Genomic DNA, 42,625 nt, shown 5'->3' with positions numbered 1-42,625 from the left:
CAGGGCTGCATGGGGAGCGGTGCCCATCGACGGAGTGTCGGGCCGCGGGATAGTTTCTAGGTAATGGATCTTCCGGATGAGCCGGGGGCCGCTGGGGATGCCGATCGGATCGGGTCCGTTGACTGAAGGAGAAAACTAATGGCTATTTGGGGTGCAGACATTGTTCAGCTCAAGGCGCTCGGAACCAAGCTTCAGGCTGGTTCGTCCGAGATCGAGAAGACCAAGTCGCAGCTGACGAAGGCTCTTAACGGCACGGACTGGAAGGGTCCGGATGCGGAGAAGTTCCGCAGCGAATGGTCCGGTTCGCACGTGACGGCCCTGGCCAAGGTGGCCCAGGCGCTGGAGGAAGCCGGCAAGCAGGCAACCAAGAACGCCGCCCAGCAGGAAGAGGCTTCCCGCTAGGAACTCCTCGTTGTAGTAGCTGCCGGCGTACCGGTCTCCGGCGTCGCACATCAGCGAGACCACGCTGCCGCGCCAGCGAATGGTCCGGTTCGCACGTGACGGCCCTGGCCAAGGTGGCCCAGGCGCTGGAGGAAGCCGGCAAGCAGGCAACCAAGAACGCCGCCCAGCAGGAAGAGGCTTCCCGCTAGGAACGGCCTGCCCTTGTAACGCTGGAAGACAGGCCCCGGACGCAACAATGCGTCCGGGGCCTGTGCGCGCCGGGAGCCAGACAATGTCAGAGATCTAAGGCAGGATAGGTCTGTGAGCACAGGGAACACGGCAGCAGACACGCAAACGCAGGACACTATCGGGGCAGGTACGGGCCAGGAAAAGGTGCCTTCCGGCGCAGTGCGCGAGGAATACGAAAACCTGGTCGAAGAGGTCCGCAAGCACCGCTTCGCGTACTACCAGGAGGACGCGCCCATCATTTCGGACGCTGACTTCGACGAACTCTTCCGGCGCCTCGAAACGCTGGAAGCCATGCACCCGGAGCTGGTGGCCAACGATTCGCCCACCCAGGAAGTGGGCGGCGAAGTATCTGCCGCCTTTACCGCCGTCGAACACCTGCAGCGGATGTACAGCCTGGAGGACGTCTTTTCCCTCGAGGAGCTCGAAGCGTGGATTGCCAAGGCGGAAGCATCCGTGGCCAAACTCGGAAACGGCACGGCCGGACCTGCGTGGCTCACCGAACTCAAGATCGACGGCCTTGCGGTGAACCTGCTTTACCGCGACGGCAAGCTGGTCCGCGCAGCCACGCGGGGGGACGGCTACACCGGCGAGGACATCACGCACAATGTGCTGACCATCAAGGAGATCCCGCAGCAGCTGACCGGCGGGAACTACCCGGCCGAGATGGAGGTTCGCGGCGAGGTGTTCATTCCCTCCAAAGCCTTTGCCGAATTCAACGAGGCCCTGATCGAGGCGGGCAAGGCGCCGCTGGCCAACCCGCGCAACGCCGCCGCCGGCTCGCTCCGGCAGAAGGACCCTGCAGAAACCGCCAAGCGCCCGCTGCGCATGTATGTCCACGGCATCGGCGCCCGCGAGGGGCTGGACACCGTCAGCCAGTCGGACACTTACCGCCAGCTCGCCGAGTGGGGCCTCCCCACCAGCCCTTACTTCGAGGTTCTCGGCAGCCTCAAGGAAGTGCTCGCCTTCATCAAACGCTACGGCGACAAGCGGCACAGCCTCACCCATGAGATCGACGGCATTGTGGTCAAGGTGGACGACTTCGCCACGCAGCGCGCCCTCGGCTACACCTCGAGGGTGCCGCGCTGGGCCGTCGCCTACAAATACCCGCCGGAGGAAGTGCACACCAAGCTCCTGGACATCGCTGTCAACGTGGGCCGCACCGGGCGGGTGACCCCCTTCGGCATCATGGAACCGGTCAAGGTGGCCGGGTCCACCGTGGGAATGGCCACCCTGCACAACCAAGACGTCGTCAAGGCCAAGGGCGTGAAAATCGGCGACATTGTGGTGCTCCGGAAGGCTGGGGACGTCATCCCGGAGATCGTGGGACCGGTGCTTGCGCTCCGGGACCAGCAGGACCCGCCGGTGCGGGATTTTGTCATGCCGACCGAGTGCCCGTCCTGCGGGACACCGCTTGCCCCCGGGAAAGAGGGGGACGTGGACATCCGCTGCCCCAACTCGCGGTCCTGCCCGGCCCAGCTGCGCGAACGCGTCTTCCACGTTGCCAGCCGCGGCGCGTTCGACATCGAGGCGCTGGGCTGGGAAGCCGCGATTGCCCTCACCCAGCCGGCCGAGCCCGAAACGCCGCCGCTGACCAGCGAAGCCAACCTCTTCCGGCTCACGCGCGAAGACCTGGCCGATGTTCGGATCCGCCGCGAGAAGCGGTCCAAGGGCGTGGCCACCGGGGAATTCGAACTCGTCCCGTACTTCTACAGCAAGGGCACGGCCAAGTCCCCGTCCAAGCCCACGGCCACCACGGAAAAACTCTTCAGCGAACTGGAGAAGGCCAAGACCCAGCCGCTGTGGCGCGTCCTCGTGGCGCTGTCCATCCGGCACGTCGGGCCCCGGGCCTCACGGGCGCTTGCCACGGCCTTCGGCTCAATGGATGCCATCCGGCAGGCCTCGGAGGAGGAACTCGCCCACGTCGACGGTGTGGGCCCGGTGATCGCCGCTGCGCTCAAGGAATGGTTCGCCGAGGACTGGCACCGTGAAATTGTGGACAGCTGGTCCGAAGACGGCGTGCGGATGGCGGATGAGCAGGACGAATCCACTCCGCGTACCCTCGAAGGACTTACCATCGTGGTCACCGGAAGCCTTGAAGGCTTCAGCCGGGACGAGGCCAAGGAAGCCATCCTCATCCGGGGCGGCAAGGCCGCTGGATCCGTCTCCAAGAACACCAGCTACGTCGTGGCGGGCGAGAACGCCGGCACAAAACTGGACAAGGCCGAGCAGCTCGGCGTGCCGGTGCTGGATGAGGACGGCTTCCGCGCGCTCCTGGCCAACGGCCCCAAGGACTCGGCGGACCCTGCTGACTCTGCAGGGTCAGCAGAAGCCGCCGGCAACGGTGACGAGCTCGAAGACCATCAGGAGGCGCTGACAGAATGAGTGTCACGCCCGCCGAACTGCTAGAGGTGGCAAAGGCGGCTGCCGCAGCCGGGGCCGCCGTGCTCGCCACCCGTAACGCCGAAGCACTGGACGCCAGCAACAAGGGAGCCTCCGGGGACTGGGTCACGGCCTTCGACGTCGCCGCCGAGAACGCCGTGCGCCAGGTGATCAACCGCGTCCGGCCGCAGGACACAGTCACCGGCGAGGAACACGGCACCCTCAGCCGGGCCGATCCCAGCGGATACCGCTGGTCAATCGACCCGCTGGACGGTACAACCAACTTCATCCGAAACATCGTTTACTACGGCACCTCAGTGGCGGTGGCGGATCCTGACGGCACCTGGCTGGCCGGCGTCGTCAATGCCCCGGCACTGGGCCGGGTCTACTACGCCTCGCGCGGCGGAGGCGCCTGGCTGGAGGAGCAGGGGCAGCGGACCCAGCTCACCGGTCCCGTTCCGGGCCGTGCCGGGCAAATCCTGGCGACCGGATTCAGCTACGATCCCGGCATCCGTGCCGAACAGGCCGAAGCTCTCGGCGGGTTCATGGACGGTTTCGCCGACATGCGCCGGCTGGGCTCGGCTGCCCTGGACCTGTGCCTGGTGGCCGACGGAACCCACGACGCCTTCGGCGAACGCGGGCTCAACGAGCACGACTTTTCAGCCGGTGCGCTCATCGCCGAGGAAGCCGGATGCTGGGTCCGCCGGCCGCGTCTCACGAGTCCCCTCGACGGCGGACCGTCGGACGATGAACGCCTGGCGGCGTGGACGTGCGCCGGGACCCTCGAGCTGTCGGGCAAGTTCCCTCTCTAGGCTTAGGCCTGGGCGCGCGCGGCCGCCAGCCCGGCGGCACCGGAGTAACGGTTGAGCGGCCGCTCCAGCCCGTAGTGCCCGCGCAGCGTGTCGGCCGTGTACTCGGTGCGGAACAGGCCGCGCTGCCGCAGGACCGGAACCACGTGGTCCACGAAGGCCTCCAGCCCTGAGGGGAGCACTGCGGGCATGATGTTGAAGCCGTCGGCTGCGCCGTTTTCAAACCAGAGCTGGATGGCATCGGCCACCTGCTCGGGTGTTCCCGAGGACGTACGGTGCCCGCGGCCGCCGCCGAGGCGTCCGATCAGCTGGCGCACCGTGAGCCGTTCGCGGCGGGCAAGCTCCACGATCAGCGTGTAACGGCTTTTCGCTCCCTGGATGAAATCCTCATCGGGGAGGTCCGCCGGCAGCTGCCGGTCCAGCGGCAGGTCTTCGGGGCTGACGCCCAGGGTCTTCGCCAGTTCGATCCGTGCATATTCCGGACGGATCAGATCGTCGAGCTCACGTTCCAGCTTTTTGGCCTCGGCTTCCGTGCCGGCCACCACAGGCACGATGCCCGGAAGGATCTTGATACCCTCGGGGTCGCGTCCGGCCGCCGCGGTGCGCGCCTTGAGGTCGGCGTAGAAGTCCTGGGCGTCCTCGAGGGTCTGTTGGGCGGTGAACACGGCCTCAGCGTAGAGGGCAGCCAGGCCCTTGCCGTCTTCGGAAGAGCCCGCCTGGACGATCAGCGGGTATCCCTGCGGCGACCTCGGAACGTTGAGCGGCCCGCGCACGCTGAAATGCTTGCCCACGTGGTCGATCGCCCGGACCTTGTCCGGATCGGCCCACACTCCGGCCTCCTTGTCCGCCACAACGGCGTCGTCATCCCAGCTGTCCCACAGCTTGCCGGTGACGTCCAGGAACTCTGCTGCCCGCTCATAACGGCTGGCGTGCGCAGGCTGGTCGTCGACCCCGAAGTTCCGCGCGGCGTCGGGCCCTGCAGTGGTGACGACGTTCCAGCCGGCACGCCCGCCACTGACGAAGTCCACGGAGGCAAAGCGCCTGGCGAGGTTGAACGGATCGTTGTAGGTGGTGGACGCCGTGGCAATGAGGCCGATCTTCTCGGTGGCCGCGGCGATGGCGGTCAGCAGCACCGTGGGTTCGAGCTTGCCGGCCGGCCGGCGGCCCACGTGGCCGAAGATCACGGGCGAGTCGGCGAAGAAGATGGAATCGAACGTGCCGCGCTCGGCAATCCGGGCGAGGTTGCGGTAGTGGCTGATGTCCGTGGTGGCCCGGGGGTTGCTTTCGGGCAGCCGCCAGGAGGCTTCGTGGTGGCCGGTGCTCATGAGGAATGCATTGAGGTGCAGTGTGCGCTGGGTGCGTGCCATGGGAGTGGTCCTGTCTGTCGGGGCGGTGTCGGTTGCCGGCGTCGGTGGTGCCAATCAACCACAGCCCCGCGGCGACGGGCCAGTGCCGCCGACCACTGGGGCAACGCCCGGAAATACGGGGCAATGCCGGGCAACACTGGGCAATACCCGGACACAGAACGCAACCCCGGGAGGCGACTCGGCACGCCCGGAGCGGTTCAGCGCATAGTGATAGTTGAGTCACGGAAACGGCCTTTTCGGGCGCACGGAGTGGTGCCGGCGACTACCATGGATAAGTGCATTCGCAGATCCTCATTCGCCCCGCCATCCCGGCAGATTTCGACGCCGTGGCCCGCATTACGCGGGACGCCTACCTCGCCGCGGGCTACTTCGCGAGTGCCGACCACCCTTACATGCAGCAGATCCAGGATGTCGCCACACGGGCACGGCAGGCCACCATCTGGGTAGCCGAGCGGGCGGGGCACATCGTCGGTTCGGTGACCCTCGCCGTCGCCGGTGAACCGTTTGCGGACATCGCACTGCCCGACGAACTCGAATTCCGCATGCTGGTAGTGGATCCGTCGGTGCAGCGCAGCGGCGCCGGCAAGGCCATGGTCGAGGCGATCATTGCGCATGCGAAGTCGCTGGACGGAGTCAAGGCCGTGGCCCTGACCACCGGCCGGACCTGGGAAAGCGCCCACGGGCTGTACCGCAAGACAGGCTTCCAGCGCGTTCCCGAGCGCGACTGGTTCGTCTCGGACACCGACATAAAGCTGCTGGTTTACCGGCTCGACGTGTAGCCGCCCTAAAGTGGTGCCGAATCCAGGCACCATCGAAAGGCACACCCATGCGCAAGACATTCGGCTCCGGCTCCTTGTGGGAGCAGACCCTCGGCTATTCCCGGGCCGTGCAGGTGGACAACACCCTGTACATTTCCGCCACTGCGGCGAGCGGGGACAACGGAATCGTGGGCGAGGACTTCTACACCCAGACAAAGTTCATCCTCGAAAAGCTTGGTGCCGTCCTGGCAGAAGCCGGGTTCGCCTACGAGGACGTCGTGCAGTCCAAGCTCTACCTGACGGACATCAGCAAGTGGGAAGACGCCGGCCGCGCGCACGGTGAAGTGTTCGGCGAGATCCGCCCGACGCTGTCCCTGGTCCACGTGCTGCCGTTCCTCGACCCCAAAATGCTCGTCGAGATCGAACTCGTGGCCCAGAAGAGCGCCAGCTAGCAGATTCCCAAAAGCGCGAACGGACACTTGAGGCCCGGGCCTCAAGTGTCCGTTCGCGCTGGCTGTGGGGACTATTTCGCCGGAAGGCCGTAGCGGTGTTCCGGGCGGCCTGTGGTTCCGTAGCGCAGCTGGATGTCGACGGCGCCGTCGTCCGCCAGTGAGGACAGGTACCGCTGGGCGGTGGCCCGGGATACCCCGACGCGTCCTGCCACTTCGGCTGCCGAGTACTGCTCCCCGGGTTCCAGCGATTCGAGCACTGCCGCCTCCGTGGCGGAGCGCGGCTTGGCGGACGGGGTGACGTCGCCGGGGATCAGCGAGCGTTTGGCGCGTTCCACCGTGTCCTGGTCCAGCGCACCCGGCTGGGACAGGATCCGCCGGTACCGGGCATAGGAGCGGAGCTGCTGCGACAGGGACTCGGCCGTGAACGGCTTCAGCAGGTAGCCCAGGGCGCCACGGCGGAATGCCACCCGCAAAGACGCCGCGTCCGACGCCGCACTCAGGATCATTGTGTCCACGTCCAGCTGCCCGAGCAGGTCAAGGCCGGACGCATCGGGCAGGTACACATCCAGCAGCACCAGGTCGGGGCGCAGGCTGTGGATGGCCTGCAGCGCCAGCGACGCCGAACCCGCGGGCGGGAGTGCCATAAAACCCGCCACCGAATCCACATAAGCCGCGTGCAGCTTGGCGACGTGGAAATCGTCATCCACAATCAGCACCCTGAGATCGTCAGGCATGGTTGTCCTCTCCAACTGTGTTTTCGGTCCCCGCCCGGGGCGAACCCGCCCCGGATGAACCCGCCCCGGACGAGTCGGCGGTGGTCCGCGGCAGCGTCGCCATAAATACGGCGCCCGGGCCGCCGGGGGAGCCGGGCTCCAGGACCCGGACGTCCCCGCCGCGCCGGCGCGCGAGCTGCCGGGCCAGGGCCAGCCCCAGCCCCTGCCCGCCGCCGGCACGCGCCGGCCGCACCGACGTCGTATATCCCTCGGCGAACACTGTGTCCGCCGCAACCGCCCCTGTTTCGCCAGGCTGGCCGGTGGCCAGGCCGTCGCCGGAGTCCGCGACAACGATGTGCAGCGTGCCGCCGTCGGGCCCCGGTTCGTCCAGCAGTTCCACTTCCACCCAGCGCTCCGCCGCGGAGCCGGCGACGGCGGCGTTCACGGCGTTGTCAATCAGGTTCCCCAACACTGTGGTGACGTCCTGCGGCTCGGTGACCTGGCCGCGCACCAGGGTTTCGGGGCCGATCCGCAGCGTCACGCCGCGTTCGTCCGCCTCGACGCCCTTGGCGCCGACGAACGCCTGCAGGTACGGGTCCTGGAGCAGTTCGGCCTGGTCCACCGGGAACTTCAGCGGGCCGGTGGCGGCCAGGCGCGCCAGGTAGTCGCGGGCCTGCTGGTGCTGCCCGATGCTCATGAACCCGGCGATGGTGTGCAGCTGGTTGGCGAATTCGTGGCGCTGCGCCCGCAGCGCGGTGGACATGGTCCCCACGGCATCCAGCTGGCGCGTCAGGTGCTGGAGCTCGGTACGGTCGCGGAGCATCACCACCCAGCCCAGGTCTTCCTGCCGGTGCAGCGCCTTGCGGGCACTGGCCACCAGGACGCGGGCACCGGCGATGACTTCGACGGCGTCGGCCTCGGCCGCGTCGGGCAGGGTCAGGGCCTTCAGCTGCTCCGGCACCGGAGCCTGCTTCCACGGCGTGCCGGCAAGGTCCGGCTGCTCCAGGAGCCTCTGCGCGGCGGCGTTGAAGACGCTGATCCTGCCGTCGGCGGAGACGCCGATCACGCCGTCGTCAACGCCCTGGAGGACCGCCACCTGGTCGTGGACCAGCGTGCTGATCTCCTCCGGCTCCAAGCCCAGCGTCAGCCGCTGCAGGCGGCGGCGCAGCAGGAACGAGGCCAGGATTCCGGCCAGCAGCGAGCCGGCGGCCGTCAGCGCGATGGGCGTAATGTCGCGGGCCAGGCTCTGGACCACGTTCTCGGTGGAATACCCCACGCTGACCTCGCCCACCACGGTGTCCGAGTCCGGGGCGAAAACCGGCACCTTGGCCCCCGCGGAGGGACCCAGCGTTCCGGTGTTCCGGGTGGTCACCTCCTTGCCCGAGAGGGCTTCGGAGGGATCCGTGCTGACTTTTTCACCGAGCCGTTCGGCGTCCGGGTGCGCGAGCCGCAGGCCGGTTTCATCCGTAATCACCACAAACAGGGCTCCGGTGCGGGTCCGGGCGCCTTCGGCGACCGCCATCAGGGGGCCGGCCAGCAGCACCGATGCCGGGGGAGTGCCCGCCTCGCGGCTGATGGCCTGGACCTCGCGGCGGACCGCGGGATCCGAGGCGACGGTGCGGGCCAGGGTGAGCGCCTGGTTTTCGGCTTCACGGCCCAGCCGCTCGTACGTCAGCCATGCATGCACGGCGCCGCTGAGCAGCACAACGAGCAGAACCACCCCGAGCTGGAGCAGTAGGGTCTGGGTGGAAAACCGCAGGGGCTGCCTCGGTGCCGGACGCTTCATTGCCCTCCTGACGGGTTTTTGTGACGGAGCGGGGTGCTGAGCTAAATGAGCAAAATGCTCCCAATAAGCAGTATGCCAATCAATTGAGCCAAAGGCACTGCCGTGACGCGGGCCACTCTAACGTCTGTAGTGCGCATCACACCGGAGTGGTGCCATTGACTGACAAAGGAGCCGGCCGTGCTGGTAATACTTGGATTCGCCATGATCGCGGTATTCATGGTGCTGATCATGACGAAGAAGTTGACGCCGGTGCTGGCGCTGATCATCGTCCCCACCGTCTTCGGGCTGTTTGCCGGGGCGGGGCTGGGCATCGGGGACATGGTGCTGGACTCGATGAAGTCCATGACGTCCACCGCCGCGCTGCTGATGTTCGCCATCATCTACTTCGGCCTGATGATCGACGTCGGGCTGTTCGACCCGCTGGTGCGGTTCATCCTCCGCAAGCTGGGCAACGACCCCGCGAAGGTGGTCCTCGGCACCGCACTCCTGGCCGCCGCAGTGTCCCTGGACGGCGACGGCTCCACCACCTTCATCCTCACCACCGCGGCCATGCTGCCTATCTACCTCCGGCTGAAGATGAGCCCCGTAGTCCTCACCTGCGTGGCCGGCCTGGCCAACGGCACCATGAACATCGTGCCGTGGGGCGGCCCCACCGCCCGCGCCGCCAGCGCCCTGAAAATCGATGTCAACGACGTCTTCGTCCCCATGATCCCGTCCCTGATCGCCGGCCTCGCCGTCGTCCTGGTCTTCGCCTGGGTGCTGGGCCTGCAGGAGCGCAACCGCCTCCGCGCCACCCGGCCTGAAATCTGGGGAACGCCGTCCACAGCAGAGCCGTTCACCGCAGAAAAGTTCGACGGCGGCACGTTCGACGGCGGTACGGGCACCGGCGGTTCCGGAACCGGCCGCGGACGCAAGGGCTCCGGCACTGCGCCGGCTCCCGCCGTCGGAGGTTCCTCCGTCGCCGTCCTGGAACGCACCGAGATGCTCGTGGACGACAGTGATACCGCCATGGCCGACACCGCCCTTGACCCCAACCGCAAGACCCTGCGCCCCAAGCTGCAGTGGTTCAACCTGGGCCTGACCATCGCCGTGATGGGCATGCTCATCGCGGACCTCGTGCCCCTGCCGTACGTCTTCATGGTGGGCTCGGCCATCGCCCTGCTGGTCAACTTCCCCCACGTCAAGGACCAGGCCGCGCAGATCGTGGCCCACGCGCCGTCGATCGTCGCCGTCGTCAGCATGGTCATGGCCGCGGCAGTCCTCACCGGCGTGCTGACCGGCACCGGCATGGTTGAAGCCATGTCCGCGTGGCTGGTGCAGATCATTCCGTCCGACATGGGTCCGCTGATGGCCGTCATCACCGGTGTCCTGAGCATCCCCATGACCTTCTTCATGAGCAACGATGCCTTCTACTTCGGCGTACTCCCCGTGCTGAGCGAGACGGCAGCGCACTACGGCATCAGCGCCGCCGAGATGGCGCGTGCCTCCATCACCGGCCAGCCGTTCCACATGCAGAGCCCGCTGGTCCCGGCAATCCTGCTCCTGGTTTCCCTGGCCAAAGTGGACCTGGGAGACCACCACAAGAAGGTGCTGTGGCGCAGTGCCGTCGTCTCCCTCGTAATGCTCGGTATCGGAATGCTGACGGGAGCCATCGGCATCGGCTAGGGTAAAGCTGCCTGCGGCTGCCGGCTGCCCGCAGCCATGCTGCTTGGAGCCGTGCCGCAGGTCGGTGCTGCCCGTCTGACGCCCGCTGGGGGTCGTCAGGCGGGCACACTGTTGCAACGTAGACTATGGGGGAAACCAAAACTACATTGCAGGGGAGATCCATGGCTGCGATCAACCGCGACGACGTCGCGCATCTCGCGCGTCTCGCGCACATCGAGATGAGTGCAGAAGAGCTGGACCGGATGGCCGGCGAACTCGCCGTCATCGTCGATTCAGTGAAGTCCGTAAGTGAAGCCGCCGGTGATGATGTCCCGGCCACGTCCCACCCGATTCCGCTGACGAACGTGTTCCGCGAGGACGTTGTGGGCCACACCTTCACAGCCGAGCAGTCCCTGAGCGGCGCCCCTGACGCATACGAAGGCCGCTTCAAGGTTCCGGCCATCCTGGATGAGGACTGATACATGACTGAGAACAACGTTCTGATCCGCCTCTCCGCCGCCGCGCTCGCTGAAAAGCTCGCGGCCGGCGAGGTCACCTCCGTCGAAGTCACACAGGCCTACCTGGACCGCATCGCAGCGGTCGACGGCGGCCCGCGGGGAGTCCACGCCTTCCTGCACGTCAACACCGAGGAGGCGCTCGCCGTCGCCGCAGAGGTGGATGCCATCCGCGCCGCTGGCGGTGCAGCCGCTGAAGAACTCCACGAGCTCGCCGGCGTGCCCATCGCCGTCAAGGACCTCATCGTCACCATCGGCCAGCCCACCACGGCGGGCTCCAAGATCCTCGAAGGCTGGCACAGCCCGTACGACGCCACGGTGGTCAAGCGCCTCCGCGACGCCAAGATGCCCATCCTGGGCAAGACCAACCTGGACGAATTCGCCATGGGGTCCTCGACGGAACACTCCGCCTACGGCCCCACCCGCAACCCGTGGGACCTGGACCGGATCCCGGGCGGCTCGGGCGGCGGCTCCGCTGCCGCCGTCGCCGCCTTCGAAGCGCCCCTGGCCCTCGGCACGGACACCGGCGGCTCCATCCGCCAGCCCGGCGCCGTCACCGGCACCGTGGGCGTCAAGCCCACCTACGGCAGCGTGTCCCGCTACGGCGCCATCGCCATGGCCTCCTCGCTGGACCAGATCGGCCCGGTCTCCCGCACCGTGCTGGATTCGGCCCTCCTGCACCAGGTCATCGGCGGCCACGACCCGCACGACTCCACGTCCCTGCCGGATCCGCTGGAGGACCTCGTTGCCGCCGCACGGACGGGCAACGTGGACGGCATGAAGATCGGCATCATCAAGGAACTCCACGGCGAGGGCTACCAGGCCGGCGTCGAGAACCGCTTCAACGAGTCGCTCGAACTGCTCAAGCAGGCCGGCGCGGAAATCGTTGAGGTGTCCTGCCCCAACTTCAAGTACGCGCTGGGCGCTTACTACCTGATCATGCCTTCGGAGGCTTCCTCCAACCTGGCAAAGTTCGACGGCGTCCGGTACGGGCTGCGCGTGCTGCCCAAGGATGCGCCGCTCACCATCGAACGCGTCATGGGCGCCACCCGCGCCGCAGGCTTCGGCGACGAAGTGAAGCGCCGCATCATCCTGGGCACCTACGCGCTCAGCGCCGGCTACTACGACGCCTACTACGGCTCGGCCCAGAAGGTCCGCACCCTGATCCAGCGCGACTTCGAGGCTGCGTTCGCCCAGGCCGACGTGCTGATTTCCCCGACGGCCCCCACCACGGCCTTCAAGCTCGGCGAGAAACTGAACGACCCCCTGGCCATGTACCTGAACGACGTCGCCACCATTCCGGCCAACATGGCCGGCGTCCCGGGTCTGTCCCTGCCGGGCGGCCTGGCCGATGAGGACGGCCTCCCCGTCGGCATCCAGCTCCTGGCCCCGGCCCGCCAGGACGCGCGCCTGTACCGCGTGGGTGCGGTGCTTGAATCGCTGCTCGAGGCGAAGTGGGGCGGCCCGTTGCTGGACCGTGCGCCGGAGCTGGCTGCCTCGGCGGTCGAGCCTGTCGAGACCCTTGTCGACGCCCAGGAGGCAAAATAATGAGCACTGACGCAACCCTGAGCTTCGAAGAGGCCATGGAGAAGTACGATCCCGTCCTGGGCTTCGAGGTCCACGTGGAGCTCAACACCAAGACGAAGATGTTCTCCTCCGCCCCGAACGTCTTCGGCGACGAGCCCAACACGAACGTCAACGAGGTGGACCTCGGCATGCCAGGCGTGCTGCCCGTGGTGAACAGGACCGCGATCGAGTCCTCCATCAAGATCGGCCTGGCGCTCAACTGCAAGATCGCCGAGACCTGCCGCTTCGCCCGGAAGAACTACTTCTACCCGGACACCCCGAAGAATTTCCAGACCTCCCAGTACGACGAGCCCATCGCGTACGACGGCTACCTGGACATCGAACTCTCCGACGGCACCGTGTTCCGCGTCGAAATCGAACGCGCCCACATGGAAGAGGACGCCGGAAAGCTGACCCACATGGGCGGCTCCGCAGGTCGCATCCAGGGCGCGGACTACTCCCTGGTGGACTACAACCGTTCCGGCGTTCCGCTCGTGGAAATCGTCACCAAGCCAATCCAGGGCGCGGGCAGCCGCGCGCCGGAACTGGCCAAGGCCTACGTCGCCGCGGTCCGCGAGATCGTCAAGAACCTGGGCGTCTCGGACGCGAAGATGGAACGCGGCAATGTCCGCTGCGACGCCAACGTCTCGCTGCGCCCGCACGGCCGCGAACGCTTCGGCATCCGCTCGGAAACCAAGAACGTGAACTCACTGCGCGCCGTCGAACACGCCGTCCGTTACGAGATCCAGCGGCACGCCGCCGTCCTGGACTCCGGCGAGCCGGTCATCCAGGAAACGCGCCACTGGCACGAGGACACCCGCTCGACGACGTCGGGCCGGGCCAAGTCCGACGCCGACGACTACCGCTACTTCCCGGAGCCGGACCTGGTTCCGATTGTGGCTTCCCGTGAATGGGTGGAGGAACTGCGCGCCACCCTGCCGGAACCGCCGGCCGAGCGCCGCAAGCGCCTGCAGGCCGACTGGGGCTATTCGGACCTGGAATTCCGCGACGTGGTCAACGCCGGCGTCATGGACGAGATCGAGGAAACCATCGCCGCCGGTGCCACGGCAACCGTGGCCCGCAAATGGTGGATGGGCGAGATCGTGGGCCGCGCCAAGAACGCCGACGTGGACCCCGGCCAGCTGGGCGTCAAGCCCGAAACCATCGTGGAACTGAACAAGATGGTGGAAGCCGGCAAGATCAACAACAAGATGGCCGCCGAAGTACTCGACGGAGTGCTCGCCGGCGAAGGCACCCCGGCGGAGATCGTGGAGAAGCGCGGCCTGGCCGTGGTCTCCGACGACGGCCCCCTGCTCGAAGCCATCGACGCGGCCCTCGCCGCGCAGCCCGGTGTCGCGGACAAGATCCGCGGCGGCAAGCTGCAGGCCATCGGTGCGATCGTCGGTGCCGTGATGAAGGCCACACGCGGCCAGGCCGACGCCGGCCGTGTCAAGGAGCTGATCCTGGAGCGCCTCGGCGTCGAAGGCTAAGCCACCCGTTTTAACCCAACTGGGTCGCAGTTAATGTCGTTTTGAGCGCTTATAACGACATCTACTGCGACCCAGTTGGGGTTAAGGGGACCGGTTGGGGTTAAGGGGACCGGTTGGGTTAAGGGGAGACCAGCCCGGCCATGATGTCCTCGAGGGCCTCGCACACCATCATCACCGAGGTTCGTTTCAGGTTTTCCGGCCGGGCGAGGATGTCGATCCGGCGCCGGGTGCTGATGCCCTGCAACGGCCGCAGCACGATCTCCGGGTTCAGCACCGGCTTCGCCGTGTGCCGCGGCAGCAGCCCGATCACGCTGCCCGTGGCCACCAGCCCGGCCACCGTGGAGTAGTCGTTGATCCGGTGGACGATGTTCAGTTCCCGGCTGGACACGGCGGCGACGGCGGACAGCACGTCCGCGGGGGAGTAGCCGGTGTGGCTGGTCACCCACGGTTCGCCGACGACGTCGTGGGCCGTCAAGGTTTCCTTGCCCGCCAGCCGGTGCCCGGCGGACAGCGCCACGTCCAGCGGCTCGTGCGCGAGCGGGATGACGGCCACCCGTTCCTCCGGCCACCGGGGGCTGTGGTCCATCCGGTGCGCCAGGACGAGGTCGTAGCGGGCGGTCAGCGCAGGGAAGTCCTGCTGGGCGACGTCCTCGTCGGAGAGCAGCACCCTTGGTTTGTCCGGTGAGTCGAGCAGCCGCGCCAGCGGAGCGAAGAGCGCCTGCCCGGCGCTGTGGAAACCGCTCACCGTCACCGGCGCCACCGTGGAACCGTGGTACGCCCCGATCGCCAACCGCGCATCGGCCATCGCGCTGACGACGGCGGCACCGGCGTCTGCGAGTGCCTGGCCGGCCTCAGTCAGGACGAGGTTCCGGCCCTCCTTGCGGGTCAGCGGCACGTCCACGCTGCGCTGGAGTGCAGCCAGTTGCTGGGACACCGCGGAGGGCGTGACCAGCAGTGTTTCGGCCACCGCTTTGACGCTGCCGAGGGCGCCGAGTTCCCGAAGCATTTCCAGCTGATGGATTTCCATCCCCCGAGTCTATTGCTTAGAGAATCCTAAATCGTCGATTGAGAAGAATTCGGTTGTGCTAATGCTTCTTTGTGGTTCTAATGAAGGGAGCCAGCCCGGACACACCGCGGGCACCGCAAGACGCAACACCGAGAGTTAGGAAGCCAATGAAGGCTCTGTACAAAGCCGGCGCACACGCCGGATTTGAGCTGGTGGACCGCCCCGAGCCGGAAACCGGCCCCGGCGACGTAAAGATCCGCGTGATGACAACCGGGATCTGCGGCACGGACCTTCATATCCAGTCCTGGGATGCCTGGGCCCAGGGCATGATCGAGGCACCCCTGATCGCCGGCCACGAGTTCTACGGCGAAGTAGTGGAAGTCGGCGAGGACGTCCGCGACGTCAAGGTGGGAAACCGGGTCTCCGGCGAAGGGCACATTGTCTGCGGCATCTGCCGGAACTGCCGCGCCGGCCGCCGGCAGATGTGCATCCATACCGTGAGCGTCGGTGTCCAGCGTGACGGCGCCTTCGCCGAATACGTCGTGATCCCGGAGACCAACGTCTGGGTCCACCAGGATCCGTCCGTCACCCCCGAACTGGGCGCCATCTTCGATCCCTTCGGCAACGCCGTCCACACGGCCCTGAGCTTCCCGCTCGTGGGCGAGGACGTGCTGATCACGGGCGCAGGGCCCATCGGGCTCATGGCCATCGCCGTCGCCCGCCATGCCGGAGCCCGGAAAATCGCCATCACCGACGTTTCCGCTCCGCGCCTGGAGCTGGCCCGCCAGCTGGGCGTGGACCTCGCCATCGACGTCTCGAAGATGCGCGTCAAGGATGCCCAGCGCGAACTGGGCATGCGCGAAGGGTTCGACATCGGCATGGAAATGTCCGGCCACCCCACCGCCCTGCCGGAGATGATCGACAACATGAACCACGGCGGCCGGATCGCCATGCTGGGCCTGCCGAGCCAGTCCATCGACATCGACTGGGGCAAGGTGGTCACGCATATGCTGACCATGAAGGGCATCTACGGCCGGGAAATGTTCGAAACCTGGTACGCCATGAGCGCCATGCTGTCCTCCAACCCGGTGCTGCACGCCAACATCTCGGCGGTGGTCACGGACACCCTGCCCGCCACGGACTGGGAGAAGGGCTTCGAGATTGCCCGCGCCGGCGTGGGCGGCAAGGTGGTCCTCGACTGGACCGTCTTCTAGCCCGCACCATTCGGCGCCACAACCAAAGAATTCACCCAGCTGAGGAGCAACCCCCCATGTATTCAGCCATCAAGGACCAGCTGCAGAACGAGCTGGACGAGATCCGCACCGCAGGCCTGTTCAAGACCGAACGCCACATCGACTCGCCGCAGGCCAGCCACATCACGGCCGGCCAGATCGGCGAAGCCGGGGCCAACGTGCTCAACTTCTGCGCCAACAACTACCTGGGCCTGGCGGACCACCCGGACGTCATCGCCACCGCCAAGGCCGCCATGGACGAACGCGGCTTCGGCATGGCCAGCGTGCGCTTCATCTGCGGCACCCAGGACCTCCACCTGGCTCTCGAGGCCCGCGTCTCCAAGTTCCTGGGCACCGAGGACACCATCCTCTTCTCCAGCTGCTTCGACGCCAACGGCGGTGTGTTCGAGTCCCTCTTCGGGCCCGAGGACGCCATCATCTCGGACGCCCTGAACCACGCGTCCATCATCGACGGCATCCGGCTTTGCAAAGCCCAGCGGTTCCGCTACGCCAACCGCGACATGGCGGACTTGGAAGCAAAACTGGTCGAGGCCACCACACAGGAGAAGCCCGCCCGCCGCAAAATCATTGTGACGGACGGCGTGTTCTCCATGGACGGCTACCTGGCCCCGCTCGAAGCCATCTGCAACCTGGCAGAAAAGTACGACGCCCTGGTGATGGTGGACGACTCACACGCCGTGGGCTTCATGGGTTCCACAGGCGCGGGAACCCCCGAGCACGCCGGCGTGGGCCACCGGGTGGACATCTACACCGGCACGTTCGGCAAGGCGCTGGGCGGCGCCTCCGGCGGTTACGTCTCCGGCCGTGCCGAAGTGGTGGCCATGCTCCGCCAGAAGGCGCGCCCCTACCTGTTCTCCAACTCCCTCGCGCCGGCCATCGTCGCAGCGACTCTGAAGGCACTGGACCTCGTGGAGAACTCCGCCGAGCTGCGCTCCACGCTCTTCGCCAACGCCGAGCTGTTCCGGACCCGCATGACGGAAGAAGGTTTTGAGCTCCTCGACGGCGAACACGCGATTGTGCCGGTGATGTTCGGGGACGCCGTGATGGCGGCGAAGGTGGCGGACCGGATGCTCCAGCACGGAGTGTTCGTCACCGCCTTCAGCTACCCCGTGGTGCCCAAGGGAGCAGCCCGGATCCGGGTCCAGCTCTCCGCGGCGCACAGCACCGAGGATGTGGAAGCCTGCGTCAGGGCGTTCGTGGACAGCCGCGACGCGGTGGGAGCCTAAGGTACTGACGTGACGTCCTGACGGGTGCAAGGATGTAGTCATGTCAGCAAATTACGATGTGGTGATTGTGGGCGGCGGCATCGCCGGACTGTCCCTGGCCTCCGCCTTGGCCGGTAAATGCAGTGTGGCGCTCGTCGAGGCCGAACAGTCCCTGGCGTATCACACGTCGGCCCGTTCAGCCCGGCAACTGATCCCCAGCTATGGCCCCGTAGTGGTGCAGGAGCTGACCCTCCGCACCCTCGGGCTGATCGCCGCGCGGGACGCGGAGCTGCCGGTGCCTGTCCTGTCGCCGCGCAGCTTCATGCTGATCGGCGACGAGGACTCTGTCCGGGAAGAAGCCAGCGGCCATATGCACCGGATCTCCCATGATGAGGCCCTGGCGCTGTGCCCCGTGCTGGATCCCGGATTCTTCACTGCGGCCGGCCTGGACACCGGTTCGTTCGCCTGCAACGCGCCCGTGCTGCTGGAAGACCACCGGCAGCGGGCCGAGGCAGGCGGTGTGGACATCATCACCGGCGCCAAGGTCCATTCCGCCCAGCGGCTGGGATCCGGGTGGGAGCTCGGGGCCGGCCAGGAAGCCTTCGAAGCCGGCGTAGTCGTCAATGCCGCCGGTGCCTGGGCCGATGAACTGGCCGTGATCAGCGGCGTGGAGAAGCTCGGCCTCCAGCCGTACCGCCGCACGGCGGCGATTGTCGACGTCGAGCGTCCCCTCCCGGAGTCCTGCCCCATGGTGGCGGCGGCCGACGAATCGTTCTACTTCCGGAAGGAAGGCGACGACGTACTGATTTCGCCGTCTGAATCCGTGCCGAGCGGTCCCGAGGACGCAAAGCCCTACCCGGGTGACGTCGAAGCGCTGGTGTCGCGGCTCAACGCGGTGACCACGCTGGGCATCAGGAACGTCAAGTCCGCGTGGACCGGCCTGCGAACGGAAGCCGCCGACGGCGTCCCGGTTGTGGGGTTCGACGCCGAAGCCACCGGATTCTTCTGGCTCGCCGGGCAGGGCGGTTATGGTTTTCAGACGTCGTCCGGCATTGCGGAACTGGCTGCTGAGCTGATCCTGGCCGGCCCGTCCGTGGGGCAGCGTGCCTGGGACGAGGAAAGTGGGCTCAGTCCGGCATCCCGGACAGCGGCGGCCCTGGCCGCGACCCGCTGGTCCATCCGGCACTGAAGAATGGACTTATGAGCACCCTCATCACCAACATTGCCGAGCTGATGACCCAGGACGCGGAGCACCGTGTCCTCAAGGATGCCGCCGTGGTGATCGAGGGGGAGCGCATCTCCTGGATCGGACCGTCGTCGGCGGCCCCGGCCGCTGACGAGTCCGTCGACGCCGGCGGCCGCGCCCTGCTGCCGGGCTGGGTGGATTCGCACACGCACCTGATCTTCGCCGGTGACCGCACTGCCGAGTTCGAGGCGCGGATGGCCGGCGAGAGCTACAGCGCCGGCGGCATTGCCGTGACCACGGGCGCCACCCGGGAGACGGGCGACTTCGACCTCACCCGGCTGGCCCTGGGACGCGTTGCGGAAGCGGTCTCACAGGGAACAACCTACCTTGAAACCAAGACCGGCTACGGCCTGGACGTGGAGAACGAGGCCCGCAGCGCGCGCATCGCCTCCACCGTGGCCGACGAAGTGACCTACCTCGGCGCCCACCTGGTGCCCGCCGGCGCCGATGCCGACGACTACACCGACCTGGTGTGCGGACCCATGCTGGCGGCCGTCCGCCCCTACGTCAGCTGGGCGGACGTGTTCTGCGAGCAGGGGGCGTTCAACGAAGGACAGTCCCGCCGCGTGCTGCAGGCCTGCAAGGATGCGGGCCTGGGGCTGCGCGTCCACGGCAACCAGCTCGGCGAAGGACCCGGGGTGCAGCTGGCCGTGGAGTTCGGGGCGGCGAGCGTGGACCATGTGAATTACTTGTCCGCCGCGGACGTGGACGCCCTGGCGGGCAGCTGGTCCGGGTGGCAGGGTGCGGGCAGCGGGCCCGCCGCCGAAGGCAGGGGGACCGTGGCCACGTGCCTGCCGGCCTGCGACCTCTCCACCCGCCAGCCGCTGGCTCCCGGCCGCGAACTGCTCGACGCCGGCGTGCCGGTGGCCCTTGCCTCCAACTGCAACCCCGGAACCTCTTACACGAGCTCCATGGCGTTCTGCGTCACCACCGCCGTGCTGCAGATGCGGCTGAGCGTCCACGAGGCCGTCCGGGCCGCCACGTACGGCGGCGCGCTGGCGCTGCACCGGGAGGTGGGGAACGACGTCGACGGCGAACGGGCGGTGGGGTCGGTCGCCGTCGGCCACCGTGCGGACCTGCACCTGCTTAACGCCCCGTCTGCCACCCACCTGGCCTACCGGCCGGGCATCCCGCTGACCCACGCAGTCTGGCGGGCTGGCGTCCGCGCCCGCTAAGGGTGCATCAGAAGACCATAGGCGGTGCGTCCAGCACCGTTTCGTCGACGCGGCGGTCCTCCCACTGGCTGAAGGGCTTGTCCAGCTCGAACTTGCCCATCCGGGTGCGCACCAGGGTCCGCACCTCGGCGTTGTCCGGGTTGTTGAGTGACTCGAAGTACTCCACGGACCAATGGAACCAGCGCATGCAGAAGAGCCGCATGGTGAGCCCGTGCGTCACGAAGAGCGCGTTGCGGGCGTAGTCCGGCCGGGCCCAGTGCCGGTGGAGGGTTTCCATGAAGGAGGAGATCCGGTCGTAGACATCCGAGCCGGATTCGCCCTCACGGAACCGGTAGAAGAAATGGCCGTACGCGTTGCGGAGTTCCTTCTGGTCCTCGATGTCCCCGGCGATCTGGAAGTTCGCCCAGTCCTGCTCCCGGAGTCGCGGCTCCTCGATGACCCGTTCAGTGAGCGGGCCCAGGTTGAGCGCTTCCAGGGTCTGGTATGCCCTGAGGTATGGCGACACGTAGACACACACCTGCTGCCCGTCCAGCTCCCGGCGGATCTGCTCGCCGGCGGCCCGTGCCTGTGCCACGCCGAGGTCCGTGAGCGGTATCCGGTAATCCGGGACCCTGTTGTAGATGGAGGTGTCGGCATTGGCGGCGGACTGGCCGTGCCGGATCATGATGATTTTGTCGGGCGCGCTCATAAATTCCTAGCATAGGCCCCGGGCCGCCCCGCTCCGGTGAGGCAGCGGACAGGAAAGAACCAGCAAGTGCAGGCAAGATAGGAACATGCTGGTTCCCTCCCGCCGTCGTCTGCGGATCGAAGTCTGGATTGTCCTGGGTCTGTCGCTGGGGCAGTCCGCCGTGTATTCGGTGGTGCAGCTGCTCGACAAGCTGACGCGTGCGCCCCTGGCGGAGGGCACTTCCACCCTCAACCGCTCGCAGAGCAGCCGCGAATACTTCGACCTGACCTACCAGTTGCTGGACATTGTGTTCGCCCTCGTGCCGGTGGTCCTGGTGATCTATTTCCTCACGGAACACCGGCGGGCGGGGGAGTCCGGCGCTTCGGCGTTCCGCAAACTCGGCTTCAACTTCGCCCGCCCGGGGAAGGACCTGCTGCAGGGGCTGGGCCTGGCAGCGCTGATCGGCATCCCTTCCCTGGGGCTGTACGCGGCCGGACGGGCGCTGGGCATCACCACCGCCATCATCCCCAGCGCGCTGGACGCCTACTGGTGGACCATTCCCGTGCTGATCCTCTCCGCAGTGCGGCACGGGATCGTCGAGGAAGTCATCGTGGTGGGCTACCTGCTGGACCGGCTCGGGAAGTTCGGGTGGAGCATGCCGCTGGCCATCTTCGCAAGCTCCATGCTCCGCGGCAGCTACCACCTCTACCAGGGCTTCGGCCCGTTCATCGGCAACGCCGTCATGGGTGTTGTTTTCGCCTGGGTGTACACGAAGACCCGCCGCGTCATGCCGCTGGTGATCGCCCATGCGCTGCTGGACATCGTGGCTTTCGTCGGCTTCAGCCTGTTCGGCAAGGCGATCGGGCTGGGTTAGATCGGGCTGGGTTGGCTCGGGCTCGATTAAAAGGATTCGGCCGCTATCGGTGGGTGGCGTCGTTGGCACCCGCTGATAGCGGCCGAAGTTTATGGTGTGGCACCGTTAAGGGGCAGCAGGCTGCCGCGTGGTCCCTTGCGGGGCCACGTTGTGGAACCGGGTCAGATGGTTACTGCCCCGGAAGCGGTTTCGAAGGTGACGGAGAGGATCCCCGGTGTTCCCTTCGGGGCGATCCATTCGACGGCCACATCTTCCAAAGGCTTCTCGACCGGTTGACCGAGCCACTCCGTGACGCGTTCGGCCGAGCCCGCGATGGTGAGGCTGGACATCTTAACGTTGCTTGGGTAGGCGTTGGACGGGTGAAGCTCCGGGTCGCCTTCCCACTTGAGCATGTACGGAACCTGCGGGTCTGCAATGAGGCCCAGGATGCCGATCTGCTTCCAGACGAGTTCGCGGCCGTCGGGGAACTTGCGGTTGCCGTTGACAGCCGATCGGCCGAGGCGTTCTTCGAACGGTGCCAGGTCGTCCACTTCGACGCACCAGCCCATCCAGCCGCCGCCGGCTGCGGAGCGTGCCCGGACAGCCTGCCCGAACGGAGCCTTGTCGGAGGCCGGGTGGTCCAGGACCTCCACAACCTCCAGGTATTTGTGCCCGGCCAGCGGGATAATCATGTTGCGGGTGCCAAAACGGGGGTGTACCCCGCCCTTCACGGCTTCGACGCCGAGGGCGGTTGCAATACGTTCGGTGGTGGCAGCCAAGCCATCTTGTTCACAGGCGTAAGAGACGTGATCCATGCGCATGCCCTCATCTTGGCACTTTGTGATGGAGCTCTCAGCTAAGGGTGGCCTTACCAAGATGGGATGTCATGGCGGGCCGGCCTGAGGCCCGTGAAATCACGCCGCTGACGTCCTTCGTCACAAAGCTGTTCACAGGCAATCCGCCGTTCCTAGACTTGGGCCAGGTCATGAGCGCCAGCATCAAGCCCCGGCTAGCTGGCCGGCAACCCTCGTTCCGCGGTGGGGTGCCCCGGGTGAAGACCTGGCCCTCCGGCAACCGCCGGGCGGCAAGCGCGGCACCAGTCCTGCCAGGGAATGTCCAGCATGTCCTGCAGGGCAGAGGTGCCCTTCCTCAGAAGGAGCTCTCCGATGTCCAACGCATGGTCATTCGAAACCCGCCAGATCCACGCCGGCCAGGAGCCGGACAGCGCCACCGGCGCCAGGGCACTGCCTATCTACCAGACGACGTCGTTCGTGTTCCCGAGCGCCGAAAGCGCCGCCAACCGCTTCGCGCTGGCCGAGCTGGCGCCCATCTACACCCGCATCGGCAACCCCACCCAGGACACGGTGGAACAGCGCGTTGCCAGCCTGGAAGGTGGCCTGGCAGCGCTCCTGCTCAGCTCGGGCCAGGCTGCCGAAACCTTCGCCATCCTCAACGTGGCCGAAGCCGGCGACCACGTGGTGGCCAGCCCCAGCCTGTACGGCGGCACGTATAACCTCCTGGCCCACACCCTGAAGAAGTTCGGCATCTCCGTGACGTTCGTCGAGGATCCGGACAACCTCCAGCAGTGGAAGGATGCCGTCCGGCCGAACACCAAGCTCTTCTTCGCCGAGGTGGTCTCCAATCCGCGCCAGGATGTCCTGGACATCGAAGGCGTGTCCCGCGTTGCCCACGAGGCAGGCGTCCCGCTGATCGTGGACAACACGTTGTCCACTCCGTACCTCATCCGGCCGCTGGAATGGGGTGCCGACATTGTGGTGCACTCGGCCACGAAGTACCTCGGCGGGCACGGCAGCGCCATCGCCGGCGTGATCGTGGACTCCGGCAACTTCGACTTCGGAAAGGACCCGGAGAAGTTCCCGGGCTTCAATACGCCGGACCCCACCTACAACGGCCTTGTCTACGCCCGCGACCTCGGGGCGGACGGTGCACTGGGGGCGAACCTGTCCTACATCCTCAAGGCCCGCGTCCAGCTGCTGCGCGATCTCGGTTCGGCGGTATCCCCGTTCAACGCCTTCCTCATCGCCCAGGGGCTGGAAACCCTGAGCCTGCGTGTGGAGCGGCACGTTGCCAACGCGGTGACCGTCGCCGAGTGGCTGGAGTCCAGGGACGACGTCGAATCCGTCGCCTATGCGGGCCTGCCGTCCAGCCCCTGGTACGAGCGCGGCCGCAAGTATGGACCCAAGGGCACCGGCGCGATCGTGTCCTTCAACATCGCCGGCGGGGCCGAGGCAGGCAAGCGGTTCGTGGACGCCTTGGAGCTGCACTCCCACGTGGCAAACATCGGTGACGTGCGCTCCCTGGTCATCCACCCGGCGTCGACCACGCACAGCCAGTTGACGGCAGAGCAGCAGGCCGTGGCCGGTGTGACCCCCGGCCTGGTCCGCCTCTCGGTGGGGCTGGAGCACATCGACGACATCATCGCCGACCTCGACGCCGGTTTCCGCGCCGCCAAGGGCGACTGACCAGTACGGCTCCCGGCGTCCACGACGCCGGGAGTCATATTGATGTCACATTCTTAGCCATTGCGGCGACGCATTTCGTAGACTCTTTGAAGGTCATGAGTGCCAGCGACAGCCCCGGCTTGCTGGCCGGCAACCCTCCTTCCGCGGCGGGGTGCCCCGGGTGAAGACCTGGCCTGCCGGCCAGTTGGCGGCGGGCAAGCGCGAAGAAGAGGTCCTCAGATGACGATTGCCGTCACCCGCAGCGGTGTACCCGAAACAGATACCCACGCAGTGGATGCAACTACAGGCAACAACACGGATACCAGCACGGTGGACACCGCCGTCCCTGACGGTACGGTCAAGTTCCTCAGCGTTGGCGGGCTGGAGTTGGAGGCCGGCGGCTTTCTGCCGGACGTAACGCTTGCGTACGAAACATGGGGCACGCTGAACGCGGACCGTTCCAACGCCGTGCTGGTGCAGCACGCCCTCACCGGCACCACGCACGTCACCAGGGGTGCCAGCGACGAGGAAGGCTGGTGGGAACAGCTGGCCGGACCCGGAGCCCCCGTTGATACGGACAAGTACTTCGTGGTCTCCATCAACATCGTCGGCGGCTGCTACGGTTCCACCGGTCCTTCCACCCCGGCCCCGGACGGTAAGCCGTGGGGTTCGCGCTTCCCCCTGGTGACCCTGCGGGACACAACGGCGGCCGAGTCCCGGCTGGCGGATGCGCTGGGGATCGAGAGCTGGTACGCGGTGTTGGGCGGCTCCCTTGGCGGAGCCCGGGCACTGGAATGGGCCGTGAGCTACCCGGACCGCGTCCGGCGCTGTGCCGTGATATCCATTGGAGCCAGCAGCACCGCCGAGCAGATCGCTTTTGCCCAGGCCCAGACCCTCGCCATCCGCCAGGACGTCAACTTCAACGACGGCGATTACTACGGCGGCCCGGAGCCGGAAGCCGGCCTGGCCCTGGCACGCAGGATCGCACACATCACCTACCGCTCCGCGTACGAGCTGGAGACCCGGTTCGGCCGCAACGCCCAGAGCAGCGAGAGCCCGCTCGAAGCGGTGTCGCTGGGGGACCGCGGCCGCTACCAGGTGGAGAGCTACCTCGACCACCAGGGCACCAAGCTGGTCCGGCGCTTCGATGCCAACAGCTACATCGCCATCACCGAAGCGCTCATGAGCCACGACGTGGGCCGCGGGCGCGGTCCGCTCAAGGACGCGTTGGCCCAGGCCACGGCCGAGTTCTTAATTGCCGCCGTGAATACGGACCGGCTGTATTTTCCGGCACAGTCTTATGAACTCGCGGCTGCGCTGCCGGGGGATGTGCCAGTGCACGTCATCGAAGCGCCCATCGGCCATGACGGCTTCCTGACCGAGATCGGCCAGCTCAGCACGCAGTTGCGGCAGAACTTCTTCGCATAGCCCCGTCGGCTCAATGTGCATTTTTGCAGAGCAGTTCTGCAGAAAATGGCGTTGAGCCTGCGGCAATGTGAGTCCATACTCTAGGGGACCGGCGCGTTGGTGGTGCACATCACACGCGGCCGCTACGGAATGGTCCACATGGCGTCGACGGAGACGCCGAAGGAGTTCACAAATGAGCACGCAAGACTCCGCCGCAAGGCGCGCAGATGAGACTGACGTCAAGGCCTCCGGCCTGAAGAAGGTGGTGACGGCCTCGATGGCCGGCACTGTTGTTGAGTGGTACGAGTTCTTCCTCTACGCCTCGGCGGCAACACTGGTTTTCGGCAAGATGTTCTTCCCCAATTCCGGCACGGAGCTGGACGGGATTATTGCCGCCTTCGTGACTTACGCGGTGGGCTTCGTCGCCCGTCCCATCGGCGGCATCGTTTTTGGCCACTTCGGTGACAAGTTCGGCCGCAAGCAGCTGCTCCAGCTGAGCATCATCCTGGTGGGCGTCTCCACGTTCGCGATGGGCTGCCTCCCCACCTTCGCGCAGATCGGCTACTGGGCACCCGCCCTGCTGGTGTTCCTGCGGTTCGTGCAGGGCTTCGCCGTCGGCGGGGAATGGGGCGGCGCCGTGCTGCTCGTGGCTGAGCACAGCCCCAGCAAGTCTCGCGGATTCTGGTCCAGCTGGCCGCAGTCTGCCGTGCCCATGGGCAACCTCCTGGCCACCGGCGTGCTCTTCACCCTGTCCTCCACGCTGTCCTCTGCCGACTTCCTCGGCTGGGGCTGGCGCGTCGCCTTCTGGCTGTCCGCGGTGATCGTGATCGTGGGCTACTACATCCGGACGAAGGTCCAGGATGCCCCCATCTTCCTCGAGGCACGCAAGGAAGTTGTTGTTGAGAACAAGGGCTACGGCGTGGCCGAAGTCTTCCGCCGGTACCCGCGCGGTGTCTTCACCGCCATGGGCCTGCGGTTCGCTGAAAATATCCTTTACTACCTCGTGGTCACGTTCTCCATCACCTACCTGAAGGTTGTGGTCCAGACCGACACGTCCAGGATCCTCCTGCTCCTGCTGGTGGCGCACTTCATCCACTTCTGCGCCGTACCGATGGTCGGCAAGCTTTCGGATGCCTTCGGCCGCAAGCCCGTGTACATGGCCGGCGCCATCCTCGGCGGCACCTGGGGCTTCTTCGCCTTCCCGATGATGGACACCAAGAACGACCTCGTCATCCTCGCCGCCATCACCATCGGCCTCCTGTTCCACGCACTGATGTACGCCGGCCAGCCTGCGATCATGGCCGAGATGTTCCCCACCCGGATGCGCTACTCCGGCGTATCACTCGGGTACCAGGTCACCTCGATCGTTGCCGGCTCCCTGGCCCCGATCATCGCCACGGCGCTGCTGAGCAACTTCAAGTCCTCCGTCCCGGTGGCGCTCTACCTGCTGGGCGCGTGCCTGGTCACGATGGTGGCGGTGTACTTCCTCAAGGAAACCCGGGGGATTTCGCTGCACGACGTTGACGCCGCGGACGCGCAGGGCACGGCGGACCTCCTGGCCGCTGCCAAAGTATCCGCCAGGAAGTAGTTTCGATGCGAGCAGCAGTCCTTTACGCCGCTGTCCCCGCCGGCACCAGCTACACGCAAGCCCGCCCGCTTGTGGTGGAGGAACTTGAGCGGCCCGAACCCCGCGCCGGCGAACTCGGGGTGGCCATCACCTACTCCAGCCTGTGCCACTCGGACCTGTCGGTGGTGGACGGCTCCCGGGTACGGCCGCTGCCCATGGCGCTGGGGCATGAGGCCGTCGGGAGGGTCGTGACGGTCGGCGAGGGAGTGGAGGACGTCTCGGCGGGGGACCACGTGGTGCTCGTCTTCGTCCCCAGTTGCGGCGACTGCCGCGCGTGCCGCTCCGGCCGCCCGGCGCTGTGCCACCGCGCCGCCGAGGTCAACGGCTCGGGAGACCTGCTGCACGGAGAGGCTCTGCTGCGGACGCCGGCGGGGGAGCGGATCAACCACCACCTCGGGGTATCGGCTTTTGCTGACTACGCCGTGGTGGCACGGGAATCCGTCGTGGTGATCGGCGACGACGTCCCGGACACCGTCGCGGCCATGTTCGGCTGCGCCGTGCTCACCGGCATGGGCGCAGTGTTGAACACCGCGGCGGTCACCGCCGGACAGTCCGTGGCCGTCTTCGGCCTCGGCGCCGTCGGGCTTTCCGCCGTGATGGCGGCGTCCCTGGCCGGTGCCGCCGCCGTCATTGCCATCGACCCGAACGAGGGCAAGCATCAGCTCGCAACAGACTGCGGCGCGACGGCAGTGGGAACTCCGGCCGATGCCGCGCGCCTGGTCGCTGAGGCGACCGGCGACGGTGTGGACGTCGCCGTTGAAGCGGTGGGCTCCGCGGGGGTGATCGGCTCGTGCCTGGACCTCGTCACCCGCGGCGGCGCCGTCGTTTCTGTCGGGCTGCCAAAGCCCTCAGCGGAACTGACTGTGGGAGCGCTCCAGTTCGCCGGTGCGGGGAAGCGGCTTCTTGGTTCGTACATGGGAGACGCGGTCCCGGAGCGCGACATTCCGCTGTATCTTGACCACTGGCGCGCCGGGCGGCTCCCGGTGGAATTGCTGCACACGGACACGCGGCCGCTCGCGGAAATCAACGAGGGCCTCGATGCGCTGGCGGCCGGGACAGTTGTTCGCCGACTGTTCCAGGCGTAGGTAAATGTCAGGCTGCCAGGATGTCCTGGCGGCCTGACACCTCCGCTTTGAGCGCTGCCACCACGGCCCGGACGGACGCGGAGCGCAGCGACTCCGGACGGGCCACCGCCCAGATGGGAAGCTGCCGTTGGAACAGCTCAGGAAGCACCGGAACGAAGTCCGGGTTGTCCGCGACCATGAAGTTCGGCAGCAGGCCGATGCCCGCGCCGCAGCGGACCGCCTCCACCTGGGCGAAGACGCTGGTGGCCTGGAAGCTGGATTTTGGGGCTGGCAGCTGGGACGACCGGTGCCCCAGCTCCGCCACCTGCAGCGCCGACTCGACGTAGGAAACGAAGCCGTGTTCCTTGATGTCTTCCAGGGCGGCCGGCAGTCCGCGGGACCGGACGTAGCCCGGACTCGCGTAGAGCCGCAGGAAGTAGTTCGTGAGGAAGACAGGCTGCATGTTGGTGACCTCCATCCGGCCCACCACCACTTCCAGGTCCACGCCGGAACGGTTTTGGCTGACCTTGCGGGTGGCGCTGAGCATCTCCACATTCAACAGCGGATTGTCCTGCTGCAGGCGGACCAGCGCCGGCGCGACGAATTCTGCACCGAAGCCGTCGGAAGTGCTGATCCGGACCAGGCCGGACAGCGAATCTTCGCCGTTGCTGAGGGCGCCGGTCAGAGAGCCGAGCGTCGCCTCGATCGCCTCGGCGGCGGCAACGGCCTGGCTGCCCAGTTCGGTCAGTTCCCAGCCGTGCGGGCTGCGCTCCAGCGTCCGTCCGCCGAGCTGCTTGTCCAGCGCCATGATCCGGCGGGAAATGGTGGTGTGCGTTGTGCCCAGGGTTTCTGCCACGGCGTTGAACCGGCCCAGCCTGGCCACCGTCAGCAGGATCAGCAGGTCATCCGGACTCGGCAGCCGGTTCAAATCCACTTCTTCACTTCCACGCTTTCAATCTCCGGAACGGCTGTTCGGAGGTATGTGCATCAATGCACATACCGTCTGTATTTTTTCCTCTTGATTGCACTGTAACAGGGTGTGATGGTGGACACGGAACTTCCAGCAATAGGGCTGGTACACGAAGCAAAGGAGCTTTCGCCATGGCAGTTGTCGCCTGGATCGGTCTCGGAAACATGGGTGGGTCGATGTCAGCAAACCTGGCTAAGGCCGGTCACGACGTCCGCGGATTCGACCTCAATCCCGAGGCGGTGGCGGCTGCCGAAGCAGCCGGCGTGAAGCCCGTGGCCAGCATTGCCGCGGCCGTGGACGGTGCCGACGTCGTCTTCACCATGCTGCCGAAGGGCGAGCACGCCCGTGCCGTGTACCTGGGCGAGGACGGCGTCCTGGCCCACGCCGACACCCGGACGCTGCTGGTGGATTCCTCGACCATCGACATCGCCTCCGCCCAGGCATTGCACGACGCCGCCGCTGCCGCCGGCTTCCGGTTCGTGGACGCCCCGGTCTCGGGCGGCATGAGCGGCGCGAAGGCGGGGACGCTCACCTTCATGATCGGCGGCGAGGCGGGCGCCGTGGCCGAGGCCACCGAATACATCCGCCCCATGGCCTCCAACATCATTCCCACCGGCGGCGCCACCACGGGGCAGGCAGCGAAGATCTGCAACAACCTGATGCTCTTCATCAACCTCGCCTCCACCGCCGAAGGTGCCGTACTCGCCGACCGCCTGGGCTTGGACAAGCAGGTCTTCTGGGACATCGCCTCGGTGTCCTCCGGCGACAGCTGGGCGCTGCGGACCTGGTACCCGGTGGCCGGCGTCGTGCCCACCGCTGCCTCCAACAACGACTTCGCCCCGACGTTTACCACGGAACTGGCGAACAAGGACATCGGCCTGGCCATCAGCGCTGCCCGCGACACCGGCACTCCACTGGAGATCGGCGAGCACGTGCAGACGCTCTTCCAGCGCCTCATCGACTCCGGGCAGTCCGGCAAGGACTGCTCCATGATCATCAAACTCGTCGACGGCTCGCTCGAGTCCTCCAACTAACCGCAGCCTGCTTCACGAATAGGACTTACCCATGGAACGCATTCCGCACTTCATCAACGGCGCCCTGATCAGCGACGCCGACCGCTTCGGCCCCGTCTTCAACCCCGCCACCGGAGCACAGGACAAAGAGGTGGCCCTCGCGTCGGCCGCACGCGTGGAGGAGGCCATCGCTGCCGCCCAGGCCGCCCTGCCGGGCTGGCGGGCCACGAGCCTGGCCAAGCGCACCAACATCTTCTTCCGGGTCCGGGAACTCCTCACGCAGCGGAAGTCCGAGCTGGCTGCCATCCTCACCAGCGAGCACGGCAAGGTGCTTTCCGATGCTGAAGGCGAGATCTCCCGAGGCCTCGAAAACATCGAATTCGCCACCGGACTCTCCCACATGCTCAAGGGCGAACGCTCGGAGCAGGTGTCCAGCGGCGTGGACGTCCACTCAGTGCGCCAGCCGGTCGGCGTGGTCGCCTGCATCACCCCGTTCAACTTCCCGGCCATGGTGCCGTTGTGGATGATCGGCAGTGCGCTCGCCTGCGGCAACACCGTGCTCCTCAAGCCCAGCGAGAAGGACCCGTCGTCGGCCGTTTTCATTGCCCAAGTCTTCGCGGAGGCGGGCCTGCCCCCGGGCGTCCTGAACGTGGTCCACGGCGACAAGGAGGCCGTGGACGTCCTGCTGGAACACCCCGGCGTCAAGGCTGTCAGCTTTGTGGGATCCACTCCGATCGCGCAGTCCATCTACAAGCGTGCGGCCGACCACGGCAAGCGCGTCCAAGCACTGGGCGGCGCCAAGAACCACATGGTGGTCCTGCCGGACGCAGACTTGGACATGGCCGCTGACGCCGCCGTGTCAGCTGCCTACGGCTCGGCGGGTGAACGGTGCATGGCGGTGTCCGTGCTGGTGGCGGTGGGCAGCATTGCCGACGACTTGGTGAAAGCCATTTCCACGCGCATGGCGGACCTCAACATCGGTCCCGGCACGGACCCGGCCTCGCAGATGGGTCCGCTCATCACGAAGGAACACCGGGACAGGGTCGCGTCGTACGTGGCCGGGGCAGCCGAGGAGGGCGCCACGGTTGTGGTGGACGGGCGCGAGCAGGTCTTTGACTCGGACGGTTTCTTCATCGGGGTCAGTCTCGTGGACCACGTCAAGCCGGGCATGAAGGTGTACGACGACGAGATCTTCGGCCCCGTGCTGTCGGTGGTACGCGCGGACAGCTACAGCGACGCCGTCAAGCTGGTGAACGACAACGAGTTCGGCAACGGAGTCGCCATCTTCACGCGCGACGGCGGCGCGGCGCGCCAGTTCGAGTTCGACGTCGAGGCCGGTATGGTGGGCGTCAACGTGCCCATCCCGGTACCGGTGGGGACGTTCTCGTTTGGCGGCTGGAAGAACTCGCTGTTCGGCGACACCCACATGTACGGCCCGGACAGCATCCGCTTCTACACCCGCGGAAAAGTGGTGACCACACGCTGGCCGGATCCGTCCACGTCGGTGATCGACCTCGGCTTCCCGCAGGTGGACTAGGAGGTCAGTCGTTGGGGCGGCCGCTGGCCCGCTTTTTGTCGGTGGTCACTGCCAGACTTCAGCCATGGAAGGCAATAGCCGGCCGGGAGAGGCTTCGGACGACGCAGGGCGCGGGATCACGGTCAGGGACCTTATCGGTCTCCTGGCTTCGATCCGACCCTGTAGCGACAGCGCCGCCCTGATCGACCAAAGCTGCTTGGACTGGCCAAAGCACTGGTGACGGAGATGCCCCACACCCTTGCAGCCCTGCGCACCGGGCAGCTCAATGAGTGGCGCGCCACGCTGCTGGTGAAAGAGACCGCCTGTTTATCCGCGGCAGACCGGTGTGCCGTCGATGAAGAACTCGCTGCAGATATCGGGACCCTGGCCGGCGCCGGCGACCGGACCATCGTCGCGGCGGCCCGGACGGCGGCGTATCGGCTGGACCCCCACTCAGTGGTGAATCGTGCCCGCCAGACCGTGGCAGACCGGCACGTGAGCCTTCGCCCGGCACCGGACGCCATGACTTACCTGACCGCGCTACTCCCGGTCACAGCCGGTGTGGCAGTCCACGCAGCGCTCACCCGGCAGTCGGACGCGCCGAGCTCGGCCGGAGACAGCCGTTCCCGCGGACAAATCATGGCGGATGACTTGGTAGAACGCATCACGGGGACGCCGGGCGGGATCGTGGGAATTGAAATCCAGCCGGCTCTACACGGCCCCGTGCACCGGAGACCTGATAGCCATGGATTCCCGGGCCAGGCTCTTCCCTGCCGGTCTTCGCCGCTTCATCCAGGCACGCGATGACACCTGCCGCACGCCGTACTGCGATGCGCCGATCCGCCACCACGACCACATCGTTGCATGGCAGCACGGAGGGCCTACGAGCGTTAGCAACGGCAGCGGGCTCTGCGAATCCTGCAACCACACCAAGGAGTCCCCTGGCTGGCACGCAGAACCGCGGCCAGGACCTCGGCACACGCTGGAAATCCCCACTCCGACCGGGCATGGCTACCAATCCATGGCGCCTCCACTGCCCGGGACATCACTGCCCGCGCCGCCGCCGCCTATGAACCGTCGCCATAGACGCGAGCTTCTTCACCGCGCGAAGATTCTCAAACGCTCCCGGCTAGTCGGCCCGCTGGCTGCCTGAGGACAGACTGCGGAAGGGAACCGGCGGCCCGAAGTAAGCCGGCGGCCCGAAGGAAAACGTCAGCATTGGGAGGGGGCGCCTAACCCTTCATGATCTCGTCACGCCGGGTCATGTATTCCTCCATGGCGATTTCGCCGTTGCTGTATTGCTGGTCAAGTTCCGCCAGTTTCCGCGCGCGGAAACCCTGAGGGGCCGACGGCGGCGGGGGAGTAACCGGGGCGGACGGCTGCTGCGGCTGCTGGCGTGACTGGTTGGCCGGATACTCGGGGCTGTCCTCGTACGGTACCTGTCCGGGGCCGCCGGGGGCAGGATGGCCGGGGTTTTGGAAACCCGGAGCCGGGTAGCCGGGGTTCTGGTAGGGCTGGTCGAGCGGGGGCTGCTGGCCGCCGCCGAGCTGCCGGAAACCGCCGCCGAAGTAGTCCTGCTGGGTGTAGCCGTCACGCGGCTGGTTGTTGGGCCGGCCTGGCTGCTGGCCAGGAAACTGGTTCGGGAACTGCCCGGGAAACTGACCCGGGTACTGTCCGTTGAAATCCTGGTTCTGGTTCCTGCCCCGGACGGACTTCCGGTACATACGCATGGCGAAGGGAATCAGGAACGACAGGATGATGATCCAGAAGAACACGTTGCTCACAGTGGAGGGCCTCTCAGAAGTGTCCCTTCAGTTTAACCCCCGGCCGGCAGACTGCCCTGGCCGATCACTTCCGGCCGATCATTTCCATACGATCGTTCCCGTTGCATCATTTCCGCACCGCGGGCGTCCCCAGGAACCTTCCGTACTCAGTAACTGCTTTGTCGATCGCACGGTGGCCGGCCGGGCCGGGATCAGAGCGGGTGCGGATATCCAGCTCACAGCGTCCGCCGGCCAGGTCATGGCGCCACGAACCGATCATGCGGCCGTCGCTCAGCACAACATGCATCGGAGTGTCCCGCTCAGGAAGGGCGGGGGCGGTGCCGCCCAGGAAATACCGTGACCGTGAATAGCCCATGACGTATTCGTCGTAGCACTGGATCAGGTCGACCCTAGGCCCGCCTTCGGCCTCGGCAGCAGGCCCGGGCGCGGCAGCAGGCCCGCGCCCGGCGGAACTGAAATAGAAGTCCAGTCCGTCCAGCGTCGCAGCCGTGAGTACGTCGGGTTCAGCCTCCAGCACGAGTCCCAGCCCCAGCCGGACATCAGTCACTGTGAGCCCGGACCAGTCGGCACAGTCCTTGACCGTGGCCGGTCCGCGGCTGAGGAAATAGCGGCGGACGAGTTCGGCCAGCGCCTCGGAGCGGTGTTCGTGACCGTCCGCTGACGCCGGCACGCGTTCATCGAAGAGCGCGTACGTCTGCTTGAGCGCGCCGCCAGTGCTGCGCACGGGTATGCCGCTGGTCAGGACGCCACTGATCTCAGCATGCATGATCAGGTAGGCAAGCTCCAGGCCTTTGGCTGCGAATCCGTGGCGCTGCAATTCCAGGGCGAGCTGCTCCCGGGTTTTGTGGGCGCCGCCGGCAACGGCATCGGCCAGGATCCGGGCGCTTCGGGACGCTGCTTCGGCGTCGATGCCGGTCTGGCGGTACATGCCCCCGTTGCCCTGGTGCAGCCGGGGAGCCGAGAGCATCAGAAGCCAGCGAAGGTCGTCCCGGTGCACAAAATGCCAGGTGGGCCGGAGGATATGGGTCCGGAGGATCCGGCCGTCGGCCACTGCCTCTTCGACATCGGCAGCGGAGGCTCCTGCAGTGCGCTGCGCCAGCGACCAGCGGGCATACGGGAACTCCTGTGACTGGACGGCGAGGAGGTTCTTCAGTGCAGCTTCGGCAGAGACCGCGCGCGGATGGCGGAGCTGCTGTTGGCTGAGCCGCAGCCTGACGACGTCGTCAGCGTCCACGTTCGCCTACTTCCGGTCGGACTCGAGTCCCGCTGCCCCTAGTCCCGCGGCCTCGCCCGAGCCCAGCGGCATTCCGGGCCCGAATACGGGACCTGGCGTGGGGCGCTTGGCCGTGATGCCGTCCCCGGATGACTGGTGGCGAAGCCGGCGGACAACCCACGGCACGAAGTATTCGCGTGCCCACACCAGGTCGCCGGACCGCGCCTGCCGCCAGCTGCGCTGGGGCAGGGGCTTGGGGGAGAGCGGCTCCAGGGTGTGCTGGATGTTCAGTGAATCGAGCACCATCGCGGCTATGGTGTGGTGGCCCAAAGGCGAGAAGTGCAGGCGGTCCTGGTCCCACATCTGCGGATCGCTGAGCTGGCGGAGGGACCACATGTCGGCGATGACGGCATCGTGCCGCGCGGCCACGGTGCGAAGGTTTTCGTTGTAGATGGCGATCTTGCTGCGGACCCTGCCCAGGACGGATGAACCGGTGTCCGGGCCGTTGAACAACACCACGGTGGCGCCGCCCAGGCTGAGGATGTGCACCACCGAGTCCAGCTTTTCAGCCAGCGCATCAGGGTCGCCGCCGGGCCGGATGAGGTCGTTGCCTCCGGCCGAGAGGGTCACCAGGTCAGGCTTGAGGGCCAGGCACGGTGCCAGCTGCTGGTCAACGATCTGTTCCAGGAGCCGTCCCCGCACCGCAAGGTTGGCATAGGCAAAATCGCTGTGCCCGCGGCTCAGTTCCTCGGCCACCCGGTCCGCCCAGCCACGGTGCCCGCCGGGACTTCCCGGTTCGGGGTCGCCGATGCCCTCGGTAAAGGAATCGCCCATGGCAATGTAGCGTCCCCAGGGGTGGCTATCAACGGTGTCCTGCGGGTTCGGAATGGCTTCAGTTTCGCTCACGTTTCCATCCTGCCTCGTAGGTAACAAGCTACGCCACCGTAGGTTGTTACCCGGAGGTAACTGCAAGAATGGAACCCATGACTGAAGCCGACGTTTCCACTGCCCCTGTTGTCCTGTGGTCCACTCCTGACGAAGAGCGCTCGGGTAAGCCACTCCTGGTCCTGCTGCACGGCTACGGTGCCAACGAACAGGACCTGCTCAGCCTTGTCGATCTGCTGCCCGGCGATTTCGCGGTGGCGTCCGTCCGCGCCCCCATCGCCATGGGCCCGGGGTTCACATGGTTCCCGCTGACGGACTCCGCCGACTATTCACTCGACGCGGTTAAGGATGCCGCCGCCTTTGTGCTGGACTGGCTCGACGGCGTCAAAGGTGACCACCCGTCCGTCACGTTGCTCGGGTTCTCCATGGGAATGGCGATGGCCACCACGCTGCTGAGGCAGCGCCCGGCGGACTTCGCCGCCGTCGTCGGGCTTTCCGGCTTTGCGGTGAACGCCGGAGGGGACCCGACTTTCCGGGACGACGAACTGGACGGCAGCGTTCCGTTGTTCTGGGGCCGCGACCAGCAGGACCCCGTCATTACCCAGGACAAGATCGAATTCACCATGGGCTGGGTGCGGAAGCACGTGAAGCTGACGAAGGTCCTCTACACAGGGATGTGGCACGGGATCAACCAGCAGGAGATCGGCCACGTTTCCGAATTCCTCACCCACGAGGTGCTGAAAAAGTAGTTAGCGCTGCAACGGCTAGGAACCGGCGGGAGTCAGAATCCGCACGGTCCGGCCGTTCACGGTGACCGTGTCGCCATGGTGCAGCTGCCGGCCGCGGCGGTCGTCGATGTCGCCGTTGACCTTGACCAGGCCGTTCTTGATCAGCTCCGTGGCCTCAACTCCGTCCTCCACGAGGCTGGCCAGCTTCAGGAGCTGGCCCAGGCGGATCATCTCGTCGCGGATGGGGATCTCTTCGATTTCCGGGTTGCTCATACAAGCAATGATGCCTGACGTAAGGTGAATCCAGTGACCCATGCACCCCGTCTGCCCCTCATTGCAGGACTGCCGATTGCCGTAGCCGCCGGACTCGCCATCCCCGTCCAGGGCCGGATCAACGGCGCACTGGGCGCCCGGCTGGACGACGGCATTGCCGCCGCCGTGGTGAGTTTCACCACGGGACTGATCGTGATGGTCCTGGTGTCGCTGGTCCTGCCGCGGGGACGCCGCGGGCTCGCCCAGATCCTGCCCGCGCTCCGGGAACGCCGGTTTCCCCCGATCTACGTGATGGCAGGCGGCATCGGCGCGTTCTTTGTGTTTGCGCAGTCCTTCACCGTTGGCCTGCTGGGCGTGGCCCTGTTTACGGTTGCCACCGTCACCGGGCAAACGCTCAGCGGGCTGCTCGTGGACCGGCTCGGCATCGGCCCCGCCGGCAAGAAGTCCGTCACCGCCATCCGTGTCATCGGCACTGTGCTGACCATCGCCGCCGTCGCGTGGGCAGTGTCCCCGCGGTTCGGCGGCGCCGGGGGTTCCGGGGCCGGTTCCGGGGGCGGCACCGACCCGGCGCAGCTGCTCCTCCCGGTGCTCCTGCCCGTTATTGCCGGTTTCCTGATGAGCTTCCAGCAGGCCATGAACGGGACGGCCACGGTGCACTACGGCACCCCAATCGCGGCCACCCTGGTGAATTTCATCTCCGGCGCCACGGTGCTGTGGCTGGCCTGGCTGATCAAGCTGGCGGTCGCCGGGCCCGGCAACGGGCTGCCGGCCGAATGGTGGTACTACCTCGGCGGTCCCATGGGCTGCGCGTTCATCGGACTGGGCGCACTACTGGTCCGGAGCCTGGGGGTCCTGGTCACCGGGCTGGGCATGATTGCGGGCCAGCTGCTGGGGTCATTGGGCCTGGACCTCGCCTTTCCCGCGCCCGGCACGGTGGTGGCCCTGCCCACGATCCTCGGCACCGTCCTGACGCTCGGTGCGATAGTCCTGGCCACCCTTCCCTGGCCGCGCGGCGCCCTCAAGCGGCAGCCGGGCCGGTAGGCTAGGACACGCAGCTTCCTGCACATCTTTCCTTCGTACCGCCCCGCCCGGCAACCAGCAGGGTACAGGGGCCTAGAAACCGCGCGGACCGCACCCAGCGGCCCTGTAGAAATTGGAGTTCCCCATGGCAGCAAAATCCGTTCTCGACCAGGTCATCTCCCTCTCCAAGAGGAGGGGCTTCGTTTTCCAGGCCGGTGAAATCTATGGTGGCTCCCGTTCTGCCTGGGACTACGGGCCCCTCGGCGCCGAGCTGAAGGAAAACATCAAGCGCCAGTGGTGGCAGTCGGTAGTCCGCGGCCGCGAGGACGTGGTGGGCCTGGACTCCTCCGTGATCCTGCCCCGCCAGGTCTGGGAAGCCTCCGGCCACGTGGAGGTCTTCTCCGATCCCCTGGTGGAGTGCCTTTCCTGCCACAAGCGGTACCGTGCCGACCACCTCGAAGAAGAGTACGAGGAAAAGAAGGGCCGTCCGGCCGAAAACGGCCTGGAGGACATTGCCTGCGCCAACTGCGGCACCCGTGGTGAATGGACCGAGCCCCAGGAATTCTCCGGCCTGCTCAAGACCTTCCTCGGTCCGGTGGCCAGCGAGGAAGGCATGCACTACCTGCGCCCGGAAACCGCGCAGGGCATCTTCGTGAACTTCAACAACGTGCTCACAACCTCCCGGAAGAAGCCGCCGTTCGGCATCGGCCAGATCGGCAAGTCCTTCCGCAACGAGATCACGCCCGGAAACTTCATCTTCCGCACCCGTGAGTTCGAGCAGATGGAGATGGAATTCTTCGTCGAGCCGGGCACGGACGAGCAGTGGCACCAGTACTGGATGAAGGAACGCATGGACTGGTACACCGGACTGGGCCTCAAAGCCGAGAACCTGCGTTTCTTCGAGCACCCGCTGGAGAAGCTGAGCCACTACTCCAAGGGCACCACGGACATCGAATACCGCTTCGGCTTCCAGGGCTCCGAGTGGGGCGAGCTGGAAGGCATCGCCAACCGCACGGACTTCGACCTCTCCACGCACTCCAAGGCGTCCGGCCACGACCTGAGCTACTTCAACCAGGCCACCAACGAGCGCTACACCCCGTATGTGATCGAACCCGCCGCCGGCCTGACCCGGTCCTTCATGGCGTTCCTCATTGACGCGTACACCGAGGATGAGGCCCCCAACGCCAAGGGCGGCGTGGACGTGCGCACCGTGCTCAAGCTGGACCCGCGCCTGGCCCCCGTCAAGGCCGCCGTGCTGCCGCTGAGCCGCAACGAGGACCTGTCCCCGAAGGCCAAGGCCCTGGGCACCCAGCTGCGCAAGAACTGGAACATCGACTTCGACGATGCCGGCGCCATCGGCCGCCGATACCGCCGCCAGGACGAAATCGGCACCCCGTTCTGCATCACCGTGGACTTCGACACCCTCGAGGACCAGGCCGTGACCATCCGCGAACGCGACACCATGAGCCAGGAACGCGTCTCCCTGGACAAGGTGGAGGGCTACCTGGCCGCGCGGCTGATCGGCGCCTGAGCATGGCCATCGAATACCACGAATGGCGCGAGGGCGACGACCTTGCACTGCTCGAACTCTGGGGCGGCCCGGAGACCGAACAGGCTCGGCAGTTCCGCGGCACGCTCGCACCCTCGGGCAACACGCCGTGGCGCCGCTGCATTGTGGCCGAGGACGTCGTGGACGGCGTGGCCATCCCGGTCGCGGCGGCAGTGGTCCACGAAGCATCGCTGCACCCCGAACGCCTCTGGATGTACATCGAGGTGGCAAAGGACCACCGCCGCGCCGGCGTTGGCTCCACCCTGCTGACCATGCTCCGGCACGAAGCCGGCCAGGCGCCGTCGGGCGTGTCCAGGCTGCGGACCAAGGTGGAGCCGGGCACGCCCGGCGCCGCGTTCGCCGAAGCTGCCGGCCTGGTTCCGGTCCAGCGCTCACGCCTCGTCGTGGTGGCACCGGGGGCGCTCAAGCTGCCGGTCTTCGGCGACGGTTCGGAGGCCGCGGCCTCCGAACAGATCGAGGACCTTGCCACCGGTTCGGTGGAACTCAGCGACGTGGTGGGCCGGTACTACACGGCCGTGCACACCTGGGATAGCCCGGGCGAGCTCAGCATCGGCACCGTGCAGCGGCTGTTCCTCGACGAACTCAGCGGGGCGCACGGCGCGATCGTGCTCCGGGCGCCGAAGGCCAGCGCCTTCGGCCAGGGTGTCCCGGCCAGCAGGAAGGGCCGGCTCGAGGCATTCGCCATCAGCTACGCGGAACTTGCCCCCGGCGGCGAGAACCCGGCGGGCGGCGAGGGGTCCGCGTCGGGCCAGCCAACGGATGTGTTCGTCGGCCACGATCCCAAGCTGTCCGAGGAGGAAGCCCGCTCGGCGGTCCGCGATCTTCTGGCGCTCATCGCGTTCCAGCACCCCGTGGTGCTGGAACTGGACGATTCGATGACTGCCCTGCGCGCCGTCGTCGAGCCTTTGCTGCAGAGCGGCACGGCCAGCCTCCGGGGCAGCGAAACCCTGGTGGTTTCCGACCCCGCCTAGGCACTAACGCAATTGACCCGCAGCGGCAGCCGTTTCGACGGCGCCCGCTGCGGGTCAATGTGGTTTAAGGCCGCCGGCTACTTGGGGATCACCGGGGGAACGAAGTCGAACGTCATTCCCAGCAGCCACACCAGCAGGAGAACCACGGGCAGGTGGAACACGAACTGCAGGAAGGTGAAGCCCACCAGGTCACGGGCCCGGAGTTTGAGCACGGCGAGCAGCGGCAGCATGAAGAACGGGTTGATCAGGTTGGGCAGCGCCTCCGCTATGTTGTAGATCTGGACGGTCCAGCCCAGGTTCATGTTCACATCCGTCGCCGCCTGCATCACGTACGGCGCCTCCACGAGCCATTTCCCGCCGCCGGAGGGCACAAACAGGCCCAGCACGGCCGTGTAGAGGGCAATCACGACGGCGAAAGCACCGCCGCCGCCGATGTCCGAGAAGAATTCGGCCAAATGTGCCGACAGTGACATGCCCCCGTGGCCGGTGGCCTTAGTGAGGATGGCGGCCATGGCAGCGTAGAGCGGAAACTGCACCAGGATTCCTGCGGTCGCCGGGACTGCTTTGGTCACTGCCTGCAGGAAGTTCCGCGGCGTCCGGTGCAGCACCAGGCCCAGGATGAGGAATACGAGCAGGTAGCCGTTGAGGCTGCTGACCACCGTCAGGAATGGCTTCGTGAGGAACTGCGAGACCAGCCAGCCCAACGTCAGGATCCCCGCGAGGACCGGCAGGATCACGCTGTACTCCAGCCATTCGCCGGGCCGCGACCGTGGCTCGGGTTCGCTGGGGTCGTCGTCGAGATCCACACCGAGATCCGCGGCCGTGCGCACCGCGGCACCCCGCGGCGCCGAGAAATGGGCGATCACCGTGGTCAGCGCCATGAGGATGGCCAGGGTGAGCAGTGATTGCCACGTGAAGATGGTGGTGCCGAAATCCAGGACCCCGGTGATCTTGAGGAGCGCCGGCGGCAGGGAGGCTGCGGTGGCCTGCAACTGGGCGGCCGAGGACGACAGCCCCAGCGCCCATACGGCGCCGAGGCCCATGAAGGCGGCCGCACCGAGCGCCCGGTAGTCCACGGACAGGTCCTTGCGCCGTGCAATGGCACGCGCCAGGAGGCCGCCAAAGATCAGGCTGAGGCCCCAGTTGAGGAAGGACACGGACATCGACAGCATCGCCACGAAGCTCACGGCGGTCCGGGCGGTCGACGGAACCAGCGCGAGCCGGTCGATGAGCTTGGCCACCGGGGGAGAGGTGGCCACCACGTAGCCGGTGAGGACAACCATGGACATCTGCAGCGTGAATGCTGTGAGGTCCCAGAATCCGTTGCCGAAGGAATCGGCGATGGATTGCGGTGAGGCGCCGATCGCGAGGGCAGCTACGGCAATGAGGACCACGCCGGCCAGGGCGAAGATATACGCGTCCGGAAACCACTTTTCCGTCCACGCCGCCAGCCTCTGGGCCAGGCGGGCCAGGCCGCGTTCGTCGATCTCGCTTCTTGTCAGGACGGTGTCTGCCACAGGAAGGATCCCTCTCCATTGAGTGCGTGCAAATGTGCTTGCGTACCCATGGAGCCTAGCCAAGGCCCGGCTCTGCCTGCCTAAGCGCGCCGTCCGCCCGCGCGCCGGGGACCCTCCGCCTCATCCAGCCGCCGGCGTTCCGCGTCCGTGGGAGCACCGCCGCCCAGGTGCGCGGGCATCCACCAGTCGCCGGGCCGGGGTGCGCGGGGGAAGTCCGCGATGGCGGCGTCGATTCCGGCCTGCAGGATGCTCCGCAACCTTTCAGTGGCAGGCTGGGCGTCACGGGCGGGATCGGGCAAAACCGCGGGCAGCAGGGGCTCGCCCACGTGGATCCGCACAGGCGCGCGCCAGGCGCGAAGTGGTGAGAACCCGCGGTGGCGGGTCATCAGCCGGTGCGCTCCCCACACCGAAACGGGAATGATCGGCACGCCGGCTTCTGCCGCCATCCTGACGGCACCGGTCTTGCAGTCGCGGACCGTGAAGCTGCGGCTGACGCCCGCCTCGGGAAGGACGGCGATGTACTCGCCCGCGCGTAGTTTCTCGACGGCGGCGTCATACGCGCCGCTGCCCGAACCGTATGGAACCACGACATGTCCGGCACCGCTGATGGCCGGACCGGCGAGCCAATGGTCGGCCGCGCCCTGGGTCACCAGGTAGCGCAGCTCGGCCCGGTTGTGGCTCCACAGGAGCATCTCGGCGAAGGCAAAATCGAGGTAACCGAAATGGGTGATGGCGACGACGGCTCCCGCACCCGGCACCACCAGACGGGACGCACCCTTGAGCGGCCCCGGTGGTGGCAGGTGTTCGCGCCCCGTGACGATGACGCGGATCCGGAAGAACCTGCGCAGCGCCAGCCCGGTGCCCACGATGAAACGGTAGAAGCGGTCATTGGGCTGCGGCCGCCAGGCCATTTCAGCGCCCGCCCGCCGGCCGCCGCGGGGGCCAGGGGATAAAGCCCGACGTCGACTCGACGTATTCCTTGTAGCCCGGCCGGGCGGACATCGCCTTCTCCGTGAGCGGCTTCCCGGTCTTGCCCGCGAGCGCCCAGACCATCAGGGCCGGAGACAGTATGGTCAGGATTCCGGGCCAGG

At 66.8% G+C, this 42,625-nt stretch carries 38 protein-coding genes, 1 pseudogene and 2 riboswitches (1 of these 41 running past the window's edge); of the genes and pseudogenes, 25 read left to right on the top strand and 14 right to left on the bottom strand.

Annotated elements, in window-relative coordinates; translation table 11 throughout:
* Nucleotides 1–138 precede the first annotated feature (138 nt).
* From ASF98_RS05765 to ASF98_RS05750, 3 genes are all read left to right on the top strand, one after another.
* Nucleotides 139–402 carry a hypothetical protein gene (locus ASF98_RS05765; RefSeq protein ID WP_055798718.1) on the top strand — a complete coding sequence of 88 codons (264 nt, stop codon included), beginning with the start codon at nucleotides 139–141 and terminating at the stop codon, nucleotides 400–402.
* Nucleotides 403–702: 300 nt separating this feature from the next.
* A complete protein-coding gene (gene ligA / locus ASF98_RS05755) occupies nucleotides 703–3,012 on the top strand; it encodes an NAD-dependent DNA ligase LigA (protein ID WP_055798711.1) in 2,310 nt (769 codons plus the stop codon).
* Nucleotides 3,009–3,821: an inositol monophosphatase family protein gene (locus ASF98_RS05750; protein WP_055798709.1), complete on the top strand. Its 813-nt coding sequence runs from the start codon at nucleotides 3,009–3,011 to the stop codon at nucleotides 3,819–3,821. The genes ligA and ASF98_RS05750 overlap by 4 nt, the downstream gene beginning before the upstream one ends.
* Before the next feature lie 2 nt (nucleotides 3,822–3,823).
* On the opposite strand, the gene ASF98_RS05745 is transcribed toward ASF98_RS05750, so the two are convergent.
* Entirely contained in the window at nucleotides 3,824–5,185 is a 1,362-nt protein-coding gene (locus tag ASF98_RS05745; protein ID WP_055798706.1) for an LLM class flavin-dependent oxidoreductase, read from the bottom strand.
* Nucleotides 5,186–5,460: 275 nt separating this feature from the next.
* On the opposite strand from ASF98_RS05745, the gene ASF98_RS05740 reads away from it, so the two are divergent.
* Together ASF98_RS05740 and ASF98_RS05735 are read left to right on the top strand one after the other, a co-directional pair.
* Entirely contained in the window at nucleotides 5,461–5,964 is a 504-nt protein-coding gene (locus ASF98_RS05740; RefSeq protein ID WP_055798703.1) for a GNAT family N-acetyltransferase, read from the top strand.
* A 47-nt stretch (nucleotides 5,965–6,011) separates the two neighbouring features.
* Nucleotides 6,012–6,395, top strand: coding sequence for a RidA family protein (locus tag ASF98_RS05735; RefSeq protein ID WP_055798699.1), 384 nt, complete (start codon nucleotides 6,012–6,014; stop codon nucleotides 6,393–6,395).
* Between the two features lie 71 nt (nucleotides 6,396–6,466).
* Here ASF98_RS05735 and ASF98_RS05730 read toward each other — a convergent pair whose 3' ends face one another.
* The gene (locus tag ASF98_RS05730) at nucleotides 6,467–7,129 is read right to left on the bottom strand and encodes a response regulator (RefSeq protein ID WP_055798696.1); all 663 of its coding nucleotides are present in this window, start codon (nucleotides 7,127–7,129) and stop codon (nucleotides 6,467–6,469) included.
* Nucleotides 7,122–8,894 carry a sensor histidine kinase gene (locus ASF98_RS05725; protein ID WP_156372289.1) on the bottom strand — a complete coding sequence of 591 codons (1,773 nt, stop codon included), beginning with the start codon at nucleotides 8,892–8,894 and terminating at the stop codon, nucleotides 7,122–7,124. Before ASF98_RS05725 ends, ASF98_RS05730 begins: the two co-directional genes overlap by 8 nt.
* Before the next feature lie 177 nt (nucleotides 8,895–9,071).
* On the opposite strand from ASF98_RS05725, the gene ASF98_RS05720 reads away from it, so the two are divergent.
* The 4 genes from ASF98_RS05720 to gatB all read left to right on the top strand — a co-directional run bounded on the left by ASF98_RS05720 (nucleotide 9,072) and on the right by gatB (nucleotide 14,109).
* On the top strand, nucleotides 9,072–10,559 hold the full coding sequence (locus ASF98_RS05720) for a CitMHS family transporter (protein ID WP_055798692.1): 1,488 nt from the start codon (nucleotides 9,072–9,074) through the stop codon (nucleotides 10,557–10,559).
* A gap of 161 nt (nucleotides 10,560–10,720) precedes the next feature.
* Nucleotides 10,721–11,017, top strand: coding sequence for an Asp-tRNA(Asn)/Glu-tRNA(Gln) amidotransferase subunit GatC (gatC, locus tag ASF98_RS05715; RefSeq protein WP_028272567.1), 297 nt, complete (start codon nucleotides 10,721–10,723; stop codon nucleotides 11,015–11,017).
* A 3-nt stretch (nucleotides 11,018–11,020) separates the two neighbouring features.
* Entirely contained in the window at nucleotides 11,021–12,601 is a 1,581-nt protein-coding gene (gene gatA / locus ASF98_RS05710; RefSeq protein ID WP_055798689.1) for an Asp-tRNA(Asn)/Glu-tRNA(Gln) amidotransferase subunit GatA, read from the top strand.
* Nucleotides 12,601–14,109, top strand: coding sequence for an Asp-tRNA(Asn)/Glu-tRNA(Gln) amidotransferase subunit GatB (gatB, locus tag ASF98_RS05705; RefSeq protein ID WP_055798686.1), 1,509 nt, complete (start codon nucleotides 12,601–12,603; stop codon nucleotides 14,107–14,109). Before gatA ends, gatB begins: the two co-directional genes overlap by 1 nt.
* Nucleotides 14,110–14,227: 118 nt before the next feature.
* Here the strand turns inward: gatB and ASF98_RS05700 are convergent, their stop codons facing one another.
* Nucleotides 14,228–15,136, bottom strand: coding sequence for a LysR family transcriptional regulator (locus ASF98_RS05700; protein WP_055798683.1), 909 nt, complete (start codon nucleotides 15,134–15,136; stop codon nucleotides 14,228–14,230).
* 146 nt (nucleotides 15,137–15,282) lie between these two features.
* Here ASF98_RS05700 and tdh point away from each other — a divergent pair, with 146 nt between their 5' ends.
* Genes tdh through hutI form a run of 4 tightly spaced genes read left to right on the top strand, consistent with a single transcriptional unit; the run spans nucleotide 15,283 to nucleotide 19,994 of the window.
* Nucleotides 15,283–16,329 (top strand): L-threonine 3-dehydrogenase, encoded by a 1,047-nt coding sequence (tdh, locus tag ASF98_RS05695; RefSeq protein WP_055798680.1) that lies wholly within the window; start codon nucleotides 15,283–15,285, stop codon nucleotides 16,327–16,329.
* A 56-nt stretch (nucleotides 16,330–16,385) separates the two neighbouring features.
* The gene (locus ASF98_RS05690) at nucleotides 16,386–17,594 is read left to right on the top strand and encodes a glycine C-acetyltransferase (RefSeq protein WP_055798677.1); all 1,209 of its coding nucleotides are present in this window, start codon (nucleotides 16,386–16,388) and stop codon (nucleotides 17,592–17,594) included.
* A 40-nt stretch (nucleotides 17,595–17,634) separates the two neighbouring features.
* Entirely contained in the window at nucleotides 17,635–18,762 is a 1,128-nt protein-coding gene (locus ASF98_RS05685) for an NAD(P)/FAD-dependent oxidoreductase (protein ID WP_055798674.1), read from the top strand.
* Between the two features lie 11 nt (nucleotides 18,763–18,773).
* Complete coding sequence (gene hutI / locus ASF98_RS05680; protein WP_055798672.1) at nucleotides 18,774–19,994, top strand: imidazolonepropionase; 1,221 nt, start codon at nucleotides 18,774–18,776, stop codon at nucleotides 19,992–19,994.
* A gap of 7 nt (nucleotides 19,995–20,001) precedes the next feature.
* Here the strand turns inward: hutI and ASF98_RS05675 are convergent, their stop codons facing one another.
* Nucleotides 20,002–20,682, bottom strand: coding sequence for a histidine phosphatase family protein (locus ASF98_RS05675; protein WP_055798669.1), 681 nt, complete (start codon nucleotides 20,680–20,682; stop codon nucleotides 20,002–20,004).
* Nucleotides 20,683–20,767: 85 nt separating this feature from the next.
* Between ASF98_RS05675 and ASF98_RS05670 the strand changes: the two genes are divergently transcribed.
* Nucleotides 20,768–21,535: a CPBP family intramembrane glutamic endopeptidase gene (locus ASF98_RS05670; protein ID WP_055798667.1), complete on the top strand. Its 768-nt coding sequence runs from the start codon at nucleotides 20,768–20,770 to the stop codon at nucleotides 21,533–21,535.
* Nucleotides 21,536–21,696: 161 nt separating this feature from the next.
* Here ASF98_RS05670 and ASF98_RS05665 read toward each other — a convergent pair whose 3' ends face one another.
* On the bottom strand, nucleotides 21,697–22,335 hold the full coding sequence (locus ASF98_RS05665; RefSeq protein WP_055798664.1) for a VOC family protein: 639 nt from the start codon (nucleotides 22,333–22,335) through the stop codon (nucleotides 21,697–21,699).
* A gap of 160 nt (nucleotides 22,336–22,495) precedes the next feature.
* A riboswitch (SAM riboswitch) is annotated at nucleotides 22,496–22,611 on the top strand.
* Nucleotides 22,612–22,680: 69 nt separating this feature from the next.
* Between ASF98_RS05665 and ASF98_RS05660 the strand changes: the two genes are divergently transcribed.
* From ASF98_RS05660 to ASF98_RS05645, 4 genes are all read left to right on the top strand, one after another.
* On the top strand, nucleotides 22,681–23,997 hold the full coding sequence (locus ASF98_RS05660; RefSeq protein ID WP_055798661.1) for a bifunctional o-acetylhomoserine/o-acetylserine sulfhydrylase: 1,317 nt from the start codon (nucleotides 22,681–22,683) through the stop codon (nucleotides 23,995–23,997).
* 91 nt (nucleotides 23,998–24,088) lie between these two features.
* A riboswitch (SAM riboswitch) is annotated at nucleotides 24,089–24,204 on the top strand.
* 12 nt (nucleotides 24,205–24,216) lie between these two features.
* On the top strand, nucleotides 24,217–25,404 hold the full coding sequence (gene metX, locus ASF98_RS05655) for a homoserine O-acetyltransferase MetX (protein WP_082506720.1): 1,188 nt from the start codon (nucleotides 24,217–24,219) through the stop codon (nucleotides 25,402–25,404).
* 172 nt (nucleotides 25,405–25,576) lie between these two features.
* A complete protein-coding gene (locus tag ASF98_RS05650; RefSeq protein ID WP_055798659.1) occupies nucleotides 25,577–26,971 on the top strand; it encodes an MFS transporter in 1,395 nt (464 codons plus the stop codon).
* Between the two features lie 5 nt (nucleotides 26,972–26,976).
* A complete protein-coding gene (locus ASF98_RS05645) occupies nucleotides 26,977–28,095 on the top strand; it encodes a zinc-dependent alcohol dehydrogenase family protein (RefSeq protein ID WP_055798656.1) in 1,119 nt (372 codons plus the stop codon).
* A gap of 7 nt (nucleotides 28,096–28,102) precedes the next feature.
* Here ASF98_RS05645 and ASF98_RS05640 read toward each other — a convergent pair whose 3' ends face one another.
* Nucleotides 28,103–29,002, bottom strand: coding sequence for a LysR family transcriptional regulator (locus tag ASF98_RS05640; protein WP_055798652.1), 900 nt, complete (start codon nucleotides 29,000–29,002; stop codon nucleotides 28,103–28,105).
* Nucleotides 29,003–29,175: 173 nt separating this feature from the next.
* Here ASF98_RS05640 and mmsB point away from each other — a divergent pair, with 173 nt between their 5' ends.
* The 3 genes and pseudogenes from mmsB to ASF98_RS23620 all read left to right on the top strand — a co-directional run.
* Nucleotides 29,176–30,078: a 3-hydroxyisobutyrate dehydrogenase gene (gene mmsB, locus ASF98_RS05635; protein ID WP_055798650.1), complete on the top strand. Its 903-nt coding sequence runs from the start codon at nucleotides 29,176–29,178 to the stop codon at nucleotides 30,076–30,078.
* A gap of 31 nt (nucleotides 30,079–30,109) precedes the next feature.
* Nucleotides 30,110–31,594, top strand: a complete 1,485-nt coding sequence (locus ASF98_RS05630; RefSeq protein WP_055798647.1) for a CoA-acylating methylmalonate-semialdehyde dehydrogenase — start codon at nucleotides 30,110–30,112, stop codon at nucleotides 31,592–31,594.
* Nucleotides 31,595–31,759: 165 nt separating this feature from the next.
* A pseudogene (locus tag ASF98_RS23620) lies at nucleotides 31,760–32,726 on the top strand (HNH endonuclease); the annotation flags it as partial.
* A gap of 79 nt (nucleotides 32,727–32,805) precedes the next feature.
* Here the strand turns inward: ASF98_RS23620 and ASF98_RS05620 are convergent.
* From ASF98_RS05620 to ASF98_RS05610, 3 genes are all read right to left on the bottom strand, one after another.
* Nucleotides 32,806–33,357, bottom strand: a complete 552-nt coding sequence (locus ASF98_RS05620; protein ID WP_055798642.1) for a hypothetical protein — start codon at nucleotides 33,355–33,357, stop codon at nucleotides 32,806–32,808.
* A 106-nt stretch (nucleotides 33,358–33,463) separates the two neighbouring features.
* Nucleotides 33,464–34,591: a winged helix DNA-binding domain-containing protein gene (locus ASF98_RS05615; RefSeq protein ID WP_055798639.1), complete on the bottom strand. Its 1,128-nt coding sequence runs from the start codon at nucleotides 34,589–34,591 to the stop codon at nucleotides 33,464–33,466.
* A 6-nt stretch (nucleotides 34,592–34,597) separates the two neighbouring features.
* Nucleotides 34,598–35,404: an SGNH/GDSL hydrolase family protein gene (locus tag ASF98_RS05610; RefSeq protein ID WP_235505617.1), complete on the bottom strand. Its 807-nt coding sequence runs from the start codon at nucleotides 35,402–35,404 to the stop codon at nucleotides 34,598–34,600.
* Between the two features lie 149 nt (nucleotides 35,405–35,553).
* Here ASF98_RS05610 and ASF98_RS05605 point away from each other — a divergent pair, with 149 nt between their 5' ends.
* Nucleotides 35,554–36,204, top strand: coding sequence for an alpha/beta hydrolase (locus tag ASF98_RS05605; RefSeq protein ID WP_055798632.1), 651 nt, complete (start codon nucleotides 35,554–35,556; stop codon nucleotides 36,202–36,204).
* A 15-nt stretch (nucleotides 36,205–36,219) separates the two neighbouring features.
* Here ASF98_RS05605 and ASF98_RS05600 read toward each other — a convergent pair whose 3' ends face one another.
* Nucleotides 36,220–36,456, bottom strand: a complete 237-nt coding sequence (locus tag ASF98_RS05600; protein WP_055798629.1) for an RNA-binding S4 domain-containing protein — start codon at nucleotides 36,454–36,456, stop codon at nucleotides 36,220–36,222.
* Between the two features lie 33 nt (nucleotides 36,457–36,489).
* On the opposite strand from ASF98_RS05600, the gene ASF98_RS05595 reads away from it, so the two are divergent.
* The 3 genes from ASF98_RS05595 to ASF98_RS05585 all read left to right on the top strand — a co-directional run bounded on the left by ASF98_RS05595 (nucleotide 36,490) and on the right by ASF98_RS05585 (nucleotide 40,017).
* The gene (locus ASF98_RS05595; protein ID WP_055798626.1) at nucleotides 36,490–37,497 is read left to right on the top strand and encodes a DMT family transporter; all 1,008 of its coding nucleotides are present in this window, start codon (nucleotides 36,490–36,492) and stop codon (nucleotides 37,495–37,497) included.
* Between the two features lie 124 nt (nucleotides 37,498–37,621).
* Nucleotides 37,622–39,007, top strand: coding sequence for a glycine--tRNA ligase (locus ASF98_RS05590; protein WP_055798624.1), 1,386 nt, complete (start codon nucleotides 37,622–37,624; stop codon nucleotides 39,005–39,007).
* A gap of 2 nt (nucleotides 39,008–39,009) precedes the next feature.
* A complete protein-coding gene (locus ASF98_RS05585) occupies nucleotides 39,010–40,017 on the top strand; it encodes a GNAT family N-acetyltransferase (protein WP_055798621.1) in 1,008 nt (335 codons plus the stop codon).
* Nucleotides 40,018–40,094: 77 nt separating this feature from the next.
* Here the strand turns inward: ASF98_RS05585 and ASF98_RS05580 are convergent, their stop codons facing one another.
* The 3 genes from ASF98_RS05580 to ASF98_RS05570 form a co-directional block, all read right to left on the bottom strand.
* Nucleotides 40,095–41,534 carry a short-chain fatty acid transporter gene (locus ASF98_RS05580; protein ID WP_235505614.1) on the bottom strand — a complete coding sequence of 480 codons (1,440 nt, stop codon included), beginning with the start codon at nucleotides 41,532–41,534 and terminating at the stop codon, nucleotides 40,095–40,097.
* Between the two features lie 80 nt (nucleotides 41,535–41,614).
* Complete coding sequence (locus tag ASF98_RS05575) at nucleotides 41,615–42,445, bottom strand: lysophospholipid acyltransferase family protein (RefSeq protein ID WP_055798619.1); 831 nt, start codon at nucleotides 42,443–42,445, stop codon at nucleotides 41,615–41,617.
* Between the two features lies 1 nt (nucleotide 42,446).
* Nucleotides 42,447–42,625, bottom strand: the end of a protein-coding gene (locus ASF98_RS05570; RefSeq protein WP_055798616.1) for a DUF1295 domain-containing protein. Its footprint extends 634 nt past the window's final position; 179 of the gene's 813 nt are visible here — the last part of the coding sequence; its start codon lies off the right edge, out of view; the stop codon is at nucleotides 42,447–42,449.

This window comes from Arthrobacter sp. Leaf337 (genome assembly GCF_001423745.1).
Taxonomy (GTDB): Bacteria; Actinomycetota; Actinomycetes; order Actinomycetales; family Micrococcaceae; genus Arthrobacter.
The sequence above is the reverse complement of the archived record's forward strand: the minus strand, read 5'-3'. Positions and strand labels throughout refer to the sequence as shown.

What these genes read in the sequence shown, in the direction of transcription:
- ASF98_RS05765 (WP_055798718.1), top strand. Translation starts at nt 139, where the DNA reads ATGGCTATTTGGGGTGCAGACATTGTTCAGCTCAAGGCGCTCGGAACC.
- ASF98_RS05750 (WP_055798709.1), top strand. Translation starts at nt 3,009, where the DNA reads ATGAGTGTCACGCCCGCCGAACTGCTAGAGGTGGCAAAGGCGGCTGCC.
- ASF98_RS05745 (WP_055798706.1), bottom strand. Translation starts at nt 5,185, where the DNA reads ATGGCACGCACCCAGCGCACACTGCACCTCAATGCATTCCTCATGAGC.
- ASF98_RS05735 (WP_055798699.1), top strand. Translation starts at nt 6,012, where the DNA reads ATGCGCAAGACATTCGGCTCCGGCTCCTTGTGGGAGCAGACCCTCGGC.
- ASF98_RS05730 (WP_055798696.1), bottom strand. Translation starts at nt 7,129, where the DNA reads ATGCCTGACGATCTCAGGGTGCTGATTGTGGATGACGATTTCCACGTC.
- ASF98_RS05725 (WP_156372289.1), bottom strand. Translation starts at nt 8,894, where the DNA reads ATGAAGCGTCCGGCACCGAGGCAGCCCCTGCGGTTTTCCACCCAGACC.
- gatC (WP_028272567.1), top strand. Translation starts at nt 10,721, where the DNA reads ATGGCTGCGATCAACCGCGACGACGTCGCGCATCTCGCGCGTCTCGCG.
- gatA (WP_055798689.1), top strand. Translation starts at nt 11,021, where the DNA reads ATGACTGAGAACAACGTTCTGATCCGCCTCTCCGCCGCCGCGCTCGCT.
- gatB (WP_055798686.1), top strand. Translation starts at nt 12,601, where the DNA reads ATGAGCACTGACGCAACCCTGAGCTTCGAAGAGGCCATGGAGAAGTAC.
- ASF98_RS05700 (WP_055798683.1), bottom strand. Translation starts at nt 15,136, where the DNA reads ATGGAAATCCATCAGCTGGAAATGCTTCGGGAACTCGGCGCCCTCGGC.
- tdh (WP_055798680.1), top strand. Translation starts at nt 15,283, where the DNA reads ATGAAGGCTCTGTACAAAGCCGGCGCACACGCCGGATTTGAGCTGGTG.
- ASF98_RS05690 (WP_055798677.1), top strand. Translation starts at nt 16,386, where the DNA reads ATGTATTCAGCCATCAAGGACCAGCTGCAGAACGAGCTGGACGAGATC.
- ASF98_RS05685 (WP_055798674.1), top strand. Translation starts at nt 17,635, where the DNA reads ATGTCAGCAAATTACGATGTGGTGATTGTGGGCGGCGGCATCGCCGGA.
- hutI (WP_055798672.1), top strand. Translation starts at nt 18,774, where the DNA reads ATGAGCACCCTCATCACCAACATTGCCGAGCTGATGACCCAGGACGCG.
- ASF98_RS05675 (WP_055798669.1), bottom strand. Translation starts at nt 20,682, where the DNA reads ATGAGCGCGCCCGACAAAATCATCATGATCCGGCACGGCCAGTCCGCC.
- ASF98_RS05670 (WP_055798667.1), top strand. Translation starts at nt 20,768, where the DNA reads ATGCTGGTTCCCTCCCGCCGTCGTCTGCGGATCGAAGTCTGGATTGTC.
- ASF98_RS05665 (WP_055798664.1), bottom strand. Translation starts at nt 22,335, where the DNA reads ATGCGCATGGATCACGTCTCTTACGCCTGTGAACAAGATGGCTTGGCT.
- ASF98_RS05660 (WP_055798661.1), top strand. Translation starts at nt 22,681, where the DNA reads ATGTCCAACGCATGGTCATTCGAAACCCGCCAGATCCACGCCGGCCAG.
- metX (WP_082506720.1), top strand. Translation starts at nt 24,217, where the DNA reads ATGACGATTGCCGTCACCCGCAGCGGTGTACCCGAAACAGATACCCAC.
- ASF98_RS05650 (WP_055798659.1), top strand. Translation starts at nt 25,577, where the DNA reads ATGAGCACGCAAGACTCCGCCGCAAGGCGCGCAGATGAGACTGACGTC.
- ASF98_RS05645 (WP_055798656.1), top strand. Translation starts at nt 26,977, where the DNA reads ATGCGAGCAGCAGTCCTTTACGCCGCTGTCCCCGCCGGCACCAGCTAC.
- mmsB (WP_055798650.1), top strand. Translation starts at nt 29,176, where the DNA reads ATGGCAGTTGTCGCCTGGATCGGTCTCGGAAACATGGGTGGGTCGATG.
- ASF98_RS05630 (WP_055798647.1), top strand. Translation starts at nt 30,110, where the DNA reads ATGGAACGCATTCCGCACTTCATCAACGGCGCCCTGATCAGCGACGCC.
- ASF98_RS05610 (WP_235505617.1), bottom strand. Translation starts at nt 35,404, where the DNA reads ATGGGCGATTCCTTTACCGAGGGCATCGGCGACCCCGAACCGGGAAGT.
- ASF98_RS05605 (WP_055798632.1), top strand. Translation starts at nt 35,554, where the DNA reads ATGACTGAAGCCGACGTTTCCACTGCCCCTGTTGTCCTGTGGTCCACT.
- ASF98_RS05600 (WP_055798629.1), bottom strand. Translation starts at nt 36,456, where the DNA reads ATGAGCAACCCGGAAATCGAAGAGATCCCCATCCGCGACGAGATGATC.
- ASF98_RS05590 (WP_055798624.1), top strand. Translation starts at nt 37,622, where the DNA reads ATGGCAGCAAAATCCGTTCTCGACCAGGTCATCTCCCTCTCCAAGAGG.
- ASF98_RS05585 (WP_055798621.1), top strand. Translation starts at nt 39,010, where the DNA reads ATGGCCATCGAATACCACGAATGGCGCGAGGGCGACGACCTTGCACTG.
- ASF98_RS05575 (WP_055798619.1), bottom strand. Translation starts at nt 42,445, where the DNA reads ATGGCCTGGCGGCCGCAGCCCAATGACCGCTTCTACCGTTTCATCGTG.